This window comes from Flectobacillus sp. BAB-3569 (assembly GCF_002270355.1).
Taxonomy (GTDB): Bacteria; Bacteroidota; Bacteroidia; order Cytophagales; family Spirosomataceae; genus Flectobacillus; species Flectobacillus roseus.
Window position 1 is genome coordinate 1 of the sequence record NZ_NJFZ01000020.1, and the last position, 57,671, is coordinate 57,671.

Sequence of the window (57,671 nt, forward strand, 5' to 3'; positions counted from 1 at the left end):
TCGAACTGCGACCTTTGGGTTATGAATCCAACGCTCTMACCATCTGAGCTACCCCGCCAAGGGGCAAATAGTAAAAATTTTGTAGCGGGGAGCAGAATCGAACTGCCGACCTTTGGGTTATGAATCCAACGCTCTAACCATCTGAGCTACCCCGCCTTGTTTTTCGTGATGCAAAATTAGACAATTATTCTATCGGAGGCAAGTGATTTAGAGCATTTTTCTGAAAATAATTCGTAACGTATATGGTTACTTATTGGTATTCAGTGTATTATGTAAAGCAAAAAAAGTGAAAATATTTTTTTTAGGTTAAATTATAGTGTTATATTTTAAGTGTTTGATTTACAGTTATTTGTGTATTATTTTTAGGCTTAGAGGAGTAAAGATGTTATAAATACTTGCATATTATCTAGATAATTATACCTTTGCCAAAAAGGTAAATTTAAATTCTTGCGTATGAGTAAGCACAAGTTTGTTATTGAGTTCGAATTAAGAGCATCTCCTAAAGTTTTGTTCCCGTATGTTAGTTCTGCTTCGGGTTTGCAGCAGTGGTTTGCGGAGAAAGTAACATTGAAGGATAGCTCTACTTTCGACTTTGTTTGGGATGGTGAAAGTCACATTGCCAAATTGTCTCAATTACGATTAAATAAATCCGCAAAGTTTGATTTTGTTCCTTCTAACCCCGACGACCGTGATCATAATTATCTCGAGTTCAAAATGGATGTTAGTGATTTGACTGGCTCAACCTATTTAAAAATCATTGACTATTCTGCAAATTCGGATGAAGAGGAGTTGACTGAACTATGGGAAGATTTAATTTTTAAATTGAAAGAAATCGTAGGTAACTAATGGTAACCCCAAATGCTAGTTGATGAGATATGAAATAATCTTGCCAACTAGCATTTTAATTTTAGCGAGTATGATTTCTCTTCAAAAAGAGCATAATACTCAAATATCCCAGCGTATATGCTAGGATATCAAGCCATGAGAAGGCACTTCCAATCAGCATTGACATGATTTTGTACTTTGCTAATCCTGTTTTTTCTAGAAAATTAATTTTTTGTAAAAGTTCTAGAAAATAAGCTACTCCTAATGCTCCAGCTGCTAGTTGCTTGTCATATTGCTTTGTGCGATAAAAGAAACACTTCAAAAATGTATACGCAAATATCACCGCAATAAAGTCCCCAAAAAAAGGTCTAAAGAATGCATCATGGGCATAAAGTGCCAAATAAGCCTCATAACCGAATAATACGATACTAATAAAAGGATAAAGTGCGCACTGATATGATGCGGCTTTGAAGAATGGAGTTTTCATTTGGCGTTATTAAAGATGTTTACCTATTTACAATGAAACTGAATGGCATTTTTTCTAGTTAAGAAAATATAACATGCGTTTCGCACTTCAAAGATATGAGAAATATTAAGCAAATTCATCAACCTCATTATTCACCCATTCGTGATTTGGTGACTTATGGCGTAATTCCAACACGAACTTTAGATTATCTTGACCCATTTCTTTTCTTAAATCATCATGGGTATCAGGTATATCCCAAAAACAATCAAGGTTTACCATTTGGTCCTCATCCACACAGAGGAATGGAAACGGTAACTTTCATATTGGATGGTGATATCAAACACCAAGATAGTACTGGACACAGCAGTGTAATGAAACAAGGAGGGGTTCAGTGGATGACTGCTGGAAAGGGGTTAATCCATGCAGAGACTTCTTCAGAAGAGTTTATGAAGGAAGGAGGGCCTCTTGAAATACTTCAATTGTGGATTAATCTACCCGCCTCCCATAAAATGATGGAACCTCAATACAAAGGTTTGGACAAAGAGGATATTCCTACAATTACTAAAGATGGCGTTTTGGTACAAGTTTTGTCGGGCAACGTAGCAGGAGTACAAGGTCCTTTTGAATCTGTGACTGGTGTAACTTTTACCACAGTAAGCTGCGCAGCTGGTTCTACCTGGAGTATGGATATCCCTGCTGAGGATACAATCTTCTTCTATGTTGTTCGAGGAAGTGTTAGATTGAATGGTCGTTCGATTGAAAAGCGAAATCTAGTAGAGTTTGATTATCAAGAAGGTATGGTGTCTTTTGATGCAATAGAGGATTCTTATATATTACTGGGGCATTGTAAGCCACTCGATGAGCCCGTAGTTGCACAAGGGCCATTTGTAATGAACACAGAGGAAGAGATTTATCAGGCTTACTCCGATTATCAAAGAGGATTATTTGGTAGATGGAACTTTTAAGAAAATAATCTTTCGGGATTACGTATAATACAAAGGGTATCTTGAATATTTTTCTGGATACCCTTTGTAGGTATTTACAGAGAACAGTTAATTCTGAGAAATATCCAATTTTTACGGTAAAGCTATTCATTGTCATGACATTAGCGATTTCCTAATTCTTAAAGTTTCTTAAAACTTATTTTAACATTAAAATTCTTCGAAACAGATTTCGTTAATTTGATTGAAAAGAAATCAGGTAGACAGACCAAGCCCTTAGAAAATTCATCATGGTATAATTTTGTCTCTCGGTGTAATTGACTAAAATATTGCTCAAGAAATGGTAACTTTGCGATGCAAATTATTGTGGATGTATGAAAAAACTAGATAAGCTTATCCTCAAGGCTTTTTGGGGACCATTTTTATTAACCCTGACTGTTGTAATATTTATATTTTTGATGCGCCTAATCGTGGTTTATTTTGCTGATTTATTCGGGAAAGACTTGGGCGTGGAGTTATATTTTGAATTATTCTTTTATTTTAGTCTAATTACCATTCCGATTGCATTGCCTCTGGCCATGTTGATATCCATGCTAATGACTTTTGGTAAGCTTGGAGAGTTTTTCGAACTCACCGCTATCAAAAGTGCAGGTATCTCTATCAGTCGAGCATTACGTCCGATGTTTGTGGTGGCAGTATTAGTAGCAGGTTTTTCATTTTGGTTTAATAACGTACTTTGGCCTTGGGCAAACCTCAAAGGGTATCGTTTGCTATATGACATCAAGACTACCAAAACAACCCTAAATATCAAAGAAGGTATTTTTTACAATGAATTACCTGGTTATAGCATTAAAGTAAATAAGAAATTTCCTAATGGTAAATCCTTGAAAGGCGTCATCATTTATGATCACTCCAAAAATGATGGCAATAAACATGTCACTATTGCAGATTCGGCTTTGATGTATACCATTATGGACAAGCAGTATCTCGTTTTTGAGCTTTACAATGGTCATGATTATGTGGACGATGCTGATAGGTCTTCTGGAGCTGATGCCACAGACTTCGTTTCTCACTCTTTTTCTAAAAGTAAGGTAGTTATGAGTATGTCAGCGTTTGATATGCACAAAACCGAGGAAGATCAGTTTAAGCACCATCAAATTATGAGAAACGTGCTTCAATTGGGAAAAGATGCCGATTCCTTATCACGACTAACAACAGATTACCGAAAAAACTTTTTTGAGGCTGCGAAGTCATACTATATATATATGTTTAAATCTTTGCCAGCTACTATTACCCCAGAGCAGAAGGCGATCATGAAAAACCAAGGGAATTGGGTGAGTAAAATAATTACAAAAAAAATTAAGCCTAATCCTTATGAGCATTTAGATTTTGCGGTTTCGCAAGCAAAAAATATGATTTCATTTGCCGAAAGCAATGTATTTACCATTACTTCTAAAAATGAAGATTTGCGTAAAACCAATTGGTTTTGGCATCAGAAATTTACGGATTCGATTGCCATTTTCGTAATGTTCCTCATTGGAGCACCTTTAGGAGCCATTATTAAGAAAGGCGGATTCGGAATGCCAGTTGTTGTGGCCATATTTTTCTTCATTCTTTCTTATGTAATGACACAACAAGGCAAGAAGCTTTCAGAAGAAGGAAAAGTAATGGTACAAGTAGGCGCCTGGACTTCCAATTTGATATTATTTTCGATAGGCATGTATTTCTTTAATAAAGCTCGCCATGATTCACGTTTGTTTGAATCTGATGTTTATGTGATGGCAATGGCCAAATTGAAGGAAAAAATAGGTTCACAGGCAATATTAAGAAAAATATTTTCTAAAATTGGGGTGAAATTTGCAAATAACTAATAAAATTCCTATTTTTGCACGTTTACAAAAATTCATTAATTTAAACTGGTTGAAGATGTATTTAACTTCAGAAAAAAAGCAAGAGATCTTTGAATCTAAAGGTCACTCGAAGTCTAAAATCGATACTGGTTCTGCTGAGTCACAAATTGCATTGTTTACTTTCAGAATCAATCATTTGACAGAACACTTGAAAATCAATAAGAAAGACCACTCTACTCGTTTAGGTCTTTTGAAATTGGTAGGTAAGCGTAGAAGCTTACTTGACTATCTTATCAAGAAAGATATTACGCGTTACAGAGCTATCATTGCTCAGCTTGGCATTAGAAAGTAATTTACTTTCAGCAAACAGGGAATTCTATCTAATAGGGTTCCCTGATTGCATAGACGGAGATCGTCTTCCCCTCTTCTATTTGGGTCTTCGTTAATAGTTGATAGTTATGTTAATCGTGAAGCAGCCATTCATCATCAAACTACACTATTGGCAATTGACGATTCACTATTAATGACTGCAAATCCAACAAAATCCTTTTACATTTCGTTGATATAATAGTAGCGTAAAAGGTAATAAGCAAACAATTTATGGCGTTTAACGTAATTACGAAAAAATCACAATGCCTGATGGTAAAGAAATTACCATTGAAACAGGCAAACTCGCGAAGCAAGCCGATGGGGCTGTTGTAGTGAGAAGCGGAAATATGATGCTTTTGGCAACGGTTGTTGCTAACCAAACACCAAAGGACGGTGTTGATTTTTTACCTCTTTCAGTAGATTACCAAGAGAAGTTTGCTTCTGCTGGTAAAATTCCTGGAGGTTTCTTGAGAAGAGAATCAAAGTTGTCAGATTATGAAGTATTGGTAAGTAGATTAGTAGACAGAGCTTTGCGTCCTACTTTCCCTTCTGATTTTCATGCAGATACACAAGTTATGATCAACTTGATCTCTGCTGATGCTGAAGTGTTACCAGATGCTTATGTTGGTCTTGCAGCAGCAGCAGCTTTGGCAGTTTCAGATATTCCTTTCAATGGTCCTATCTCTGAAGTTCGTGTTGCTAAAATTAACGGTGAGTATATCGTTAACCCTGAAACTTCTATCTTGAAGGATGCAGAGTTAGAGCTTATCGTAGCAGCTAATGCCAATGATATTTTGATGGTTGAAGGTGAAGCAAATGAAGTTTCTGAGCAAGAAATGCTTGAAGCGCTTCGTTTGGCTCATGCAGCTATTCAACACCAATGCGTTGCCTTGAAAGAACTTGAAGCAGAAGTTGGAAAAACTCAAAAACGTGAGTACAAACATGAAAACCACGACGAAGAGTTAAGAACATATTTGTGGGAGACCTATTACGATCGCTATTATGAGGTTGCAAAATTAGCAAATCCGAGTAAAAAAGGACGTAGAGATTCTTTTAAAGCTATAGAAGACGAATACTTCGCTTCATTGCCAGAGGATTCTACCGTAAACAAAAGCTTGGCGAAATGGTATTTCCACGATATCGAGAAGGAAGCGGCTCGTCAATTAGTGTTAATCGAACGTTATCGTTTGGACGGTCGTAAACTTGACGAAATTCGTACTATTACAAGTGAGGTTGATTATTTGCCAACTCCACACGGTTCAGCGGTTTTTACAAGAGGAGAAACTCAATCACTTACGACGGTTACTCTTGGTACAAAATTAGATGAGCAAATTGTAGACCAAGCAATGGTATCAGGATACAACCGTTTCTTATTGCACTACAACTTCCCAGGATATTCAACAGGTGAGGTAAAACCAAACCGTGCTCCTGGTCGTCGTGAAGTAGGACACGGAAACTTGGCGATGCGTGCTTTGAAAAAAGTATTGCCTCCAGATGCTAAAAATCCATATACAATTCGTATCGTTTCAGATATCTTAGAATCTAATGGTTCATCATCAATGGCGACTGTATGTGCAGGAACGCTTGCGTTGATGGATGCGGGTGTACCGATCAAAGCGCCAGTTTCTGGTATTGCGATGGGACTAATCTCAGATCCTAAAACAGGTAAGTATGCAGTACTTTCTGATATTTTGGGTGACGAAGATCACTTAGGTGATATGGACTTCAAAGTAACAGGTACAACTGAAGGTATCACTGCTTGTCAGATGGATATTAAAGTTGACGGTTTGTCTTACGAAGTATTGACAGAAGCTTTGGAACAAGCAAAACAAGGTCGTTTACACATTTTGGGTAAAATGCAAGAGACTATTGCTGAGCCTCGTAGCGACTACAAACCACAAACTCCAAGAGCTACTGTAATCAGAATCTTGAAAGAGCAAATTGGTGCGGTAATCGGACCAGGTGGTAAAGTTGTTCAAGATATTCAAAAACAATCTGGTGCGACCGTAACTATCGAGGAAAAAGAAGATGGCGGTTATGTATCAATCTTCTCTGCGAACAAAGCAGCGATGGATATCGCCGTTAAAATGGTTAAAGGAATTGTAACAATTCCTGAAGAAGGTGAAGTATATGATGGCGTTGTTAAATCAATTATGCCATTCGGTGCATTCGTTGAATTCTTGCCAGGTAAAGACGGTCTTTTACATATCTCTGAAATCAAATGGGAACGTCTTGAAACAATGGACGGTGTACTTGAAATCGGAGAGCAAGTAAAAGTGAAGTTGATTGAAGTTGATAAGAAAACAGGTAAATACCGTTTGTCAAGAAAAGTTTTGTTGCCAAAGCCTGAGAAGAAATAGAACGAACTTGAGCTTATTTACGTTATTTTTATAACGAATTAAACTATATTGTTAAATTTGTTTCCTACCAAACAGTTATATTCTTCACTTATATAACTGTTTGGTATATACTTTTCAGGAAGTGCTATTTGAGCTAAAGAATATTGTAACAACTTGTTTCTGTATATTCTCCTCAAAAAACTCTTTATTCCTAATTGTTAACCTACTAAGAACTTTAAGAGGTAGTAACTAATATGAGACAGCTAAAAATTAGTAAGCAGATCACCAACCGAGAATCACAATCACTCGATAAGTATTTGCAAGAAATTGGCAAGGTAGATTTGCTAACGCCAGAGGAGGAGGTTATTTTAGCTCAGAAGATTCGTGAAGGAGATCAACTTTCCTTGGAAAGATTGACCAAAGCGAACCTTCGTTTTGTGGTGTCTGTTGCTAAGCAATATCAAAACCAAGGCTTAAGCTTAGGTGACCTTATCAATGAAGGTAACCTTGGGTTGATTAAAGCAGCTCAAAGATTTGATGAGACTCGTGGATTTAAGTTTATTTCGTATGCGGTATGGTGGATTCGTCAGTCAATTCTTCAAGCTTTGGCAGAGCAGTCACGTATCGTGCGTTTGCCACTCAACCGTGTGGGATCTTTGAACAAAATTTCAAAGACATTCTCTGAGTTGGAGCAAAAGTTTGAACGTGAGCCAACACCAGAAGAACTAGCTGAAGTACTCGAAATCACTACTGGAGAGGTTGTAGACACTCTGAAAATCTCTGGTCGCCATGTGTCTATGGACGCACCATTCGTTCAAGGAGAAGAAAACTCTTTGTTAGACGTTTTGGAAAATGATGGCGAAGACAAACCAGATAGCGGCTTAATTAACGACTCGCTTCGTCGTGAAGTACAACGTGCTCTATCAACATTGACTCAACGTGAAGCAGACGTAGTAACGCTTTACTTTGGTTTGAATGGTGAGCATGCGATGACTTTGGAAGAAATCGGTGAGAAGTTTAACCTAACTCGCGAACGTGTACGTCAAATCAAAGAGAAAGCAATTCGTAGATTAAGACATACATCAAGAAGCAAAGCGCTCAAAACTTATTTGGGCTAATATGCTTACAATGCCTTTTCAGAGCCTCATTTATGAGGCTCTTTTTGTTTATGGGAAATACTAAAGAAAAAGTACACAGTAGAATAGCAATGTGAGAGTGTTAATAAGAGGAAGTCATTGATATAATTATGAAAATAGCTGTAGCCCAATTACGACCAATTAAGGGTAATACATATTCAAATATTGTAAAGCACCAACAACTAATTCATCTAGCTATTTCTCATAAAGCTGACGCCATATTTTTCCTGAACTATCAATCACTAGTTATGAGCCTAAGCTTGCTCTAGCATTAGCATCTCATTTGGAGGATAAACAATTTGATGTCTTTCAAGAAATTAGTGACCACAATAATATTACGATTGGTATTGGCATGCCTGAGGTGGTGAGTAATGGAGTAAAAATAAGCTTGTTTATTTTTCAACCTAACCGACCCAGAAAAGCATATTCGAAGCAACATTTACATTCAGATGAATATTCTTATTTCATAAAAGGAGAAGATCAAGTTACTATTACTGTTAATGATGAAAAGATTGTCCCAGCTATTTGTTATGAAAGTTTATTACTCTCTCATTTTGAGTCAGGCGTTGAGCTTGGTGCTGAAATTTATGTAGCCAGCGTTGCTAAATCACAGATTGGCATTAATAAGGCAACGACGCATTATTCAGCAATGGCAAAGAAATTTTCAATGCCAGTGCTTTTATCGAACTGTTTAGGATTTTGCGATAATTTTGAAAGTGTTGGACAAAGTGCTATCTGGAGAAATGATGGTGTTTTGGCAGGACAATTAAATAGTACTGATGAGGGAATACTGATTTTTGATACAAAAACAGAAGAGGTATTAATACAAATATTATAGTCCTGTCTTTTTCTCCTAATAACAACCACGATGCATGCTTTGAGTATAAAAGTGAAGAAGATATAAAATGATAAGATTTGAAATTTCTGATTTAATGCTTGAACTTCTTGATGAGTCAATTTATAGGGTTGATTCAGTCGATAATATGTTTTCTTATACAAAACAATATAGTAACAGTGATGGAAGTCAAGTATCATCAAGTAAAATCGGAATTAAAATTTATCAACATAAAGAGCTAGTTGATAGTTGTATTATTATAGGGATAGGTGGTGCAACAGCAATCACTCAATATTCGTATATAATTGCATTGGAAAATATATTGATTTGCTGCGGAGACTCCGTATTTTGTCTGTCTCTACCGAGTTTAGAATTAGTATGGAATATGAAGTTAGATGACATAACTTGTTTTCAAATTTTTCAATGCCAAGAGGATTATCTCATTCACGGTGAATTGAATATAACCCTAGTTAATCCAGAAGGAAACATAAAATGGAGTTTTAGTGGAAAAGATATTTTTGTATCGCTTACCCAAGAAAAAGCAATATCTATTTTACCTGATGGGATTTTACTAACAGATTTCGAGCAAACAAAATATAAATTAGATTTTGATGGAAAGCTTATATGGACTAATAATTCTAATATGTAACGCATCAAAATAGAAAAAACAAAACAAGAGAACCAAAACCATTTATGGCAATTTTACAACCCATTATTAATATAGCGGAAACACTGGTTACCAAAAATGTGACTGATGCGATAATTTCCCCAGGTTCCCGCAATGCACCCTTGACTATTGCCTTGGCAAGACATCCGCAGATAAATGCCTTATCGGTATCAGATGAACGTTCGGCTGCATTTATCGCCATGGGAATGGCGCAAGTGAAAAATAAACCTGTGGTCATTTGTTGTACATCAGGATCGGCCGCATACAATTATGCACCTGCGGTGGCTGAAGCCTTTTTTCAAGAAATACCTTTAGTTATCCTAACCGCAGATAGACCAAGCGAGTGGATACATCAGCATGATGGACAGACGATTTATCAGGAAAATATTTATGGAAAACATGTAAAGGCTTCCTATCAGATAGGAGCAGATTATTCACATCCTGATGCTCGTTGGCATATCGAGCGTGTAATGAATGAGGCCATCAACACAGCTAATACTTTTCCGAAAGGACCAGTGCATATAAATATTCCATTGCGCGAGCCATTTTATCCTTCAGCAGGAGAGCAAGTAGTCTTTGAGCGTCCTAGAAATATTCGTCAGCATTCGGCAAAGGCTAGCTTGAGTCAAGAGACTTGGGAGGAGTTACTATCCCAAATTGAAGATTATTCAAAGGTGATGGTGATTGCTGGACAAGATGCTATTAACCCTGAGGTTAACCAAGCTTTACAAGGTTTACAAGAGGAGTTTGGATTTGTGGTCGTTGGTGATTTGATTGCCAATACTAAAGGTGAATTCGTGGCAAATCATGACTTGTACTTAGGACTGATAGACGAGAGTTATGCTCCAGAGCTTTTGATAACTTTTGGTAAATCTGTGATTTCAAAATCACTGAAGCAGTTTATTAGAAAACATAAACCTGAAGCCCATTGGCATGTACAAAGCTCTACGCATTTGATTGATACTTATCAAAGCCTAACCGATATTGTGCCAATTGCACCCGAGGACTTTTTTAAAGAACTGTTTGAAAGCTTAGATATGAGAGCTTATAAAATGGGTGATGAGGAAAAGTCTTTTGAATATCAAGAACAATGGTTTAGCCTCGAAAGAAAATCTTCAAGATATATTCATCAGGTTTTGAGCGAAAGCGACACATGGAATGAATTCTCGACGTATTATAAAGTGATGGAAAATATTCCTGCTGGATCGCAATTACATCTTGCTAACTCGATGGCAGTGAGATATGCAAATTACCTGCACTTACCCAATATCAACGAGGTAGAAGTTTTCGCGAATAGAGGAACGAGTGGAATCGATGGTTGTGTGAGTACAGCAGTTGGGGCAGCTTTGGCGACAGATGCTCAAGTATATCTCTTAGTTGGTGATGTGGCTTTTTTCTATGACCGTAATGCGCTTTGGAATAATTTCTTGCCATCGAATCTCACCATTATTTTAGAGAACAATAGTGGAGGAGGAATTTTCCGAATGATTGATGGTCCGAGTCAGCAACCAGAGCTTGAACCATTTTTTGAAACTTCTCAAAAAATGACAGCGAAGCTAACTGCCGAAGAATCCAACATGGAATATTTATCAGCTACGAATTTTGAGCAATTGAAAAATATCCTGACTACAATTCCACAAAAGTCGAATCGTGCCAGACTTTTTGAAATCCATACTAACTCAGTAGAGAATACAGCGTTCTTTAAGAAATTCAAAACTAACTTTATAGTTTAAAGCCTTCTGAAGCCTAAAATACATAAGCCCTGAGAATCGAACGAGCTGTAATTATACCTAGAACAAGCTCAAATATGCGATTCTCAGGGCTTTTGTTTAGGCATAAAAATGGCAAAAAGGCTGTTTTTTGAGTAATATAATGCCGAATATTGAAGTTTAATAAATTTTTAGGAAATCTAAAATTTGTATTATTTTGATGCTTAGTAAAGAAAATACCGACATAATACTTTTTATTTTTGTACTATTCTAATATTGCTCAGATTTAAGTATAAAATGGACTTGAGAAAACAAATTAGTTATCAAAGTAAGAAAATGACCTATTACTGAAGCCTTTTCTGAATTTTTCAATAATCAAAAAATCCCTAGCAACATTTTTGTCACTAGGGATTTTTCGCTTATTGAATTGAAATATTTGGGTTAAGTTTTTTAGCCTTATCAAAATACTCTTTGGCTTTTTGGGTATCTCCTTTTTTCTGGAAATATAAACCTAAGTTACGAATGGCGAATGCATTTTCGGATTCTATTCTTAAGGAGTGTTCGATAGTTTCCTTTGCTTCATCCAACTTCCCTAATTGAAGTAAGATGTATCCTTTATTGTTGAGATAGAAGGCTTGAGCAGGTTTGAGAAATATCGCTTTTTCTACCAAAGGTAATGCCTCTTTATATTTGCCTTCTTCGCTCAAAATAAAGGCTAGGTTGTTTAAGGCGAAATGCTGTTTTGGATTAATACTTAAAGCCTTTTCGAAATCCTTTTTTGCCAAAGGATAATTGTTTTGTTCAAAGTACAAATATCCGTGATTGGTATAGGCTTCGGCATTTTTAGGGTCAAGTACCAAAGCTCGTTCATAAGCTGCGGTTGCTCCCGAATAATCTTGCGTTTGAGTTTTGACGTTGCCTAACGTAACATAGTAAAAACTCGAATCTTTGTATACCTTTCCGATCTTGTTGAGGTCTTGGATAGCCTCCTGATAATTGCCTAGGTTAAATAGTAATTCTGCTCGATTATAGTAAGCCTCCCAGAATTTACTATCCACTGCTATGGCCTTATTAAAATCCTCTAGCGCTTTCTCAGGCTTATCACTTTTTTGGTACGCCAAGCCTCTATTGTTATAAATATCAGCAAAATCTGGTTTCTTGTTCAGTGCTTCACCGTACCAATGAATGGCCTCGTTATATTCTTGTTCTTTTAGTTTGAAATTACCACGCTTGAAGAACTTGATAGCTTCTTCATTTTTATCAGTTCCACAAGACCCAAGACTCAACATAGCTGCAGCCATGATGATTGGGAATAGCTTTCTACCTTTCATTGAATTTGAGATTTATGCATTAATGTACATTTACTCAAAATTACAGTATTTTGCTTGAAAGACCGACGAATGTGAGGAAATCCTCTGAGAAGAAACAAATGAGTAAAATGTTTAAAGAAATGGAAGAGATGCCTTAACTTTGCAAAAAACAATTGCTGTTTTCTCATCCATTAACAATTGATTATAGTATGTTAAAAGCTGAAATGTTGACCGAAAAAGGTCTAATGGTTATAACGTTTTTCGAGGAGGATGCTCCAATCCACGTAAAAAACTTTGTTGATTTATCGAAAAAAGGATTTTATGATGGCGTAACTTTCCACCGTGTACTTCCAGACTTCGTAATCCAAGGTGGTGACCCAACTGGAACTGGTGCTGGTGGTCCTGGTTATACAATCCCATGCGAATTGACAGGCAATAACCAATATCATGATCGTGGTGTTTTGTCAATGGCACACCGTGGTCCAAATACTGGAGGTTCTCAGTTCTTTATTTGTCATAGCCGTAACAATACTGCACACCTTGACCGTAGACATACATGTTTTGGTAAAGTAGTGGAAGGTTTGGACGTAATTGATCAAATTCGTCAGGGAGATAAAATCATCAGTATCACTATCGTTGAAGAAGAAGCTTAGTCATGTACTTTATCGGAGAAATTCCTAATGCCAAATGTAAGGTTTCCCTATACAAATGGAATAACAAGTATTTTGTAAAATTTGAAACGGCTGATTTAGAACAAACTTTTAAAATTTCAGAAACGGAAGTTTCGGGAGAATCAGAAGTAAGAGAATTGGTTACAGAAGAATTTGTAGATAAAGTGGTCAAACGCTTTGAAGATATGTATGGCGATTTGCATAATGCTTTGAATCCCTACTAACAAAAAAGCCCTGAATACTCAGGGCTTTTTTTATGAATGACTTATTGGATAAACATCCATTTTTTGTAAAGAGCTTTTTGCTGTTCGGTTTGATCAGCTATTGGCTCCAGCTTATAAGACTTGATTGGGTTTTTAGCAAGTGTTACTGAGTACGTTTTTTCTAAACCATCTCTTTTTACTTTTACCTCAATCACATCACCAATTTTTTTCGAAGCTAATAATTTTGATAAGTCTTCTACTTTCTGGCCATCGATGCTCAAAATCTCATCGTTGACATTCAATCCATAATTGTAAGCAGGAGAGTCTCTTCTTACTGAAGAAATCTTGCCAGCTCTTAAGTCAGCACCAAGGAATGCATTTGTATTATCAGCATTCGTATCTACGATTTTCAAACCAACTGGTGCCAAGTACACATTATAAGGAATAGACTCCGTACCGAAGATATAATTTTTGAAGAAAGAGGACATATCTTTTCCAGCAACAATATCAGTAGCTTTCATGAATTCTTCATCGGTAAAACCACGACCTAGTTTTTTGTAGTAGTTCTGATAAAGATAACGCATTAAATCATCGAGGTTCTTTTCGCCTTTTGTCGAAGACAAGATTGCTAGGTTCAAAATACCTCCTAGTACGGCACCTTTGTCGTAGTAAGAAACCGTGCTATTACGAGAGTTTTCGTTTGGACGATAATATTTAATCCAAGCATCCCAGCTAGATTCAGCTGCTGATTGAATAGCATTACCCGGTTGGTTTTCGATGGTATTCACATCATCCATATACGATTTAATATACTCTTCAGGAGAGAAGATACCTGCACGGCGGAGGATATAATTTTCATAAAAACTTGTACCTCCTTCAGAGTACCACAACATGTGCGTGTAGTTTTCGTTTTCATAGTCGAAAGGTCCTAATGCTTTTGGACGAATACGCTTTACATTCCAAAGGTGGAAATACTCGTGAGCTATAAGACTTAAAAATCCTTTGTATGATTTTTCATTTTCATACACACCACGTGAAGTTTGGCAAGTAGTAGAATTGAGGTGTTCTAAACCACCTCCACCAGCAGCCAAGTTATGAATCAAAAAAGTATAGTCCTTACAAGGGTGTTCGGTTACCACACTTTTAGCCGCTTCGCAAACACGTTTAATGTCGTTAGTTACTTTTTCAGCATCATACTTTGCCTCACCATACATCGCAATTTTGTGAGGAACACCTGCTAAATCAAAGTTTAAAACTTTTTGATTACCTATCTCGATAGGAGAGTCAATCAAGATGTCAAGGTTATCTGCCAAGAAGGTATTTTTAGAAATTTCTTTCATGCCAGTCGAAATCGTTGACCAGTCTTTGTAAGGCATAATTTCTAAAGTTGAAGGAAGAGCTTTCCATTCATTCACATACATGAATACACTTGCTGGATTAAGATAGCCATGAGAATCATCCAAAAACGAGGTACGAACGGACAGTTCATAAGCATAAACTTTGTATTTTAGCGTTACTTCCTGAGTGGAGGCATTCACTTTTATACGCCAAGTATTTTTGTTGATTTTGTCTAAAGACAAAGGACCGTTTGCTGAGGAAGCAGTAACTGATTCTACATTTTTGGCGTATTCACGTACAAGATAAGAACCTGGAGTCCAGACTGCCATTTTAACATCGACGAAACCTTGCTGTTTCATCTTGGCGTCGAGAGACTTCAATTTCATGACGACATCAAAGTAGTGAGACTGAGGTTTTTCCATAGAAAGCGCATAGGCAATCTTGGATTGTAGCTTATTAGTTTGAGCTGATGAAATTACGCTAAACAGTAAACAGATAGCGAAAATTGAGATTTTTTTCATAATTTAACGTATGAATTTTGCGTTTTTAAAACGTGAAACTAACAAAGCCTCGCCTTTGAAACAAGTAAAATTTGGCTAATCTATTATCCCAATCAAACATAGATACCCAATAAAAAACATATCTAATGAAAAAATTACCTTCGATTGTATTTTTATCCGTTGCGGCTACATGTACTATTTCTGGTTATGAGATTTTTGCGCAGAGTACGCTTAACTATAATGAAGCCAATATTCATTTTAGAAACGGACAAGAGTATTATGAATCCAAAAGCTTTGAAGCGGCTCGTGCCGAATTTGAACTCTATCTCTCTGAGCACCGAAACTTCTTAGACAAAAATGACCCTAATCAGGCTTGGGCGAAGTATTTCATCGTGATGTGTAGCTTATACCTAGATCGTGCCGATACCGAACTCCTTGCCGACCGATTTGTTCGTGAATACCCCGAACATCCTGTGGCAAGTAACCTTTTTAGAGAAATTGGAAATTATTTCTTTGATAACGGCGAATATGGTAAGGCCATAGACTATTTAAGTAAAACTGCCAAAACTGATGAGGAATCTCAGTATCATTTAGGGATTGCTTATTACCAAACACAGTCGTATGCACAAGCCCTAACGGTATTTACTCGTCTTCGTGATAGTCAGAACCAAGCTTATGGGCCTCCATCGGCGTACTACGCAGGAGCTATTCAATTTCAGAATAAGAATTATGAGGAGGCTATCAGCAGTTTTAAAATTATTGAAAACTCTACTCAGTATAAAGCCGAAATCCCCGGATGGATTGCTAATGCCTATTATCGTCAAGGCAAGTATAACGAAATGCTCGATTATACAGAAAGAGTACTTCGTGAAAAAGGACGTAAGCTCGATGATATTGCCTTGCTAACAGCGGAGGTATATTTCAATAAAGGAAACTACGAAAAAGCCGCAACGTATTATGGCGTTTACAAAAACTATAAATCACAGGGTATGATGCCAGTTGTGGCATACCGATATGGATATAGTCTTTATAAAACTAATCAATTTTCTGCAGCAACAGATCAACTAAAAAATGTTGCCTTGCCAAAAGATACTTTGGGACAAAATGCTTCTTTCGTTTTAGGGATTTGTTTTCAAAGAGTCAATAACCTTACTGGAGCATTAGGTGCTTTTGACCAAGCAAGTAAATTGTCATTTAATAAGCCTGTTCAAGAGGAGTCAACTTTTAATGTTGGGAAAGTACTTTTGGACTTGGGTCGTTCGAGTGAATCTGTGAGAGCGCTTGAAGGGTTTATTGCTCAGTATCCAGGCTCAAAATTTGAAGATGAAGCCAATGAGCTTCTTTGTGAGGCGTATCTATCTTCCAATAATTTATTGGCAGCACTCAATTTTGTGGAAAAATTGCGTAGAAGAACACCAAGAGTAAACGCTGTATATCAGCGAATTGCCTTTAATCAAGCGGTTAAAAAATATAACGAAGATGGCTACGCGGAGGCACTCACCTTTTTCGATAAGTCATTGAGTACCCCTGAGTCTCGTGATTTAAAATACAGTGCTATGTACTGGAAAGGGGAGTCATTGGTTGGTCTGAACCAAAATGCAGCTGCGATTGATTTGTACAAAAAAGTAATTGCAGCCACAGATAAAGATGTCCCAACTTTACCAGAATATCAACAAAAAAGCCGTTACAGCCTAGGATATATTTATTTGTCGACCAATCCTGCGGAGGCGAATGCCTATTTCAATGAATATTACCAACGAGGAGGAACCGATGGCAATGTTGATGATGCACTTTTACGTATTGCTGATTCTTATGTAGCTCAGGGTCAGTATGCTCAGGCGCTCAAAGCGTATGATAAGGCTTATCAGACGGTTAAAACTAATAAAGACTATGCATTGTACCAAAAAGGAACTATTCAAAATATACTAAATGATCCGAATGGCAAAACTACCCTAGAGGAGGTGGTTCGTATATTCCCTCAGTCGAAATACGTTGAAACTGCTTTGCGAGATTTAGGTGATAATGAAATGTTTGCAGAACGTAGTGAAAAAGCAATTGCCTATTATTCAAGATTAATTTTAGAAAGACCACAAAGTCCGTTAGTTCCTTATGCGATTATGCGTAGAGGAACTGCTTTCCAAAATATAGGTAGAACCCAAAGTGCCATTTCCGATTATAAGTATTTGTTAAGAAACTATATCAATGATTCTAATTATGCTTCACAAGCGATGGCAGGTTTGAATGAGTTGATGGATCCTAGCTCTCCAGAATACATTGAGATTAAAGCTTTGTACGCCAAGGCAAATCCAAATGATACGAGTTTGAGAGAAAAAGAATTTGAAAAAGCCAAAGGACTGTATTACGACGATGCTTACGATAACGCCCTAATAGCATTGGGAGAATATGTTCGTAACTATCCAGATTCACCAGATACTCCAGAAGCTAAATTCTTAATTGCAGAGTCTTATTTTAAGCAAAAAATAAAATGGATGCTCTCCGCAATTACTATATTGTGATTGCAGATAATAAATATAAAGCTATTTCGAAAGCTTATGCTAAGGCAGCGCAACTAGAGCTTGAAAATAATAACTATTCAAGAGCGATCACTAACTATCGCGGTGTTTTAAGAATGTCAACAGATCGTAAGGATAATCAAACTGCGATACAAGGTTTGATGGATTCATATTTCAACACACCGAAAAATGACTCCACGATCTATTACTCAAAACAAATGGTATTATTACCAGAGGCTACAGTTGCTCAAAAAACGAAGGCTTATTACTATATGGGTAAAGGATATTTACAAATAGGTGATAACAGCTCTGCATTAAGTTCATTTAATCAAGGGGTAGCTCTGGCAAAAGATGATTACGCAGGTGAGTGCCAAATTATGCTAGCAAGAATGCTTTATAGTCAGAAAAAATATAAAGAGTCAAGTGAAATGATTATGAATAAGTTTAACAATGAGTTTTCAGGGGTATCGTTACCAGTAATGGGTAAAGCCTTTTTGCTATTGGCAGATGACTTTATTGGAATGGAGAATTATTTCCAAGCAAAAGCAACCTTGAATTCTATCATTGATAAGCTACCGGATGAGAATTCGGTGGAACAAGCGCGTGTAAAATTACGCTCTATCAGTAACAAGTAATCTAAATTTATTCTTAATCAAAGACTTTCATTTATTATGCATCATACATCATTAAAACTTTCTCTAGCCAGCATAATGCTTCTTGGATTTGCCTTTCAGGGTGTTTCTCAAGATAAGAAAAAAGAAGGGAAAATAGATAATTCAGAAGTAAATGTCACCAAGGAACAAAAAAAGGTCATTGTACCTCCTCCAGTGAGGAAACTCGAAAAAATGGTGACCCCACCCAATACGGTACCGAGACCACCCTTGAGATTTTTGTTTTCTGAAGTACCTAACAATGGTAGAATTACAGAGATTTCCAATCAGGTACAAATGCCTGTAAATCCAGTCACGCCTGTCCAATTATCAAAATATAATAATGTGATAAGGGCAGGTTTCGGGAATTTTGGTCATACTTACCTTGAAGGGCATGCAGGTATTGCCGTGGGACAAGAAAACTATCATGGTATTTATGTTAAACACAATGCTTATCGATTAGGACCGATTGGTGCCAACTATTCAGGAGAGTCGGATAACCAAATTAAGGCACATAGTCGTACACAATTTAACTCAGTAAAATTGGAAGGCTCTTTAGGTTGGAAACGTAAAGGCTTTTATTATTATGGATACCAACCCAAAGTATATTCATTTGATAAAGAGACGATTTTTAATTCATGGAATAAATTCAATTTTGATGGGACTGTTTCTAACACAAGTAAAACCTCACCCATTGATTATGTCTTTCGTTCAAAATTATCCTACCTATTTACCAAAGTAGGGGCGAACGAGTTACTTTGGGATGCGGGCATGTCTGCTTCATTTCCGTTGACTGATAAACTTTCAGCCAATTTTGATGGACAGATGGTCTTGGCACAATCTCAAGATTCATTGACTACTTACCGCAATTTGTACAAGTTGGTTCCTAACTTTAAATACAAAGACGAATTATTTAGTGTGACATTGGGGGTAATGCTTGCTAATAGCAAGGAAAAAACTACCGAAAATGAAACCTATGTACTCCCTGTCCTAAAAGCTGATTATCAGTTGATGGATGGAATCAAGCTATACGCAGGTTATGAAGGAGATGTTATGGCGAATAACCTCACAACAATTCTTCAAGAAAATCAATGGTTGGGTCGTTTTCAGTCTTTAAAACCAACTAGAAAACTGTCTGATATATACGCAGGAGTCAAAGCCAATCTCTATGGAGGTCTCTCTGGTGAATTGCAAGGAAGTTATGCTACCTACAAAAATTTCTACGTGCTGAACAATTCTCGTACAGATTCAACAAAATTTGAAATTTTGTATTCTAACGATACCACAAAAGTTCATGTAACAAGTCTTTCAGGACAAATCAATTATGAGATACCACAACTGTTTCGTTCATCTTTACTGATGGATTATTACATTTATAGTAATCTCGGTAACCTAAAAGAGGCTTGGCATCGTCCTGCTTTCAAAGCTACATGGTCAAATCAGTATCTGATTAGAGAAAAAATGCTAGTAACATCAGATTTTTATGTACTTACAGGATTGAAAGGACTCAATGGACAGACCAATCAGCAGGTGACGCTCAACCCAATCTTTGATTTAAACTTGAAATTCACCTTCTTTATCAGCGAAAGATTTGATGTATTCCTTTCAGCGAATAATATTTTAAATAAAAATTACCAAAGATACTTATATTATCCTGTTCAGGGTGCCAACTTCCTTGCAGGATTGTCATTTTCTTTTTAAATTGTAACACAATTTCTTAAGATCGTGTAATTATTTTTCTCAATAATTCAGGTTATTGATTTTAAGATAATTACACGATTTTTTATTTTCTGACAATTCTATGGCAACAATTCAACACTATATTCAGGAGCTTTTATTCGAGCGCGATTGTGTGGTCGTTCCAGACTTTGGTGGGTTTATTACCAACTTCCAAAGTGCAAAACTAGACCGCTCGTTGAATTTTATCTCACCTGCCAAGCGCTGGGTGGCATTCAACAGTCTTTTGAAAAATGACGATGGCTTATTGTCTCATTTTATCGCTAAGTCAGAAGGTATCTCACTAGAAGAATCAACGATAAAAATTAGGGCTTTTGTCGATGCTCTTAAATTTAGACTTAGAAATTCAGAACAAGTTTACTTAGAGAAAATCGGGTTCTTTGAATTAAATAAAGAAAATAAACTCGTATTTACACCTTTGGCAGAGCAAAACTATTGTTCTGACAGTTTTGGATTGAGTACGATTAATATCTATCCAAAGAGAAATCAAGAAGTTGACTCTCCAAAAATAGAGTCAAAATCTAAACTGTTAGCCTTCAAAGGTGCTGACCGAGCAGCTGAAAGAGTCGTAAAGACTTCAAAGAAAACTGCTGCAACCATAAAGAAGCTGATACCATTTATGACAGGTGTTGCTACTGCAGTATTATTAGGTATCGGAATCCTTTCTTACGAGGAGCAAAATAGTCTCAGCACTATGAATCCTTTCGTGGGTATAACGGCAAGAAAACCAGTGCCAGCCCCGGTGATTGTTACAAAGTCTCAGGTTGATACTTCTTCAAGAGTTATTCAAGCTAAAACTGATTCTAGTGCTTTGAAAGAAAATAGCCCTTCTTATACCAATAAAGGCGATTATTTCGTTATTGTAGGTAGTTTTGGCAATGAGGCCAATGCCCAAAAATTTGTAAAAGAACTTCAATCAAAAGGATTTTCGAACGCCTCTGTGATTGAACCAGAAAGAAAAGGAAAGTTGATTAAAGTATCTGCCAATTCGTATAATAATGAAAATGAAGCATATACAGAGTCGGCAACAATCAAGTCGAAACTAAGAGCTTCTGCTTGGATATTTAAGTCTTCAAAAAAATAATAGCGCTAACGAATGTCTACCTACAATCTAGAACAAGAAGAAAAACAAAATCGGCAATTTGCCTTTATTGTTACCAGTGCTATCAACATACTACTATTCATAATGTTATGGTATGTGACAGTTTGGAATGCAGAGGAAAATAAAAAAGTGGAAAAATTGGGGGTGGCGGATTTATCGTCAATTTTGGAACAGACAAAGATGGTAGTGGTTCTGTTTATACCAAAAACCATGGGAATAAGGCAAAAAACGAATACGATTCAAAACCTGCTGAAGTCAAGCCTTTACCTAAGAAAGAGCCGACTCCGATTGTAGAAAAGGTAAAACCTGTAAAAGCTAAGCCTAGTCCTGAACCAGAAGTTATTAAAAGTACGCGACCTAGTCCAGTGAAGGTGCCAGAAGTAACCAAAAAGGTAGAGAAGGCAAAAGAAAATCCGAAAGCCAACGTACCGGTTACCAAACCCACTCCTGCTAAACCAGTTGAACAACAAGTGATTAAAGGAGCAACCATTCCTGTGAGAACAGGTGGAAATGGAACCTCTGGAACAGACCCTAGAACGGGTGGTGGTTCTGATGGAGATGGAAAAGGTGTAGGAAACAAAGGTCAGCCAAACGGAAATACAGTAAAAGGAGGAACTTATAATCCTGTACCTCCAGGAAGTGGCAATGGCGGAAATGGTGGAAATGGATCAGGTACCGCTATTAGCCTAGCTGGATGGACTTGGAACAGTAGACCTGAAGTAAATGATGACTCAGATGAAACAGGAATTGTGAAATTTAGGCTGAAAGTAGATTCAGATGGAGTTGTACAAGTAGTAGAAACAATCGAATCAAGCTTAAGTCCATCAGTTACACAGAAATATAAAAGAGCCGTACAAAAATTAACCTTCCGTCCGACTTCCGCAGGAGAAAGACCTGATATTTCGGTAGGAACCATAACTTTTAGAATTTCAACAAAGTAGTGCGTTACCGCACTACTTTATTTTTTTGTATTATGAATTATCAAGAAACAATTGACTATCTCTACCAATTATTGCCAGTTTTTCACAGAGAAGGTAAAAAAGCCTACAAAGCGGACTTAAAAAATACCTTAGCCATTTGTGAACATTTGGGAAATCCACAACAAAAATTCAAAAGCATCCATGTAGGAGGTACCAATGGAAAAGGAAGTTCTTCTCATTTTTTGGCATCAATTTTACAAGAAGCAGGATACAAAACAGGTCTTTACACTTCGCCACATCTAAAATCATTTATCGAGCGAATCAGGATTAATGGCCGACCCATTCCAGAACAGGAGGTCGTAGACTATGTTGAAAGGAATAAGTCATTTATATTAGATTTAAGACCTTCATTTTTCGAATGTACTGTTGGGTTGGCTTTTGAGTATTTTGCCTCTCAAAACGTAGATATTGCTATCATAGAGGTAGGTTTGGGAGGACGTTTGGATTCAACAAATGTGATTACTCCAGAACTCTCTCTGATTACTAATATTAGTTTTGATCATACAGACATCTTAGGAAATACAATTGAAGCTATTGCAACTGAGAAAGCAGGTATCATAAAGCCAGAAATTCCAGTTGTTATCTCCCAAAGACAGCCTGAAGCGGATACAGTATTTCAAAATAAGGCTAACTCTACTTCTTCGTTAATCTCCTTTGCATCAGATCGATATAAATTGAATGAATATTCAGTTTGTGAAAATTTTGTAAAAATAGAGTACTTTGATATTCAAAATAAAGAAGTAATCAAATTACAATCGGAGCTTACTGGTAAATATCAAATAGATAATCTAAAAGGTATTATCAACGCTGTAGATATTCTTAATTCGAGAGGTTTTACTATCTCTAAAAATGCGTTGGAAAGGGGAGTATCTCAAGTGGTGACGAACACAGATCTGAAAGGTAGATGGCAATTGCTTCAAGAAAAGCCAACGGTCGTCTGTGACACTGGACACAACCTTGCTGGAATTTTAGAAAATTTGGAGACTCTCGGGAAATACAAATATCAACAATTGTGGATGGTATTAGGATTTGTGAGCGATAAGGATATCCAAGGAATTCTGGACATCCTACCTAAGTCTTCCAAATATGTATTTTGTCAAGCCGATGTTCCTCGAGCACTAGATGCAAGAGATTTACAAAAGTTGGCCAAAGACTTCCAACTGGAGGGATCAGTAATCAATGACGTCAATGAGGCAATTGATTGGGTCGTTCAGCATGCTAATGAAGATGATTTTGTATATGTAGGAGGGAGTACCTTTGTTGTAGCAGGAATTCATCAACTATAGAAGTAACGTTTTAATGAATGCAGTATTTTAAAACTCTTTATTCAGGATGTTTGATTTGGGAAGTGTTAGCCTTATCATAAATCCCAAATCTGAAATTGTTTGAAATATTTCCTTCAACTCTATATTATAGTCCAAAACGAAGGTTCTGAGAATTAAATGTACTGGAAACAGGTACAGCCAATATTTTTCATTTAATTCTCAAGCGACTTAATTTTAGGTATTTTAAAGGTAAATTCTTATTTATCAGATAGTTTTAATCAATTTTCAATAACAAATTTTTACTGTGTCAAGAAAGAAATCAGACAGGTTTGCGCTTAGTAAAGCGCTTTCTAACGTTTTAGAGTCAGGAAAACCACTTTATGAAACAATTAAGGGTCAGTGGAACGAAATTATGTTCAAAAAAAAACAACCAATCGTTTTAGAGCTTGGTTGTGGGAAAGGGGAGTATACTGTTGGCTTAGCTCAAATTTTTCCAGAAAAGAATTTTATTGGTGTAGATATCAAAGGTGATAGAATTGCTGTTGGTGCTAAATTTGCTAATGAAAATAGTCTTTTAAATGTGGCATTTCTTAGAACTAAAATCCATCAACTCTTGGACTTCTTTGAAAAAGACGAAATTTCAGAAATATGGATTACTTTTCCTGATCCTCAACCCTTAAAAAGTGGGATAAAGCGACGTTTAACAAATCCCAGATTTCTAGAATTATATAAAGAAATCTTACAAAACGATGGATTATTGCATTTGAAAACGGATAGTGAGCTATTGTTTGATTATACACTGGAGGTTCTCCCAGAGTTTGGCGTCGTAGAATTGGCTTATACGAAAGATTTATACAATTCTGAACTAAATGTTCGTCACTACGGAATTAAGACCAGATTTGAGCAGATATTCACCGAAAAAGGATATAATATCAATTACTTGTCGGCTAAGTTTAAGCATAATTCCTAAATAATTACAAAAGTAGAATAAAGTCCTTGCATTGGTGGGGACTTTATTTGTGTTCTTAGGGTTTTATATCTTATCTGGTTTTAGTGTGGATTTTTTTACTCGATTCTCAGGAGGTGTTTTTGAGAATCAAAAGGTTAGATTTTATTTCAAATACCAATAAAGCAAAAAAAAGGAGACCTAAGCCTCCTTTTTTTAATATGTTGAATTATTTGCTGATTAATTCAGCGAAATATTTAACAGTTCTTACCAATTGGCTTACATAACTCATTTCGTTGTCATACCAGCTAACTGTTTTCACTAATTGTTGGTCACCAACAGTGATAACTTTAGTTTGAGTAGCATCGAATAAGCTACCAAAGCTAATTCCGATGATATCGCTAGAAACGATTTCATCCTCAGTATAGCCAAATGATTCGTTTGCAGCAGCTTTAGCAGCAGCATTAACTTCTTCAACAGTTACTTTTTTATCTAAGATAGTAACCAATTCAGTTAAACTACCTGTGATTGTAGGAACACGTTGAGCACCACCATCTAATTTACCTTTCAATTCTGGCAATACTAAACCGATTGCTTTTGCAGCACCTGTGCTATTTGGGATAATGTTAGCAGCAGCAGCTCTAGCACGACGTAAATCTCCTTTTGGATGTGGAGCATCTAAAGTATTTTGGTCGTTAGTATAAGCGTGAACTGTAGTCATTGTACCCATTGAGATACCGAAGTTATCGTTTAGTGCTTTTGCCATTGGAGCAAGACAGTTGGTTGTACAACTTGCAGCACTAATCACATCCTCCGTTCCATCTAATGTTAAATGGTTAACGTTGAATACGATTGTTTTCAAATCTCCAGTAGCAGGAGCAGAGATGATAACTCTTTTTGCACCTGCTTGTAAGTGAGCAGCAGCTTTGTCTTTGTCTGTGAAGAAACCAGTACATTCTAAAACTACATCTACATCATGCTCTCCCCAAGGGATATCAGCTGGGTTACGTTGAGCATAGATTTTTACTTCCTCACCGTTAACGATAATGCTATTTTCTGTAGAAGTAACTTCTTGGTTGAATCTACCTTGAGCACTGTCATATTTCAACAGGTGTGCTAGAGTAGAGGGACTAGTTAAGTCATTGATAGCAACAACGTCAATACCAGGCATGTTGTAGATTTGACGGTACGCTAGACGACCAATACGACCAAAGCCATTAATTGCAACTTTAATTTTAGCCATTTTTATATAAGGGATAATAGTTTAAACACTCTACAAAAATACTGGATTTAGAACCTTTTTCCAAAGAAAGAATAAGAAAACATCTGTAAAAGTGATAAAAGGTTGGTTTAGCATCTTTAGTAAATCAAATACAATAATTAGCAATAAGTTAGTAAAATTAGTAAAAAACTAAATATATTGACAAAAATATTAGCAAAATGAGGTATATTACTAAAAATAATAGTGTTTAGTTTTACTGTATCTAGTATATAATATAGTTATATGAATGAGACGAATAAAAGACTGTTGAATTACCATAACAATAGGAGCGAGGACATTTGAATTCAATTAAATAAAACTCACTGTAGTTAATTGTAAGCCCTCTTTTATTAGATATGAATGCAAAACAAATGTCTTCATTTACCTGAATGATACAAATATGCTTTTCAAATGAGAATACCAGAGAGTGGTCTGCAGCGTTGAAAGGAAGGAAATACTTTTTTTATTATACCAGTGATAAGAGTGATCCATTATTTTCGGATTAATAAGAGGCATACTTCAATGAAACTCTACAACAACATTTAAGTTTATCTTTCATATCAGCTTAGAAAATAACATACAAGAATGTCATGGTTGATCGAGCAAAATTCCTCCTCCGTTTGGACTTGTTATTTCATTTTAAAAGAAACCATATGATATGGATTTCTTGAACCATATACCATATTAAAGATTAAAATATACTGTAGAACTAATAGATTTCCTCATAAATAGGGTAGCCATTTCATGGAGGATTTTCATACAACAGAACAATGATTTTTTTACTTAAAGTCATTTCTTTTTCAGATCTGTTTTCTGATTCTGATTTAAAACGATGACTAAGTTTGGTTCTCAAGCACGATCAGTGGCTTGAGAAAATGGCTTTTTCATCTGAAGATTTAGTCCTCCACCTGAAAGTCTGACTAGTTTTTTAACATTTTTTAAAGAATAATAATCCTTGATTTCGCTTAAATATTATAGAAAAAGCTAGGATTTTTCATTTATTTTTCCTTTCTTTGTTTAAGAATAATTACTTATTCTTTTGCTCATCCTTACAGAAAAAATCTTCTCTTATTAATCATTTTTATTGCGCCTCCTCGTGGTGCACTATTGTCTATTTTTTCTAAATTATTTCACCAAATATAATTTTGTTTACAACATTATACCCAAATTGACAATACTGTAAATTTCACACAATCAGGTGTTTAACACATCTCATCTCAAGTTAAAATTTAAGTACACTTTCGTCTATTAATTCTTATAAAATCCAGTTTTTTTATTCAAATAACTATACTTTCTTCTCTTAAAAATCACCCTCAAAATCTGATTTTCCTCCACGTATATAGTGTCTGTGTCGGTTAAATATGTTTTCTTTGTGCCTGAATTAAAAATGTATTTATTCACAGTATTCAATGGAAAACGTAAAAGAAATTATCGAGAAGGCTTGGGACGATACTAGCCTCCGCTCAACTCCTGAAACAATACAAGCAATCGAATACGTTGTAGAGCAAGTTGACAAAGGACAACTTCGTACAGCTCAACCAAACGAAGATGGTTCTTGGACTGTTAACGACTGGGTAAAAAAAGCTATCGTAATGTATTTCCCAATTCGTAAAATGGAAGTACAAGAAGTAGGAATCTTTGAATTCCACGATAAGATGAAATTGAAAACTGACTACGCTGGTCTAGGTGTACGTGTAGTTCCTCCTGCAGTAGCTCGTTATGGAGCATATTTAGCTAAAGGAGTTATCATGATGCCTTCTTACGTAAACATTGGTGCTTACGTTGATTCTGGTACAATGGTTGACACTTGGGCTACAGTAGGAAGTTGTGCACAAATCGGTAAAGATGTTCACCTTAGTGGTGGAGTTGGTATTGGTGGCGTATTAGAACCACCTCAAGCTGCCCCAGTAATCATTGAAGATGGCGCATTCATCGGATCAAGATGTATTGTGGTTGAAGGTGCACACATTGGTAAAAGAGCGGTATTAGGTGCTGGTGTAACAATTACAGGTTCTTCTAAAATCATTGATGTAACCGGACCCGAGCCAGTTGAGTATATTGGATATGTTCCTGAAAACTGTGTTGTAATTCCAGGCGGATACACCAAAAGATTCCCTTCAGGTGATTACAATGTACCATGTGCCTTGATTATTGGCAAACGTAAAGAAAGTACAGATTTGAAAACTTCCTTAAATGCTGCTCTACGTGAAAACAATGTAGCTGTTTAACAATAGGAGAGAAGTATATAAATTGAAAGGGCTCGCTAGTGATAGCAAGCCCTTTTTTTATACCATTTTATGAGATGTAAAGCCTTATTAATAGCTACCTGAAGCGTTGTGACACTTCGGCTTCTTTTGAGCCTTTAGCGTACGAATAAAAGCCTTCTCCACTTTTTACTCCTAGTTTTCCAGCTTGCACCATATTCACCAATAGGGGACAAGGAGCGTATTTCGGATTCTTAAATCCATCATACAATACTTTCAAAATCGAAAGGCAAGTGTCCAGACCTATAAAATCAGCTAGTTGCAAAGGTCCCATCGGATGCGCCATTCCAAGCTTCATGATAGCATCTATTTCAGCCACACCTGCCACTCCTTCAAATAAACTTATAATCGCCTCATTAATCATTGGCATCAAAATTCTGTTTGCGATAAACCCTGGGTAATCATTCACAACCACAGGTATCTTATCCAAAGCTTTTGTATATGCATGTACTGCTTGATATGTTTCTTCGCTTGTCGAATAGCCCTTAATGATTTCAACTAGTTTCATCACAGGTACTGGATTCATAAAATGCATTCCTATTACCTTCTCAGGGCGTTGGGTATAAGACGCTATCTGTGTTATAGAGATAGAAGAGGTATTTGTGGCGAGTATACAGGCTTCAGGGCATTGTTTATCTAATTCCTGAAATATAGATTTCTTCAGAGTAGGGGCTTCAGAGACTGCTTCTACCACTAAATCTGCCTTCTGAACGGCTTTCTCAATAGAAGTAAAGGATTCAATCAATAAGATAGTTTTCGATTGAATTTCGGGAGTTATTAGGCCTTTTTTGACTTGTCTCTCAAGGTTTTGTTGAATAATCTTCAGAGCATTTCCTAAAACCTCTTCGTTTGTATCCACAAGAGCTACTTTAAAACCATTTTGAGCAAAAGAATGTGCTATTCCATTTCCCATTGTTCCAGCACCTATTACAGCAATGTTTTTCATATTTAATATCAGTCTGAGTAATTGTAATTAGTTTGTTTGTAAAGTCTCGAAGTAGGAGCAAGAGCAACTGAATAATTGTTCTTGTCTACTTGATGACCTAAAAGTATTGTGACTGGAATTTACAGAAGAATTACTTATACACAAGCTCATTTCAAGACAGTTTTCTTAATTATCTGAAAATCAACAAAATACAACTTGTATATACATGAACAAAAAACACAAAACAATCTTGTATATACAAGATAAAATATTGAGAAAGAATAGGTTAGGAGAGTGTGTAATTTATTCTATCATTAGGGATTCTAACAGAGATATTGCATTTTTGTAAATAGAAATGAATTCAACAAATCAATTAACAAAATGGAAAAACAGAGAGTAGAAATCGCCTTAGGAAAATACAATAATCTAGAGGTGATCAAGGAGCTAGAATTTGGTATGTATTTGGACGGTGGTGATGAGGAAATTCTAATCCCTCGTTCTTATATTCCTGAGGGTACAAAAATAGGAGATTTCATAGATGTGTTTCTCTACAGAGATTCTGAGGATAGGCTTATTGCTACTACCATGAAACCATTTGCACAAGTGGGTGAATTTGCCTATTTGACCGTAAAAGATGTTAATCAATTAGGTGTATTTCTAGACTGGGGTTTGGTCAAAGATCTATTAGTCCCTTTTGGCGAACAATCTCATAAGATGGCCGTAGGAAGAAAATATTTGGTCTACATATATATAGATACTCAAACGGAGCGGATTGTGGCTTCAGCAAAGATTGATCGCTTCCTGCCAAGCGAAAAAATCTCGTTTACAGAAGGCCAGAAGGTTTCAATTCTTCCTTACGAATACACCGACCTAGGTATTAAATGTTTAATTGAAAACAATTGTCAAGGTGTACTTTACAAAAATGAATTATTTAAAAATGTAAACATGGGCAGTTTACAAAGTGCATACATCAAAAAGGTAAGAGAGGATGGCAAAATCGATTTAACATTGGAAATTATCGGATTCGACAGAATTGAAGAATGTAAAATTACATTATTAAACGCTCTTTCCGAGAACAACAAATTCTTAGAATTGAATGACAAAACAGCGCCAGAGATAATTTACGCTAGTTTACAAATGTCAAAGAAGGATTTTAAGAAAGCTGTAGGCGGTTTACTGAAAGAAGGGAAGATTCAATTCCATAATGAAGGTATTTTACTTTTGTAACTATTTAATATTGTAAATCAAACTCTCTCTATTTATATTTGTAAAGTATAATGTAAATTTACATATAACAACAAATGATTTACACTAGTAATATGGATTTAAATAAAAAAATAGAGCAAATAATAGTAGATAAAGGAATGTCTCCAAGTTTCTTTGCAGACGCTATCGGAGTGCAAAGAAGTAGCATTTCTCATATCCTTTCGGGTAGAAATAAACCCAGTTTAGACATTATTCAGAAGATTTTAAGGGTTTTTCCTGATATCAATCGAGATTGGCTACTTTTTGACACAGAAACGCCCTATGATAACCAAGCCATAAATAGCCAACAATCTCCTGTATTTCAGCAAGTTACGCCTCAATTGAGAGAGAACTCTAACGCACGAGAATCGAATAAATTTATGGTGCCTGAGGATAGGATTATACAACAAAATCTCAGACGTAAGGTCGAACGCCCAGAAGTGCCATCTAATCCTGTTACTCCACCTATTTCGGTGGCTCCAGAACCCACAGGAAAGAAAATTGAACGTATTGTTATTTTCTATACAGACGGAACATTTATGGAAAGCAAGCCAATGTAGAGACGGGTTTATCCCGTCTCTTTTTTTGTACTTTTACAAGTGAAGTATACAGCCGTAGTTGTAGTTTGAACCTAAGATACTTTCTCTAATTACTTATAATATATCATTTGTTGTAAATGACTTCTCTACTTTGAATCCCCTCTAAATAATACAATTTCGGAGCCTGAAATCTTATCTTTATTTCTGAATATTTTAGAGGTATTGAGAGGCAATTTTAGCAAGAATTAAGAGAAATAGTACTTATACTTAAGCACACTTAATGATGAATATTTATTCACTTTGAGTATGCTTTTAAACTTACTTACCTACATTACCTTAAAAATATCTTCCTTACCAAGACTCATACCTTCTATAAAATAAGGAGAGAAAACATCTAATTATAAAGTTAGTTCTATCTGTTTTTCATGTAAACTGGCTCCCAAATGGTTAAATGCATGTACAGAAATGTATTATTATCCTACTTTAAATTAGGGCATAGTTACCTATTTTGTATGCAAAAAATGGCACAGAAAGCATCTCTTTTACCAATTTGAAATGCAAAATCGTAGGCTATATTAATGATATTAGGAGAGAATTTTATGCCTAATTGCACAAATATGGGCCAGAATTTATCGATTGTAGTCTAGATATTTTGATAAATTCCAAGCATATTTTGCCCGGAATTCATTAAAAATAGGTCTATTCTATCTATTTATACGAAGTAAAAGACTAGTCTTCCTTTCAAGAAAAATTAAGAAATCATAGTTTGTTTTTTAGTAAAAGTCAGTTCCGAAATCCATATTTTAGGGTCTTTATTTTGCGAAACATTCCAAATAAAGACTCTGGCTTATTCCTATGAAATGGATATGGTCAGATAATTTCTTCCAAAATCGGCGCAAAAATGGCTATTCCTTCTACATTACTTTACCTTATTTATAAGCATCCTAACCCAAGGTTTATGCCTTTACTAACCTGTAATAGTCATTTTCTCAACACTGTGTTTAGCTAATGTTTGAATCCCTCAGAATTAGCTATCCTGATAAAGATTTTACATGATTCTATGTAGCTCATTACTTTCAGCGTTCGCACTAATCCACATACTTTTAAGTGATAATAGGATATATTCCCAAATTATATCACCCTCTAAATACAGCAACTCGGTAGATGATGCAGCTATCTAAACAGATTTTAATTTCTCTACTTATCTCAATGCTTAAGCATCTTCCCGGGGAATCTCTCTCGTTTGAATCCGATCCTATTCCATGAATAAATAATCGAAATAGGTTTAAAAATAAGAGCTAAAAAACATATTTATAACTCGTTTTTGTAGTTACAAATCACCCAAAATAGGGCACTATACACGTTTTTTAGGCGATAGGGGAGGCGTTTTTTGGACATTCAATGCTAGCATTGAGAGATAAAAATAGGGGCTTAAATTCAAAATTTCAGAAAGAGTAGGAGTGATTTCTTTTATTTTTAATTAAATATAGGAGGGAAGGGGTTAATTTTTTCGCTCCGACTCGACTCGATGTTTTCTTCTCTCCATCAATCAACTTTACTTATCTCTACCTCTGTTCTGCACTCATTCCTACTCTCAGTTGAATAAACTATCCCCTTCAATTTACGTCCTTTCCTATCCTACATCAACAATTAATTGATAAACAAGTCATTAGCTTACCTTCGATTCTCACGATATAATTTAGTATTATTCCGTGAAACCTATTAATATTCAGAAAATGTTCCACGTGGATATATAAGTGACTGACACACAAATTATTACAACAAAAGAAGAATATTTAGTTTTTACGTAGAATTGCAGACATATCAAATCAAATAAAGGATTTATTTATGGCTAGGTATATATAATATTATGAAGAAATAGAATAATGAAGGACTTTTGGCAATGATTGCTTAAATTGCATTGTATTAAAGCCCCATGAGGGAAGCCATAAAATTAAAAACGATAAGTATAAATGGAAAAGTTAGATTCGTTGAACCAGGTTGCTGCATTTCATAAAACTTTCAAAGCGCCGATTCTGGATACGCCACAAGTACCATCTGAAGATAGAAGTAAGCTACGTGTAAGTTTGATAGCTGAAGAGTTGAAGGAATTAGAAGATGGTATCAGAAATAATGATATTGTAGAAATCGCTGATGCGCTATGTGATATTCAATATGTATTGTCGGGTGCCGTTCTTGAGTTTGGACTTGGAAATAAATTTGTTGAATTGTTCAACGAAGTACAGCGCTCAAATATGAGTAAGGCATGTCAGACAATTCAGGAAGCTGAAGCTACTGTAAAGTTTTATTTCGATAAAGATGGAACAGAAGCATTTATTGAACCAGACGGTGAGCAATTTTTGGTTTACAGAAAATCAGACAATAAGATTCTTAAATCAATCAATTATTCTCCAGCCAACTTGGAAGCCATTCTGAGTAAATAAATCGCACAGAAGCCAAATATATGCGGTATTTGAAGCCCCTGAGAATCGTTTATTTGAGAGTGATCTTCAGATGGTTTCGAATACCGCATTTTTATTTAAACCTAAACGCCTTCAAATTATCGTTAAAAGGTGCTTTTTAACTCATAAAATAAAAATTTGCTGGTGTTATATTGAGAGGGCTTAAGAGAATTGAGACCATCATATGACCAATATAGTAAAACAGCCTGTACCCCGATAAAGTGCTGAAATTGATAGATTTAGACATAAAAACAAATGTTTCATAATTTATATTATGTTAAATAGAACTTTAGGTAATTTGCGGTCTATCATAAAACCTACTTATTTAGCCATATTACTAGACAACAAAAAAGCCCGACGATTTTTCGTCAGGCTTTTTTGATACTCTTATAAATGATTGAATTACTCACCTAATTCTTTCAATTTATCTTCCATTTTCAATACACGGTACAATTGCTTAAGGTTTTCTTTCACATCTTCCTCTTTCTTCAAAGAATATGCTTTTTCGAAGTACTTCAATGCTTCTTTGAATTTGTCATCTCTAGTAGCTTCAGCAGCTTTTCCATCTTTCTTGTACTCGTCCATACCCATGTCACCTACTTTCTTGTTTAAGATAACTGCCTCATTGAAAGCAATTACACCTAAGTTATAGTTAACATCGTAGTTATTTGGATCTACTTTAAGAGCTTTGTCATAATTAGCCAAGGCACTAGATTTTGCAGCTTTTTGTTTTTCCTGAAGATCTGTCATTTTTGCAGTCAACTCAGCTGCATTACCTGCATTAGCAGATTTTTTAGCTAGTTCAGCGTTCAAATTGTCAAGCTCTACTTTCTCGGCATCTCTCTGCTTTGTGATTTCAGCAATTTGTTTCTTAGTATTTACTGCTGATTTAGGATCTTTCTTGATTTTATCTGTCAAACGTTTGATTTCAGATTCAAAAGCATCTACTTTATCTTTTTGAGCAGCAACTTTCTTCTTCACTCCTTCTACGTCAAATTCAGCTAATTTCTCTTTAACTTCGCGAATCTCAGCATTGTACTGTTCTGCTTTGTTATCGAATAAAATGGCCAAGTTTAATACAGTTTGAACATTACTTGGATCTTTTTCAACTACAGCAGATAATTCAGAAATCGCAGAATCAATTTTCTTGAACGCCAAATACATATTGATTTTCTCGTTCTTCAAATCTTTGTTAGCTGGGTTAATTGAAATACCCTTTTCCAAAGTAGCTAATGCTTTATCTTCGTTTTTCTCATCTTTGTAGATTTGAGCCAAGCTGTAGTAAATACCTGGATCTTTACCTCCTAATGAAATAAATTTCTCGAAACCAACTTTTGCAGCGTCATTTTCTTTTGCCATTTGACCAATGATACCTGTATACATTGCCGCAGTAGTATCTTTTGAGCCAATTTCTGATGCCATTTGAAGATCTTTCAACGCACCTGAGTAATCTTTAGACTGGTATTTAGCAATACCTGCGTTCATAAACGCACCGTACAATTTCATACCTTCACCTTCTGCTTTACCTTCTTTGTTATAAGCAACTGATAAGTATTTCTTTGCAGCAGCAGCAGTTGATCCCTCTTTACCGTTTACAACATCCAATGAAATTGCTTTCTTTAAAGATTCTACAGCAATAAATCCAGCATTAGGAACTTGATTCGTTAATTCTGCATCTTGTGAGTTTGCCAAGTCAAGATAAGCTTCTGCTCTTGTCAACCAAGTCTTTGCTTTTAATGAATCTTTTTTAGTAATCGCTTCGTCTACTTTCTTTTTTGCATCTAAGATTGTTTTGCGGTTTGCCTCCAGAAGCAATTTGTCTGTTTGGGCATACGATGCTCCTCCAGTTGCAGCAACAGCGAAAAGAGCAAATGTGAGTTTTCTCATTGTTTGGTAAATGGTTTGATTAAAAAATGAAATAGCAGTTAATAGTAATGCTATTTTGGCAAAAAGCCAAAGTTGTACTAAGAAAATAAATAGCTAGGGGGATTTTGAATTGCTTCTATCCTACCCTAGCTATCTAAATTTATTACTCTGCCGAAGCAGTATCGTCTGATTCATCATTGATAACTACATCAGAATCAGTCTCTTGAATTTCCTCTGGATCTTTTACAATTTTAGTAACAGATGAAATCTCGTCAGACTCGTTTTTCAAACGAATTAACTTCACACCTTGTGTATTTCTGCCCATTACTCTTAAGTCTGCTACCGCAATTCGAATCAAGATACCAGCTTTTGTAATAATCATCAAATCATCATTGTCAGTAACATCCTTGATGGCTACTAGGTTTCCAGTTTTGTCAGTGATATTCAATGCTTTCACACCCTTACCACCACGGTTTGTCAAACGATATTCTTCCACATCTGAACGTTTACCAAAGCCTTTTTCTGAAACCACCAATAACTGCTGAGTCTCAGGACTTTCTACGCAAACCATGCCAATAACTTTTTCACTAGGATTTTCTTCATCAAGCCAGATACCTTTCACACCAGCCGCTGAACGACCCATCGGACGAACACGGTTTTCTTCAAAGTGAACTGCACGACCTGAGTTAGTAGCGATAATAATATGGTTGTTGCCATTTGTCAATGCTACATCCAATAATCTATCTCCTTCACGGATTGTTACAGCAATGATACCGTTTTGACGAGGACGAGAATACGCTTCAAGAGATGTCTTCTTGATTGTACCATCCTCTGTACACATTACGATAAAGTTGTTGTTGATATAATCGGCATCCGTAATAGACTTCACATTAATAACTGAGCGAATTGAATCTCCACTCTCGATATTCATTAAGTTTTGTACTGGACGACCTTTGGCATTCTTCGAACCTTCAGGAACTGCATATACACGCAACCAGAAACATTTACCTTTTTCAGTAAAGAATAAAAGCCAGTTGTGCATAGTTGCAGTAAACAAATGCTCAGTGTAATCATCGTCTTTGGTAGCTACAGCACGAGAACCTACACCACCACGACTTTGAGCTTTGTACTCAACCAAAGGAGTACGTTTGATATAGCCTTGTGCCGAAACTGTAATCAACATTTCATCATCAGCAATCATATCCTCAACAGAGAACTCATCGTCTGTCATGTTGATTTGCGTACGACGCTCATCTCCATAACGTTCTTTAATTTCTGTCAATTCTATCTTGATAATTTCTAACTGTCTTTCAGGACGGGCTAAGATATCCTCTAAGTCTTTGATTTGCTTTTGAATCTCTTCGTATTCAGCCATAATCTTGTCACGTTCCATACCTGTAAGGCGTTGGAGACGCATCTCAAGAATTGCTTTTGCCTGAATTTCAGAGAGGTTAAATGATTGCATCAATCCAGCTTGTGCTGTATTTGGATCGCGAGATTCACGAATCAACTTGATAACAGCATCAAGATTGTCTAGTGCAATAATAAATCCTTGCAAAATGTGTGCACGCTTCTGAGCTTCTTTCAAATCGTACTGTGTACGGCGAACGATTACCTCATTACGGTGCTCAACAAAATAATGAATCAAATCTTTCAAATTCAATGTCATCGGGCGACCTTTTACCAAGGCAACGTTGTTAACACTGAATGAAGATTGAAGAGCTGTATGTTTGTACAGGTTATTCAATACAACGTTTGGAACAGCGTCACGTTTTAAATCAAAAACCACACGCATCCCCTGACGGTCAGATTCATCACGAATCTCAGAGATACCTTCAATTCTCTTATCATTTACCAAATCTGCGCATTGTTTGATCAAGGCAGCTTTGTTTACCATGTATGGAATTTCAGAAACAATAATTTGCTCTTTACCAGTTTTAGAAGTTTCGAAGGTAGCATTTCCACGAACCACCACACGACCACGACCAGTTTCGAAAGCATTCTTAATCCCCTGAACACCATAGATAGTACCACCAGTTGGGAAATCTGGAGCCTTGATATACTCCATCAATTCAGGAATCGTGATATCTCTATTGTTGATGTAAGCAGTGATACCATCCACAACTTCACTCAAATTATGAGGAGCCATGTTGGTAGCCATACCTACTGCGATACCAGAAGTACCATTCAACAAAAGGTTAGGGATTTTTGCAGGGAGAACTGTAGGCTCTTCAAGTGAATCGTCAAAGTTTGGTTGAAAATCAACAGTTTCCTTATTGATATCTCCCAATAGCTCTTCAGCGATACGCTTTAAACGAGCTTCAGTATAACGCATTGCAGCTGGTGAGTCACCATCAATTGAACCGAAGTTACCTTGACCGTCTACCAATGGATAACGTAAAGACCACTCTTGAGCCATACGAACCATGGTATCATAAACTGATGAGTCACCATGTGGGTGATACTTACCAAGCACCTCTCCTACAATACGAGCTGATTTCTTATAAGCTTTATTATAATTGACGCCTAGCTCATCCATTCCAAATAGCACACGGCGGTGTACCGGTTTCAAGCCGTCGCGGACGTCAGGTAATGCACGGGATACAATTACGGACATTGAATAGTCAATGTACGCTCCCCGCATTTCGTCTTCAATGTTGATGGGGATAATGTTACTAATTTGATCTGACATATTCTTTGATTATGTATTTCGGGAATGAAATTCAATAGTTATTTCTGTTTTCACCTTTCATTCCTTATTAATCATGGATAATATTGGAAAGTTTAGTAGATGTTGAGATAAACTAAATGCCAAAAATTAGCCTATATATACAAATTTCGTGAATTTTTCGGGGGTTTGCAAATATCAGACCAGTTAGTATATAACTGGTACATTGATTTTAATTGGTTTCTAATTTTTCTAAAACTGAGCTTAAAATTAGCTTGAGATACTTAAAAGGTAAATTAACTCTAAAACCGACTTCAGTATCCAAATTTCAACTATCTATCCTCCTGATAAACAACAATTCTAGAACACCATATTGAAGCTGTAAATTTTACATCTCTATTTCAAGGTTGATTTTCCGTAATTTAAGTAGTTGTTTTTACTTAGGATAATTTTGATTTTATGAATCTTAAATAAATGACTAATTTTTGTAGATTTACATCTATAAAGTAGGAATGAAAGGTTCTATCATTCATTTCTAAAACAATTAACCAATAAAGTTTTATGTTAAAAACCAAGATTCAGTATTTGCTATTGGTCTTTGCCCTGCTGGTAGGATTTAATTGGCAAAGCTATGCAAAGTATTTCTCAGAAAGTATCCATCGCGTTGAGAAACAGAATGATTACAGAAAGAAGAAACACAAAAGGAAAAAGGACAATAACAGTCAAAATAATACTGACCAAATTAAGTCCAATGGCGACATTCCAAGTAAAGTGTATGAGGTACTGTCGCATATAAAATCTAGTGGTAAGCCAATCGAAGGTTATGTAGGCGGCAGAAAGTTTGGTAATTATGAAAAGTTATTACCGCAAGAAGATGAAGAAGGTCGGAAGATTCAGTACCAAGAGTGGGATGTAAATCCAAAAGTAGAAGGCAAAAATCGAGGTACAGAAAGAATTGTTACAGGCTCAGACGGAAAAGCATATTATACAAACGACCATTACAGAAGTTTTCAAATAATTCCAAATTCTAAACAAACCAGTAAATCAAATCATGGCAAATTTTAAAATATTGAGTGAGCTTTGTGTGTTAGTGCCAAATGAAAGTCAAGTTTTAGTTTATGTGGATGGCGAGGAAAATTTGACTATCGAACAATTTTATACTACGATATCAAAACAACTACAGTTCCCTTCAGATTTTGGCTCAAACCTTGATGCCTTCGACGAAATGTTAAATGATTTGTCTTGGTTGGCTCAAAATGAAATTTTTATTGTATTCAGAAATTATGATGATTTCTTGGCAGACGAAAATGATGAACTAAGAGAAATTCTCTTAACAATCATGGATGATGCCGCTGAAGAATGGAAAAGTGACGCAGGTACAAAATCATTAAAAATTCTTATTGAACCTTCTGAATTGGGAGTGGATGATTTAGAAACGATTGGAATTTCTTATGAAGATGAAGCCTAATAAACCCTCGCTCCTATTCAAAAGTGCTAAGGCCTGACAATCGCATGAGACTCAAATGAACCACCATAAGGTCTATTTTTAGTATTTTACACGATTCTCAGGCGCTTCAAAACCCTAAAAAAGGCTATTTTTACCCAAAATCTGGGGTAAAAATAGCCTTTTTTAATAATCTTAGAATTATCAATTTCGCACAAACAGCTGAAAATCAACTACTTGCAAAATAATTGTTTTTTTGCTCAGAATTGAAGATTTTAGTCAAAAAACAAAAAAACGTACTTTATTCAAGTACGTTTTTTACTTATTTTCTTCTTGAGGATTCTCGAATTACAAGATGAGTTTTTAAAACTCGTACCTGAGGTTTATAAAATTCTTGTCCATCCTCTATTTGATTAATTAATAAGGAAGTTGCGATACGACCAATTTCAGTAGTCGGTTGTGCAACGCTAGAAAGAGTTGGCGTTAGAAAACTGCAAATAGGTTCGTCATTAAAACTTACTACTGATACATCATCAGGAACTGATATCCCTTTTGAACGCAACGCCATCATGGAGCCTACTGCCAATCTATCACTTACTACAACCAAGCCATCTGGTCTATCGGTTAGATTCATCAATCCATGAGTCAAGGCAATTGCTTTATCTAAATTATATTCCCCATGCACAATTAGCTCATCCTTAAAAGGAATATTCAAATCTTGAAGAGCCTTTCTGTATCCTTCGATTCGTTGATTGCTCACCGTGACACTTCTTGGACCTGCCAGGAAAGCAATTTCCCGACAACCATTTTGATAAAGATGAATAACAGCCTCATAGGCAGCACCAACATTGTCGACCATAACTTTAGAAACATCTATCCCTACAGCATCCCTATCAAAAAAACAATGGGAATACCTTTTCTAATAAGTCTATTAATATGGTCATAATTTGAAGTTTCCTGAGAAAGCGAAATAATAAAACCTTCCACTTGCCCTCTTGATAAGGTCTGTAAGTTTACCAACTCCCGCTCATAGCTTTCACCTGTTTGCGTCAATAGTAAAGTATAGCCTCTATACAAGGCCTCTGCCTCGATACCTTTTATAACAGATGAGAAAAAATGATACCCTAAGTCAGGCACTATAACACCTAAGGTCTTAGTTCTACTTTTCACTAAACTTGTAGCTAGAACATTTGGTTGATAGTCCCATTCTTTTGCCAAATCAAGAACAGCCTGACGGGTTTCAGGTTTGATATCAGGCATATCTCTCAGTGCCCGAGAAACTGTAGCAACTGAAATATTCAAATGCTTGGCGATATCCTTGATTGTTACTTGATGAGCCATAGAGGTGAATTACTTTTGGTAAATAAATAAACAAATATAAGCAAGTTTTTATGCAAATCAGCCGATTACGGTAACTTTTGCACGAGTGCAAACACCTCCAATTGGTGGGTTAAATTTAGAAACTGCCACCTGCACTTGCTGAACATTAGGATAAATTTTACGGATTTCATCTATAATTAATTGACCTACATGCTCCAACAACTTAGATTTTGTTTGCATGACTCCTGCAATAATTCTATACAAATCTTCGTAGTTAACCGTATCTTTTAGCTTATCATTTTGCGCAGCGGACGAAAAATCAACAGATATTTTTACATCTATTTGATAACGATTACCAATTTTACGTTCTTCTTCATAGTATCCATGATAGGCAAAAAACTCAAGTCCTTCTAATTCAATAGTTCCCATTTAAAATGATAATTTAATTTGACCGAAAATATAAAGAGTCAGGCAGTTGTGCTACCTGACTCTATGAAAATTGTTTTGTATTCTTTTTTAAAAAGCATCAAAGAAAGAACCTCCCCCATTGGCAATTCCACCAGGGTTATCCTTCTTCAATTCTTCCATAACAGATGATACCGTAGGAAGCCCTTTGGTATCGCCAGTTTTTTTAATTTTCTTAATGAACTTATAAGGATCCTTAGCCTGCGAACTTTCTTCAGCATTCTCCTCATTTGAAATAATCTCTTCAGTTACACCCACCTTATTTTCTTCGATTATTTCGTTTACTTCCGAAACTGCTTCGATAGTTGATTCAGATTCAGCAACTTCTGTAGATTCTGGTTGTTGGATCAAACTCTCCAGTAATGGATTATCAATGACATCTGCTTCACTCTCCAGAATTGAAGATAAAGATGGAAGTTTTTCTTCACTTGAAAAAGCTGATACTTCATGCTCATCTTGCAAAACAGAAGATACGGTTGGAAGTTCGCCTTCTTCTTCATCAAAAAGATCAACTTCTTGAGCGAGGCTTTCAGTGGTAGTTAACAGTTCTTCTTTTTCTGTATAAACTTCCGTTGACTCTTCCACAATAGCGCTTGGTTCAGTTACAACTGAGACAATTTCTTCTGGCTGAATAGTGTCTACTTCGGCAGAAATTGTTGTACGCTCTTCAAATTTCGAAATTTTATCTAGTGTATCTGTTGCAAATTTCTTCAACTCTAAGACCAAGAGATCTTTGTATTTTTCGAGAGACTTAGTGTCTCTTTCGAATGTAATCAATTTAGAGTCAGCTTCTTCAACCAAAAAGGCAGCACGAGCTTCAGCATCGGCAACGGCAATATTAGATTGACGTTTGGCGTCTTCCTCAATCTGCAAGGCTTCGGCTTTTGCTTCTTCGATAATTTTTTCAGCAGTAAGTTTTGCATCATCAATTATCTTTGAGGCTTCCAGATGAGCTTTTTCATTAATTTCTTTTTGAGCTTCCTCTGCAACTTTAATAGTCTTGAAAAGGCTAGATTCTATCTCCTTCACACGAGTGACCTCTTGCTCAGCTTTATCAAGTAATTGTTTAGTCACTCTTACCTCTTCGGCAACTCTCTCCCATTCTTGAGAAAGCGAAAGTAAAAAAGCGTCAACCGATTCGGTGTCATAGCCACGAAAACTTTTATCGAAGGTATGTTGTCTAATTTCTAAAGGAGTAATTCTCATATATCTTTTATTTTTATTGCGGCAAATAGTTTTTGGTTTATAAACTATATCCCACAAAGGAATAGCTAAATATTTAGTCTATGCAATTTTCCAAACAGAGACATTTCTATCGTCGGAGCCAGAAATTAAAAATGAAGATTCTTTTAACCAAAGAAGCTTGTTAACCGACGTCCCATGACTAGCATGGCGAGCTTTGTCAATTACCTTTTTCAGTTTAAAGCTTTCACTGTCCCAAACTTTTATCGATTTGTCCATGCTACATGTAGCAAAAAGCGGTAAATCGGGATGAAAGCAAATATCATTTATGGCAAACAAATGAGCGACAATATCCTGTTGAAGTTGATAATTTTCGGAAACATTCCAAATTTTCAGATGCGCATCTCTCCCTCCAGTTAACAGAAATTTATAATCAGGAGAATACTTAACCGTAAACACTGAGTTTGTATGCGCTTCAACTACTAATTTCAATGAAAAATCGGTTAAATCAAATATTTTAACCGTAAAATCACTATAGCCAACTGCAATTTCTTGGGTTACTGGATTAAAATCAATAGTTCTAACACTCTTATCTGAAGCTTTTATGTGTTTGCGTATAGACAACAAATCCATATCTATCACGACAATAGTACCATCAGATAGACCTACAAAAGCCTGATTATCAAACAATTTTATAACAAAAATAGAAGTGTTTGTTATCTTTAATGAACCTATTTCTTTTTTGTTCATGATATCCAAAACCTGAATACCATCGAAGTTTTGCCCAATCCACAAGTGATTGCGTTTTTCATCAAACGCTAGAGCATATACAGATGTTGGAATCTTAGCAAATAATTCTCCAGTATCTGGTTGGTTTACATTCCAACGCACAACCAAGCCATCACCTCCCGATGAAAAAAACTGGTTGTGGCTATTTCCTTTTTCCAAGGCATACACGCAGTCGCGATGTCCAGAAAAAGTATCAAATTTTTCTACTAACATATACGCAAATTTTCCTCATTTGGTTGAACAAACAAGGTTTTATAGTACAAAAGTACTTGTTTTCTTACCAACCTCAAAACTCCTATAAAAGGTTTTGAAGAGTTTAAAAAGTTTCTGAAATTTGAAGTTCATTTCATTCATACGCTATTTATGCCCATTTTTTTAATCAAAAACTAAGCAAAAGTCAAATTCTTTGTGTCTGGAAAATTGAGGAAGATATTTCATTTTATACTGCATATCTAGGTATTTCTGAAAATCAAATTGAAGAATTTTCTAATAGTACGCATCCTCAAAAGCAACTAGAATGGCTAGCAAGTAGAACTTGCCTGAAATTTGCATGTCAAGAAATGGGAATTGAGTTTTTAGGTGTTTGGAAAGACGAATTTTCGAATCCTTGTTTAGTAAATCATTATGCAAATATCTCGATAACTCATGCAGAAAAATTTGCTGCCATTAGTATCGATTTGGAAAAGCCTGTTGGCTTAGATACTGAGAAAATTTCTAGTAAGTTGGAACGAGTAGCCAAACGCTTTTTGTCTGAAAATGAGACAAATGCGCTCGATGGAACTCCAGAACAAATTGGCGTTTACTGGTGTGCGAAAGAAAGTTTGTACAAATGGTACGGCAAAAAGAAAATGAGCTTGAGAGATAATATTTATATCAAACCATTCGTAAGTAAAACCGATCAGATTGTAGGTTATGTGGATTTTGAAGAAGTGAAAGAAGAACTAGCTTTAAAAGTTTTTTATTGGGAAGACTATATCCTAACCGTGACTATATAAATTGAGGGAGCTGTGATTGAGTAAATGTGTGATTATTTTCAATATGAATTTTATGGTAGAGACGCAATACTTTGCATCTAGAGTTTACTCATTTCAGCATCAAAAAAGCGGTCGAAAATATTTCGACCGCTTTTTTGATGAAAACTTAGAGAATAATCCCAATCTTAAAATTCGGGATAACTTATTTTTCTTAGGCTATTAATTGCATCAAAATTGCATCTAATTCTTTTACTTTTTCTGTATCGCCTATTTTTTCAAAAGCAATAATTAAGTTTCGCAACACTCGTCTGACAATGTCGATATTTTCACAAGGTTGATAAAAAATCTCTTCTTGACCTATATTCAACTGTTGCAAATAATTATCAATGTCGGTTTTACTAAAAACTAGTCCCCTATTAAACACATTAATGTAAAACTGTACCTTCTCTGTTTTGTAAGTCAGAATGAACAAATTAGGAAGATTTACACCATAAATCGGCAGTTTAAGTTTCTGAGCAACAAGCATATAAATCACACACAATGAAATTGGATTTCCTCGGTGCGAATCTAATACCACGTTGATCATCGAGTTAGATGCTGAATGAAAATGTTTGGTATTTGCGCCAAATTTATGCTTTGAAAAAAACACATGATTTAATGCTTTTATCTGATCCATCGGATGCATATCATCTCTTAATTCAGTCCATGCATCCAGATATAATGCATTAATATCAGCTTCTAGTTTTTCCAAAGACAGTTCTGGATATTGATAGGTTGCGATAGCCCACATGCCTTTCAAAATATCCTGCGCTCCCGTATCATACCATTCAACTACCCTTTTTCGAAAGAATTAAATTGTAAATCATGAATTAAATCCTCTAACTTTCTCTGAATCACAGGACTCAGCGAGGACTCCTCCCATCTGTCTTCTAAATATGGTATAATATTTCCCCCCAAAGATTTAATCTTTGATTCAACCATCGTTACCACCTCCGAATCATCGTCATCCAATAACGAAACTAAGGCCTTCAGTTCTGAATCTCTCAACTCCATAAAATAGACATTATAATTTATGAATAAGCTTTTGTTTACAGTACGGTATTTTATCTATACCTCACTCCTCCATTTAGGTAATATTTTAAAAACCCCTCGTCAAAAACTCATAATATTTGATAAACACAATTTAAGCGAATGAGTTCACATCTCCATCTATTTTTGGAGAATTATTATTTCTTGTCCATAGATGCAAATGGTATTAGCACAACCGTTTGTACATGAAGTCTTGAGGAAGGTAGAAAAATTAACTACTAACATATAAAACACTGACAACCAATAATATACAAATTAATATTAGTCAATCAATAGGCTATTAGACCTTATTCTACAAACGCCTTATTGTCCTTAATCAGGAGAATTTCAAGCCTATTTTGTCTTGAAAATTGTAAATTTGTACTGAAAATTCTAAAAAATAAAGCTGTTTTAAAGGTAAATATTATCTGAAAAGTTGCTACAAAACTTGATAAATATTACCAAATACTCACAATTCAAAAATATAATTTTTTTTAGATTTCGATATTATTAACTTTGTTATTGAAAGCAAATCTTTCTTAATCTTACCATGATGAAAATACTTGTAACTGGAGGGGCTGGATTCATCGGCTCACACACTGTTGTTGAGCTACATCACGCTGGCTATGAATCTATTATCTTCGACAACTTTTCAAATTCTGAAAAAGCGGTGCTTGCGGGACTCGAAACTATTATTGGGAAACCAGTAACATGTTATGAAGCAGACATCAATGACCCTGCTGCTTGGGATAAAGTTTTTACAGAAAATAAAATTGATGGTATTATTCACTTTGCTGCATTCAAGGCAGTTGGAGAGTCGGTAAGTGAGCCGTTGAAATATTACAGAAATAACGTAGCAGCTACTGTTTTGATGTTGGAAAAAATGGAGGAACATAAAGTTTCCAATCTAGTATTTTCTTCATCGTGTACTGTTTATGGTCAGCCTGAGGCATTACCAGTAACAGAACTATCGAAGGTACAGCCTGCAAACTCCCCGTACGGCAACACAAAACAGATTTGTGAAGAAATTATCAAAGACACTGTTGCTACAAATAGAGGTTTGAAAGCCATTTCACTCAGATATTTTAACCCAATTGGAGCACATGAAAGTACACTAATCGGTGAATTGCCTTTGGGAGTTCCTGCCAATTTAGTACCTTTCATTACTCAAACGGTAGCAGGTTTGCGTGGACAGTTGTCAGTGTTTGGTGATGATTATCCTACTGCCGACGGTACTGCAATTCGTGATTACATCCATGTAGTAGACTTGGCAAAAGCACACGTTGCGGCTTTAGCACTTTTATTGAAACAACAAGAAAAGACAACATATTATGATTATTTCAATATCGGCACTGGTACAGGTAGCTCGGTTTTGGAAGTAATCACAGCTTTTGAAACAGCTACTGGCTTGAAAGTGGATTATGCGATTAAACCAAGAAGAGAGGGTGATGTTACAGCAGTGTATGCTGATTGTAGCAAATCTAACGAGATTTTGGGTTGGAAAGCTGAAAAAACTTTGACAGAGGCACTTGGCGATGCTTGGAAATGGCAACTTGCTGTGGTAAATCGTAAGTAATTTTATTAGAAAAATAATACAATGAAAAAAATTCTCATTACAGGTGGCGCTGGTTTTATAGGCTCTCATGTGGTAAGGTTGTTTGTGACCAAGTACCCAGAATACCAAATCTTCAATCTTGATAAATTGACTTATGCAGGTAATTTGGCAAACTTGACAGATATCGAAAATCAACCAAACTATACTTTTGTGAAAGGCGATTTGGTAGATGCCCCATTTGTTGACGCACTTTTTGCTGAACATAATTTTGACGGTGTTATTCACCTTGCTGCCGAGTCACACGTAGACCGTTCAATTACAGACCCAATGGCTTTTGTTTTGACAAATGTAGTTGGTACTGTAAACCTGTTGAACGCTGCCAAAAATACTTGGAAAGGCAATTATGATGGCAAAAGATTTTACCATGTTTCAACAGACGAAGTTTATGGTGAGTTACATAACCCTGAAGATTTCTTTACTGAAACTACAGCTTATGACCCACGTTCGCCATATTCTGCTTCAAAAGCATCTTCAGACCATTTTGTGAGAGCATATGGAAATACCTACAAAATGCCTGTAGTGATTACCAACTGTTCAAACAATTACGGACCTAATCACTTCCCTGAGAAGTTGATTCCTTTGATGATTCATAACATCCTCAATAACAAACCTCTACCTGTATATGGTAAGGGAGAGAACGTCCGTGATTGGTTGTTTGTAATTGACCATGCTCGTGCAATTGATACGGTATACCACAAAGGCGTCCTTGGTGAGACTTACAATATTGGTGGTTTTAACGAATGGAAAAATATTGACCTAGTAAAACTTCTTTGCTCGGTGATGGACAAAAAGTTAGGTCGTGCAGAAGGTACATCTGAGCAACTTATTACTTATGTAACCGATCGTGCAGGACATGATTTACGTTATGCTATCGATGCAAACAAAATCATGAAAGAGTTAGGTTGGGAACCATCTCTTCAGTTTGAAGAAGGTTTGGAGAAAACCGTAGATTGGTTCTTAGCTAATACAGAATGGTTGGACAACGTAACTTCTGGTAATTACCAAAAATATTACGAAACCATGTACGAGAATCGTTAATAAACTGATATTGATATGAAAGGTATTATTTTAGCTGGTGGCTCAGGCACCCGACTTCATCCTTTAACTTTGGCCGTAAGTAAACAGTTAATGCCTGTTTATGACAAGCCGATGATTTATTACCCGCTATCAATTTTGATGTTGGCGGGTATTAAAGAAATTTTGATTATCTCAACCCCACACGACCTCCCTAATTTCGAAAAATTATTGGGTGACGGTTCACAAATTGGTTGCAAATTCAGCTACGCAGTTCAACCAGAACCAAACGGCTTGGCGCAGGCTTTTGTGATTGGAGAAGAATTCATTGGAAATGATAAAGTTGCCTTAGTGTTAGGTGATAATATCTTCTACGGTTCAGGTTTGAGTAAATTATTGCAAGCTAACAACGACCCAGATGGAGGTGTTGTATATGCCTACCAAGTACATGACCCAGAACGTTATGGTGTGGTAGAATTTGATAATGACTTTAATGTTCTTTCTATTGAGGAAAAACCAATAGAACCAAAATCAAACTATGCTGTTCCAGGTTTGTATTTCTATGACAATGAGGTAGTTGAGATTGCTAAAAACATAGCACCATCTCCTCGTGGAGAATATGAAATTACAGATGTGAACAAGGTTTATTTGGAAAGAGGTAAATTGAAAGTTGGTGTATTGAATAGAGGAACTGCTTGGTTAGATACTGGAACCTTTGCTTCATTGATGCAAGCAGGTCAATTTGTTCAAGTAATCGAGGAGCGTCAAGGACTTAAAATTGGTTGTATTGAAGAAGTAGCCTACAGAATGGGCTTTATCGATGCAGAACAATTACGTACTGTAGCTACGCCATTAGTAAAAAGTGGTTACGGAAAATACTTATTAAACTTATTGAAGTAAGGTAGTAATGCTTTGCATCTAATAATATATCATCCGATATTCAAGTATCAAAAAAGCGGTCGAAAAGTATTTTCGACCGCTTTTTTGATTTAAGAGAGACTAAAGATAAACTATCAAACCAATCGCTAAACCTCCTAAGAAAATATAAAAGCTTGGTATTTTTGTAAATCTAATAATTAAAAGTGTTACCAAGATTGTACCTATGCCAAGCCAGTCTTTCTGAACTAAGATAGGTTCTAAGAAGGAAACTGCTGCGCCCAAGGTGAGACCAACAGAAGCAGAGTTAATCCCATCCAAAGAAGCTCTAATAGCCCTAAACTGCTTTAATTGTCCCCAGATTCGGTAAACAAAGAATATCAAAAAAGTCCCAGGAAGAAAAATACCTGCTGCTCCAACCGCACTTCCAAGTAATTGCTGTCCGATACCATGCCCTTTCATCGCAAGTGTCCCAAGATAAGAAGTGAAAGCGAACACAGGCCCTGGCAACGCTTGTGACAGAGCCATACCGGTAAGAAAATCATCACTACGAATCAACTCTTTAAACTCTACAAATTCTGTAAAAAGCATTGGTGCTAGCACCTGTCCTCCGCCAAATACAAGGCTTCCATTTCGATAAAAGTTTTCGAATAATAAAAGAGGCATTGAATCTGTAAAATGCCCCAGCAAGGCTAAAAACACCAGAAATCCCCAAAACAGATTGAAATTCGCCCAAGGAATTATCATGCGATGCTTATTCTGACGAGGATGATCTTTGTAATTAAAAGAAGTAATGGTACCGCTTACAATGAGTGCAATAGGACAAACCCAAGGAGATTGGAAATAAAAGGCAAATGCCGCCACTAGAACCATGAGAACATAGTTAGAGGTATTTTTCAACACTAATTTTCCTAACAAAATCCCAGAGTGGATAATAAAGGCAATACCAATAGGTTGAATAAATCGTACAATTTCGCGATTTTCGAGATAGGTCATTCCGAAAGCTGCCATCGTCATAATGGTAACTGCTGGAGCAATCCACAAAAATAAGGTTAGGTAAGCTAAGTTCGGACCTCCTAGTTTATATCCAACCGCAATAAGCGTCTGTGTAGAGCTGGGGCCAGGTAAAAACGAGCACAACGCTTGAATTTCTAACAGTTCCTCCTCGGTTAGGTACTTTTTCTTATGTACCAATCGATTAATGAACATAGCGAGATGCACCTGTGGACCACCAAAAGTTGTAAAGGCTAAGACAAGAACGTCTTTTAAGAAATCATAATGCTTAGAAAGTTTCATCAGATGCAAGTAAGAATGCCCCAAAAGTACATTCTTTCCAACGGCGTTTAATAATGTAAAGCGTTTGAGAAAAAGAACCCACTCATTCTCAAACGCTTCGCTAAATTCTTAAATTTGTTTTGATTAAACAAGTCAAAGACAAACCTAAGTAGGCATAAAGTACTAAAATTTATTTTTTTAATCCCAATTCGATCAGACGCTCGTTCAAAAAATCCCCTGCTGTCATATCTACATATAATTTAGGATTCTCAGCATTTACGCAAGAGTCTAAACAGGTTAAATCCATCTCAGAACGTGGGTGCATAAAGAACGGTATAGAAAAACGTGATGTGCAAAGTTTTTCCTTCGGCGGATTTACCACACGGTGAATCGTAGATTTAAGTTTATGGTTCGTCAAACGATCGAGCATATCACCTACATTCACAATAACATATTCTGGAAGTGAGGTAATAGGAATCCAAACACCGTCACGACGTAAAACCTCCAACCCTTCAGCAGAAGCACCCATCAGTAGCGTAATCAAATTAATATCGCCGTGAGCAGCCGCACGAACAGCGCCTTCTGGCATATCATCTGGATTGAGGATAGGAAAATAATGAATTGCTCTTAAGATAGAATTACCATGCCTTACCTTGTCTTCAAAATAATCTTCTGGCAATTCTAAGTAAATCGCAATAGCACGAAGCAAGTTTTTACCCGCTACCTGAAGCGTATTGTAAGCCTCCACAGTGTATTGCTCAAATTCAGGTTGTTCTGAAGGAAAAACATTGTCAGGGTATTCAGCCCAAATAGGGTCGCCATCATCAATCTTAGGCTGACCGATATGGTAAAACTCTTTCAGGTCAGCTACTTTAAAACCTTTTGCTGTTTCTTTTCCTTTCGCTACGTAACCTCTTTGCCCAGCAATACCCGGAACTACATATTTAAACTTTAATTCGTCGTCAGAATAAAAGAACTTTTGAACTACCTCATAAAGTTTAGCAGTAAGTTCGTCTGTTAAACCATGATTTTTGATGGCAACAAAACCAATATTATTAAATGCTGAGCCTAATTCTTGAACAAATTTGGCTCTACGCTCTGCATCTCCCGAAAGGAAGTCTGCAAGGTCAAGCGATGGAATTGTGTCGAGAAGTGTTTCTGAATTCATAACTTACATAAGTTTTATGATGAAAAATCCCCATCCTTGATAAAACAAAAATGGGGATACAAAGGTCTCACTAAGTTGGAATTTAACAAAACCTATTTCAAAGCATTTTCAAAATTTTTAGAGACTTCGTCCCAATTTACTACATTCCAGAACGCAGTTACATAGTCAGCACGTTTATTTTGGTACTTCAAATAGTAGGCATGCTCCCATACATCAAGTCCCAAGATAGGCTGTCCTTTTTTCTCAGCAACGTCCATTAAAGGATTGTCTTGGTTTGGTGTTGATGAAATCACCAATTTTTTATCCTGAACAATCAACCAAGCCCAACCTGAACCAAAACGAGTAGTTGCCGCTTTGCCAAATTCTTCTTTAAATTTATCAAACGAACCAAAAGTTGATTCTATAGCTTTGGCTAAATCACCCTTTGGAGCGCCTCCTCCCTTTGGAGAAAGAACATTCCAGAAAAATGTGTGATTCCAGTGGCCTCCGCCGTTGTTACGGATAGCAACAGGCTGTTTACCGGCATCTTTGATCAGCTCTAATAATGTTAGTTTCTCAGCTGGAGTACCTGCAACTGCTTTATTCAAATTATCAACATAAGCCTTATGGTGACGACCATGGTGAATTTCCATGGTAAGCTTATCGATATTCGGTTCCAAGCTTTCGGGAGCGTAAGGAAGCGCTGCTAATGAATATGGAGCGGTTTCTAATGAAACTTGCTCAAGTGTCAAAGAAGGTAAAAACTGGTTGTAGTTAGATTTTCTACCAAAACCCCATGATTTTAATCCTGACAAAGCAAAAGCAGAAGCAAATGCTGATTTTAAAAAGCTCTTACGGTTCATAAGTATATATAAGTTTAAGTATTCTTGTACTCAGTAAAACGGGTAACATACCCTAAACATTGTTACTCATAAGCAATGCGACTGACGATACTACGACCAAGTGTAATCTCATCGGCATACTCCAAATCACCCCCAATTGGGATACCTCTTGCGATGGTTGTTATTTTGACACCAAATGGCTTAATTCGTTTAGTCAAATAAAAAGCGGTTGTATCTCCTTCCATCGTAGGACTGAGCCCGAGGATAATTTCTGTGATGGGATTCTCCGTATTTTGAGACGTTGTTATTCTGTTTATCAAAGACTCGATTTTCAAATCTGCGGGACCTACACCCTCTAGTGGAGAGATAATACCTCCTAGTACATGATATAAACCTCTGTATTGGGAAGTATTTTCGATGGCTAGTACGTCACGAGCATCTTCGACTACGCAAATTAGTGAAGCTTCTCGCTTTTGATTAGCACAGATTCCACAAATTTCGGTATCTGAAATATTATGACATTGTTCGCAATAACGAATCTGTGTACGCATCGCAACGATAGCCTCCGCTAGTTTTAACGTATGCTTTTCATCTCGTTTAAGCAAATGCAAAGCCATACGCAGAGCGGATTTTTTACCTATGCCCGGCAACTTGGCTATTTCGTCAATAGCCTGTTCAATTAATTTGGATGGATAATTCAACGTGGTAAGCAATTAATAAGGACAAGCAGCAGTCAATATTACATGACCTCAGCAGAAAGACCTCTGCGACAAATATCATTGCGCATTGGGGCTAATTCATCAAAAGAACCTTTTTTTACAGAACATTTACCCTTGAAGTGAATCAAGATAGTACACTGTTCTGCTTGTTCTGGGGTGTGTCCACAAACGTCAATCAACGTTTCGATAACATAATCAAACGTGTTGACATCATCATTGAAGACTACTAAGTCATATTGGTCGGTATCTTTGACATCGTCCAGTACATCTACTTCTTCTTCAAATTGTTCAAATGGGCGCATCTGTGAAATATTTATTATTTTTAACTTATTGGATTATAACGCATTAATAATGAGCTTAGAAATATATTCTTCGCTCTATTAGCAAATTTAACAAAAAATATCAATTTTGCCTTTCATTTTTGATACAAAGGGAGTATTATTTTCTTATTATCAACCACCCAATTAAAGCATTTACTTATCAACTCAACCTTAAAAATTATGAGCACAGGTTTGGCCTTTGGCATATTGGCAGTTTACTTCTTACTTCTAATCGTTGTTGCACACTTTACGTCAAAAGGAGCAGATACAAATACCTTTTTTACGGCTAATAAACAATCTCCTTGGTGGCTAGTTGCCTTTGGTATGATTGGAACATCTATTTCGGGTGTTACGTTCATTTCTGTGCCAGGAGATGTCGGAAAAGTTTCACTTTCCTATTATCAAATCATTTTAGGAAATCTCGTTGGATACTTTGTCATCGCAACGGTATTGCTTCCTCTCTACTATAAATTGAATCTAATTTCTATTTATACCTATTTAGAAAAACGCTTTGGTTTTTGGTCATATAAAACGGGTTCAGCATTCTTTCTACTAGCACGTACTTTGGGCTCCGCAGCACGTTTATTTTTGGCGGTACAAGTATTACAGTTAGCGATATTCGACAATTGGCATGTTCCTTTTGCCGTATCAGCATTGGTTACCATCTCCCTAATATGGGTATATACCTACAAAGGTGGTGTCAAAACGATTATTGTAACAGATACCTTACAAACATTCTTCTTATTGACCGCTTTAGCCTTAACGATTATCTTAATCAACGATAAATTAGGGTTAAGTTTCTCAGGAATGATTTCAACGATTCAGGAGAGTAAATATTCAAAAATGTTTTTCTTTGATGATTTCTCTTACAAACATCATTTTGTTAAAGATTTTATCTCTGGTGCCTTTATTGCCATCGTAATGACAGGACTCGATCAAGATCTTATGCAAAAAAATCTTACTTGCAAAAACATTGGAGAAGCGCAAAAGAATATGTTTTGGTTTTGCTGTACGTTTGCCGTAGTAACGTTAATGTTTATCGCTTTAGGAGCATTGTTGTATATCTATGCAGATAAAATTGGGTTTGCTATCCCTACCAAAACCGACCAGTTGTATCCAATGTTGGCATTGGATGGACATTTTGGAACCGTAGCCGCTATCACATTTTTACTAGGAATCACAGCAGCTACTTATGCAAGTTCTGATTCGGCGCTTACGGCATTGACAACTGCCTTTTGCATTGACTTTATGCATATCGAAAAATTTGAGGAGTCACAACGTACAAAAATCAAGCATTATGTACATATAGGCTTTTCAGCTTTGTTCTTTGTTGTAATTATGATTTTCTATGCTTTTAGTGAGCAGTCTATCGTTTCAGCAGTATTTAATATCGCTGGATACACTTATGGCCCGTTGTTAGGCTTATTTTCATTTGGTTTGTTTACAAAGACTCCTGTAAAAGACAAGTTTGTTCCCTATTTGTGTGTTGCATCTCCAATTCTGACGTACATAATTGATAGTAACTCACAAGCATGGTTGAATGGCTATCAATTCGGCTTTGAGAAGTTATTAGTTAACGGAGCTATTACCTTTATTGGATTGTGGTTGTTGAGAAAACCAGAATAAGTATTAGTGCTGAATTGTGAGTTGTGAATTGTGAATTAGTAACGTACGAAGAATTCTCAACAATTGAGATTTGGGGATTTCTGATTTCGGAAATTAATTAAAAGGAATATATTTTCTAAAAAAATAGCGAATCACCATTCCGAAAATCCATATCCGATATTTCAATAAAAAAAGGCTAACTCATTACTGAGTTAGCCTTTTTTTATGTCTATTATCTAGCGAAGGTCGTTAATCTCTACACCAGGATATTTCGATTTGTCGAAAGAAAAGAATTTGTCATCAACATTTGTATTAGGATTAAATTTAATCACATTGAATGTTTGACGCTTTCCACTCTTGTCAATGATTGTCCAACCACCAACGGATTTGTCTGCTTTATTTACTTTAATTTTTACCTTCGAAACTTGACCACCCTTTTTTTCAGGAGAAAGCTCTACTAGTTCAAAAGTATTGGCACCTTCTTTAGTCTCACCTGCAAAAGTATACTTGTATCCTTTTTTATCGAAAGAATAAACTTTTGCTGGATTCAAGTCATTTTCGCTTGGTTCGTATTCGGAGATATTTACTTCGTTAGTCTCCTTAATATAAGTTGCAACGTCTTTGCCGTTATTAAATAATTCCTGACCAGCTAGTTTTAGACGATACTTTTGGCCTTTTACCGTAATATCGCCTTTTAGCAATTGCTTACTACCGTCAGCTCCGTAAGTAAATGTAGCGCTAAACGACTTCATCGACTTATATTTTTTTGCATAGCATCAATGATTGCGCCAGCTTTTGAGTCTTGTGCATAGGCACCAGATAGGTTTACAGCCACCGCAAACGTGATAATCGAAATCAACTTTTTCATTATATCTAGTTATGAGTATTATTATACGTATTGACAAAGTTAAGGATAAATGGTTTGAATTTTTGAGGAAAAAAATCAAAACTCGATAAAAATAGCCTGTTTTTCTTTTAAAAATCCAATAATCATTGTCGCTATAACGTAATTAGTCCAAGAAACTGATATAAAAACTCTCGAAAGTGCCAACAAGTTCATTTATCAATGAAGGATTCCTTTTATCTTTGTTTCATAGCAGATAAGATATGTATTCATTAAATCAAGAAAATCTTAATCACAAAACATGCAATTTTCATTCACAAAATTCCTTCCGCACGTTGTAGCGATTGTATTTTTTGCGGTATTGGCAGGGATTTACGCATCACCAGCCCTTAAAGGCAAAGTCATTCAGCAACATGATATTCAAATGGCTCAAGCAGCCGCTCACGAGTCTGTCGAGTTCAGAAAAACGACTGGTGAAGCCACTTGGTGGACTAACTCTATGTTTGGGGGTATGCCTACCTATATGATTTCGGCACAATACCCTAAAAGTATTACAACCAAGATTGGTCAGTATGCCAATAATGCACTCCCTAGCCCTATCAACATGATATTCTTGAATATGCTTGGGATGTATATCTTCCTCATCATACTTGGTCTTAACAACTGGCTATCAGTTTTGGGAGCCATAGGCTATGCCTTGGGTACTTTTAATATGGTGATTATACCTGCAGGACATAACTCAAAAGCTTTAGCTCTTGCCTTTGCTCCTTTAGTATTAGCCGGGACAGTTCTTATCATGCGAGGCAAATACTGGATTGGTGCGGCGCTTACTGCCCTATTTATGGGATTGGAGCTATATGCCAACCACGTACAGATTACTTATTATCTATTCCTATCGTGGGGAATTTTAATAGTAGCAGAAGCCATCGAGAAAATCAAAGCGGGTCAAGTAAAACAATTGGTTATTTCGCTCGCTATTTTGGCTGGTTCGCTAGGTGTTGGTGCAGCAAACCACGCTATGCGTTTATGGAGTAACCTTGAATATTCGAAAGAAACAATTCGTGGCAAATCAGAATTAACATCAAATAAGCAGTCAAATGGTGGTTTGGACAAAGATTATGCTTTTGACTGGAGTTATGGTATAGGTGAAACAGGAACGTTACTTATTCCAAATTTTAGAGGTGGGGCTTCAGGTGGTTCACTTGGTGGCAACAAATCTGAAACATACAAAGTACTTATTGATAACGGACAACCAGAAGAAGTAGCACTTGGATTTTCAGAAAGAAGTGTAGCTTACTGGGGCGATCAGAGCTTTGTAGGTGGACCTGCATACGCTGGTGCAGTAATATGCTTTTTGTTCTTGCTAGGATGCTTTGTAGTAAGAGGTTCATTGAAATACTGGCTAATTGGCACTACGGTTTTATATATTGTATTGTCATGGGGTAAAAACTTCTTCTTTAATGATTTGATGTTTGATTACTTCCCGATGTTCAATAAATTTAGAGCAGTGACTATGATTCTTTGTCTTGTACAATTCTCATTGGTTACCATGGCAGTATTAGCCATCAAACGTATCGTTGAAGAAAAGTTAACATTTGAACAAATTAAGCAAGATTTGCTTATCAGCTTTGGTTTGACAGCAGGGTTCTCATTAATCCTAGCTTTACTTCCTGATTTGTTTTTCAATTTCCGTTCTCCAAACGACTCTACCTTCCAGTTATCAGGCAATCAGTCTTTCGACACACAAATCCTTAATGCCATTGTAAAAGATAGAGCTTCGTTGTTGCGCGCAGATGCTTTCCGCACATTTATCTACATTACGATTACTGCTGCGGCAATTTGGGCATTTGCCAAAGGAAAAATCAAAGAATCAGTATTATATCCCGTTTTGATTTTATTAGTAACGCTTGACTTGTTTTCAGTTGACAAACGCTATTTCAACAATGATTCATTTATCGACAAAGCAGCAGTTGAAGAAAATACAGCCCCTTCGCCAATTGATGCAGAAATTATGAAAGACAAAGGCATTTATAAAGTAATTGACCTTTCAACAAACTTTGTGGGTGATGCCAAAATGTCGTATTATCACCAATCATTGGGTGGTTATCATGGAGCAAAATTGCGTAGATACCAAGAATTAGTGGAGCATCATCTTTCTAAAAATCCGTTGAATCTTCAGGTATTAAATATGCTCAATGCGAAGTATGTAGTGGTTCCAGGTGCTCAAGGTACACCAGCTGTGCAATTAAATCCTGAAGCTTGTGGAAATGCTTGGTTTGTACAAGAAATCAAAATGGTACCTACCGCTGATGAAGAAATCAATGCACTAACCAACTTTAACCCTAAAAAGACAGCGGTTGTTGACCAACGTTTCAAAGCGGAATTAGGTAACTTGTCAGTGATTAAAACTGATTCTGTTAATAATAAAATTACTCTTACCAACTATAAGCCAAACCATTTGACTTATAGCTCAAACGCAAGTTCAGAACAATTAGCAGTTTTCTCTGAAATCTTCTACCGTGGTAACCAAGATTGGAAAGCTTACATCGACGGACAATACAAACCACATTTACGTGCAGACTACGTATTG

At 36.2% G+C, this 57,671-nt stretch carries 49 protein-coding genes, 1 tRNA gene and 1 pseudogene (1 of these 51 running past the window's edge); 30 read left to right on the plus strand and 21 right to left on the minus strand.

The annotated features are described in order from the left end of the window. Positions 1-82: 82 nt before the first annotated feature. Positions 83-156 (minus strand) — tRNA-Met (locus BWI92_RS18075). A gap of 297 nt (positions 157-453) precedes the next feature. On the opposite strand from BWI92_RS18075, the gene BWI92_RS18080 reads away from it, so the two are divergent. Then, on the plus strand, positions 454-846 hold the full coding sequence (locus BWI92_RS18080; RefSeq protein WP_095165263.1) for an START-like domain-containing protein: 393 nt from the start codon (positions 454-456) through the stop codon (positions 844-846). Between the two features lie 61 nt (positions 847-907). On the opposite strand, the gene BWI92_RS18085 is transcribed toward BWI92_RS18080, so the two are convergent. Continuing rightward, a complete protein-coding gene (locus tag BWI92_RS18085; protein WP_095165275.1) occupies positions 908-1,312 on the minus strand; it encodes a DUF2809 domain-containing protein in 405 nt (134 codons plus the stop codon). Positions 1,313-1,407: 95 nt separating this feature from the next. On the opposite strand from BWI92_RS18085, the gene BWI92_RS18090 reads away from it, so the two are divergent. From BWI92_RS18090 to menD, 8 genes are all read left to right on the plus strand, one after another. After that, positions 1,408-2,256 (plus strand): pirin family protein, encoded by an 849-nt coding sequence (locus BWI92_RS18090; RefSeq protein ID WP_095165277.1) that lies wholly within the window; start codon positions 1,408-1,410, stop codon positions 2,254-2,256. 350 nt (positions 2,257-2,606) lie between these two features. Then, entirely contained in the window at positions 2,607-4,103 is a 1,497-nt protein-coding gene (locus BWI92_RS18095; protein ID WP_095165291.1) for an LptF/LptG family permease, read from the plus strand. Between the two features lie 55 nt (positions 4,104-4,158). Further along, positions 4,159-4,434: a 30S ribosomal protein S15 gene (rpsO, locus tag BWI92_RS18100; protein ID WP_095165896.1), complete on the plus strand. Its 276-nt coding sequence runs from the start codon at positions 4,159-4,161 to the stop codon at positions 4,432-4,434. A 280-nt stretch (positions 4,435-4,714) separates the two neighbouring features. Beyond that, positions 4,715-6,811 (plus strand): polyribonucleotide nucleotidyltransferase, encoded by a 2,097-nt coding sequence (gene pnp / locus BWI92_RS18105; RefSeq protein ID WP_095165305.1) that lies wholly within the window; start codon positions 4,715-4,717, stop codon positions 6,809-6,811. A gap of 233 nt (positions 6,812-7,044) precedes the next feature. Then, complete coding sequence (locus BWI92_RS18110) at positions 7,045-7,908, plus strand: RNA polymerase sigma factor RpoD/SigA (protein WP_026995355.1); 864 nt, start codon at positions 7,045-7,047, stop codon at positions 7,906-7,908. Between the two features lie 256 nt (positions 7,909-8,164). Beyond that, positions 8,165-8,764, plus strand: coding sequence for a carbon-nitrogen hydrolase family protein (locus BWI92_RS18115; RefSeq protein WP_229363368.1), 600 nt, complete (start codon positions 8,165-8,167; stop codon positions 8,762-8,764). Between the two features lie 67 nt (positions 8,765-8,831). Then, complete coding sequence (locus BWI92_RS18120; RefSeq protein WP_095165321.1) at positions 8,832-9,410, plus strand: hypothetical protein; 579 nt, start codon at positions 8,832-8,834, stop codon at positions 9,408-9,410. A 44-nt stretch (positions 9,411-9,454) separates the two neighbouring features. Next, positions 9,455-11,161 (plus strand): 2-succinyl-5-enolpyruvyl-6-hydroxy-3-cyclohexene-1-carboxylic-acid synthase, encoded by a 1,707-nt coding sequence (menD, locus tag BWI92_RS18125; RefSeq protein WP_095165323.1) that lies wholly within the window; start codon positions 9,455-9,457, stop codon positions 11,159-11,161. A gap of 395 nt (positions 11,162-11,556) precedes the next feature. On the opposite strand, the gene BWI92_RS18130 is transcribed toward menD, so the two are convergent. Continuing rightward, the gene (locus BWI92_RS18130; RefSeq protein WP_095165325.1) at positions 11,557-12,468 is read right to left on the minus strand and encodes a tetratricopeptide repeat protein; all 912 of its coding nucleotides are present in this window, start codon (positions 12,466-12,468) and stop codon (positions 11,557-11,559) included. A 188-nt stretch (positions 12,469-12,656) separates the two neighbouring features. On the opposite strand from BWI92_RS18130, the gene BWI92_RS18135 reads away from it, so the two are divergent. Continuing rightward, positions 12,657-13,100 (plus strand): peptidylprolyl isomerase, encoded by a 444-nt coding sequence (locus BWI92_RS18135; RefSeq protein WP_095165328.1) that lies wholly within the window; start codon positions 12,657-12,659, stop codon positions 13,098-13,100. A 2-nt stretch (positions 13,101-13,102) separates the two neighbouring features. Next, a complete protein-coding gene (locus BWI92_RS18140) occupies positions 13,103-13,342 on the plus strand; it encodes a hypothetical protein (protein WP_095165330.1) in 240 nt (79 codons plus the stop codon). Positions 13,343-13,383: 41 nt separating this feature from the next. Here the strand turns inward: BWI92_RS18140 and BWI92_RS18145 are convergent, their stop codons facing one another. Further along, a complete protein-coding gene (locus BWI92_RS18145) occupies positions 13,384-15,180 on the minus strand; it encodes a M61 family metallopeptidase (RefSeq protein ID WP_229363292.1) in 1,797 nt (598 codons plus the stop codon). Between the two features lie 125 nt (positions 15,181-15,305). Here BWI92_RS18145 and BWI92_RS18150 point away from each other — a divergent pair, with 125 nt between their 5' ends. The 4 genes from BWI92_RS18150 (at position 15,306) to BWI92_RS18165 (ending at position 21,143) form a co-directional block, all read left to right on the plus strand. Then, on the plus strand, positions 15,306-17,675 hold the full coding sequence (locus tag BWI92_RS18150) for a tetratricopeptide repeat protein (protein WP_095165332.1): 2,370 nt from the start codon (positions 15,306-15,308) through the stop codon (positions 17,673-17,675). Further along, positions 17,645-18,307 carry a lipopolysaccharide assembly protein LapB gene (locus BWI92_RS18155; protein ID WP_095165334.1) on the plus strand — a complete coding sequence of 221 codons (663 nt, stop codon included), beginning with the start codon at positions 17,645-17,647 and terminating at the stop codon, positions 18,305-18,307. Before BWI92_RS18150 ends, BWI92_RS18155 begins: the two co-directional genes overlap by 31 nt. A gap of 36 nt (positions 18,308-18,343) precedes the next feature. After that, positions 18,344-20,023, plus strand: coding sequence for a TonB-dependent receptor (locus BWI92_RS18160; RefSeq protein WP_141234831.1), 1,680 nt, complete (start codon positions 18,344-18,346; stop codon positions 20,021-20,023). 100 nt (positions 20,024-20,123) lie between these two features. Beyond that, the gene (locus tag BWI92_RS18165) at positions 20,124-21,143 is read left to right on the plus strand and encodes an SPOR domain-containing protein (protein WP_095165338.1); all 1,020 of its coding nucleotides are present in this window, start codon (positions 20,124-20,126) and stop codon (positions 21,141-21,143) included. Between the two features lie 214 nt (positions 21,144-21,357). On the opposite strand, the gene BWI92_RS27045 is transcribed toward BWI92_RS18165, so the two are convergent. After that, positions 21,358-21,651 (minus strand): hypothetical protein, encoded by a 294-nt coding sequence (locus BWI92_RS27045; protein ID WP_141234832.1) that lies wholly within the window; start codon positions 21,649-21,651, stop codon positions 21,358-21,360. Between BWI92_RS27045 and BWI92_RS18175 the strand changes: the two genes are divergently transcribed. The 3 genes from BWI92_RS18175 to trmB all read left to right on the plus strand — a co-directional run bounded on the left by BWI92_RS18175 (position 21,632) and on the right by trmB (position 24,376). Beyond that, the gene (locus tag BWI92_RS18175) at positions 21,632-22,102 is read left to right on the plus strand and encodes an energy transducer TonB (RefSeq protein ID WP_141234833.1); all 471 of its coding nucleotides are present in this window, start codon (positions 21,632-21,634) and stop codon (positions 22,100-22,102) included. The two genes, BWI92_RS27045 and BWI92_RS18175, sit on opposite strands and share 20 nt — an antisense overlap. Positions 22,103-22,134: 32 nt before the next feature. After that, positions 22,135-23,427 (plus strand): folylpolyglutamate synthase/dihydrofolate synthase family protein, encoded by a 1,293-nt coding sequence (locus tag BWI92_RS18180; RefSeq protein ID WP_095165901.1) that lies wholly within the window; start codon positions 22,135-22,137, stop codon positions 23,425-23,427. Between the two features lie 283 nt (positions 23,428-23,710). Continuing rightward, positions 23,711-24,376 carry a tRNA (guanosine(46)-N7)-methyltransferase TrmB gene (gene trmB, locus BWI92_RS18185; protein ID WP_095165343.1) on the plus strand — a complete coding sequence of 222 codons (666 nt, stop codon included), beginning with the start codon at positions 23,711-23,713 and terminating at the stop codon, positions 24,374-24,376. Between the two features lie 205 nt (positions 24,377-24,581). Here the strand turns inward: trmB and gap are convergent, their stop codons facing one another. Next, the gene (gene gap, locus BWI92_RS18190; protein WP_095165345.1) at positions 24,582-25,595 is read right to left on the minus strand and encodes a type I glyceraldehyde-3-phosphate dehydrogenase; all 1,014 of its coding nucleotides are present in this window, start codon (positions 25,593-25,595) and stop codon (positions 24,582-24,584) included. A 1,427-nt stretch (positions 25,596-27,022) separates the two neighbouring features. Between gap and BWI92_RS18195 the strand changes: the two genes are divergently transcribed. Further along, entirely contained in the window at positions 27,023-27,841 is an 819-nt protein-coding gene (locus tag BWI92_RS18195; protein ID WP_095165347.1) for a 2,3,4,5-tetrahydropyridine-2,6-dicarboxylate N-succinyltransferase, read from the plus strand. A 94-nt stretch (positions 27,842-27,935) separates the two neighbouring features. On the opposite strand, the gene BWI92_RS18200 is transcribed toward BWI92_RS18195, so the two are convergent. Continuing rightward, positions 27,936-28,823 carry a 3-hydroxyacyl-CoA dehydrogenase family protein gene (locus BWI92_RS18200; protein WP_095165349.1) on the minus strand — a complete coding sequence of 296 codons (888 nt, stop codon included), beginning with the start codon at positions 28,821-28,823 and terminating at the stop codon, positions 27,936-27,938. A gap of 360 nt (positions 28,824-29,183) precedes the next feature. On the opposite strand from BWI92_RS18200, the gene BWI92_RS18205 reads away from it, so the two are divergent. The 3 genes from BWI92_RS18205 (at position 29,184) to BWI92_RS18215 (ending at position 33,030) form a co-directional block, all read left to right on the plus strand. Then, entirely contained in the window at positions 29,184-30,029 is an 846-nt protein-coding gene (locus BWI92_RS18205) for a S1 RNA-binding domain-containing protein (RefSeq protein WP_095165352.1), read from the plus strand. 74 nt (positions 30,030-30,103) lie between these two features. Then, on the plus strand, positions 30,104-30,607 hold the full coding sequence (locus BWI92_RS18210) for a helix-turn-helix domain-containing protein (RefSeq protein WP_229242041.1): 504 nt from the start codon (positions 30,104-30,106) through the stop codon (positions 30,605-30,607). A 1,952-nt stretch (positions 30,608-32,559) separates the two neighbouring features. Beyond that, positions 32,560-33,030: a nucleoside triphosphate pyrophosphohydrolase family protein gene (locus tag BWI92_RS18215; protein ID WP_095165356.1), complete on the plus strand. Its 471-nt coding sequence runs from the start codon at positions 32,560-32,562 to the stop codon at positions 33,028-33,030. Between the two features lie 420 nt (positions 33,031-33,450). Here the strand turns inward: BWI92_RS18215 and BWI92_RS18220 are convergent, their stop codons facing one another. Next, complete coding sequence (locus tag BWI92_RS18220; protein WP_095165358.1) at positions 33,451-34,935, minus strand: hypothetical protein; 1,485 nt, start codon at positions 34,933-34,935, stop codon at positions 33,451-33,453. A 142-nt stretch (positions 34,936-35,077) separates the two neighbouring features. Beyond that, positions 35,078-37,606, minus strand: a complete 2,529-nt coding sequence (gene gyrA / locus BWI92_RS18225) for a DNA gyrase subunit A (protein WP_095165360.1) — start codon at positions 37,604-37,606, stop codon at positions 35,078-35,080. Positions 37,607-38,143: 537 nt separating this feature from the next. On the opposite strand from gyrA, the gene BWI92_RS18230 reads away from it, so the two are divergent. Continuing rightward, complete coding sequence (locus BWI92_RS18230; protein WP_095165362.1) at positions 38,144-38,647, plus strand: ribonuclease domain-containing protein; 504 nt, start codon at positions 38,144-38,146, stop codon at positions 38,645-38,647. Beyond that, on the plus strand, positions 38,634-39,050 hold the full coding sequence (locus tag BWI92_RS18235; RefSeq protein ID WP_095165364.1) for a barstar family protein: 417 nt from the start codon (positions 38,634-38,636) through the stop codon (positions 39,048-39,050). Before BWI92_RS18230 ends, BWI92_RS18235 begins: the two co-directional genes overlap by 14 nt. Before the next feature lie 298 nt (positions 39,051-39,348). Here BWI92_RS18235 and BWI92_RS28730 read toward each other — a convergent pair whose 3' ends face one another. The 5 genes from BWI92_RS28730 to BWI92_RS18255 all read right to left on the minus strand — a co-directional run bounded on the left by BWI92_RS28730 (position 39,349) and on the right by BWI92_RS18255 (position 42,995). Then, on the minus strand, positions 39,349-39,885 hold the full coding sequence (locus BWI92_RS28730) for a substrate-binding domain-containing protein (RefSeq protein ID WP_310588930.1): 537 nt from the start codon (positions 39,883-39,885) through the stop codon (positions 39,349-39,351). A 20-nt stretch (positions 39,886-39,905) separates the two neighbouring features. After that, the gene (locus BWI92_RS28735) at positions 39,906-40,367 is read right to left on the minus strand and encodes a LacI family DNA-binding transcriptional regulator (RefSeq protein WP_310588931.1); all 462 of its coding nucleotides are present in this window, start codon (positions 40,365-40,367) and stop codon (positions 39,906-39,908) included. 57 nt (positions 40,368-40,424) lie between these two features. Then, positions 40,425-40,775, minus strand: a complete 351-nt coding sequence (folB, locus tag BWI92_RS18245; RefSeq protein ID WP_095165366.1) for a dihydroneopterin aldolase — start codon at positions 40,773-40,775, stop codon at positions 40,425-40,427. A gap of 87 nt (positions 40,776-40,862) precedes the next feature. Further along, entirely contained in the window at positions 40,863-42,074 is a 1,212-nt protein-coding gene (locus BWI92_RS18250; RefSeq protein WP_141234834.1) for a DivIVA domain-containing protein, read from the minus strand. A 21-nt stretch (positions 42,075-42,095) separates the two neighbouring features. After that, positions 42,096-42,995 carry a WD40 repeat domain-containing protein gene (locus BWI92_RS18255; protein ID WP_095165371.1) on the minus strand — a complete coding sequence of 300 codons (900 nt, stop codon included), beginning with the start codon at positions 42,993-42,995 and terminating at the stop codon, positions 42,096-42,098. Positions 42,996-43,342: 347 nt separating this feature from the next. Between BWI92_RS18255 and BWI92_RS18260 the strand changes: the two genes are divergently transcribed. Beyond that, positions 43,343-43,777 (plus strand): 4'-phosphopantetheinyl transferase superfamily protein, encoded by a 435-nt coding sequence (locus BWI92_RS18260; protein WP_095165373.1) that lies wholly within the window; start codon positions 43,343-43,345, stop codon positions 43,775-43,777. 190 nt (positions 43,778-43,967) lie between these two features. On the opposite strand, the pseudogene BWI92_RS18265 reads toward BWI92_RS18260, so the two are convergent. Next, positions 43,968-44,803 (minus strand): annotated as a pseudogene (locus BWI92_RS18265) (transglutaminase-like domain-containing protein). 574 nt (positions 44,804-45,377) lie between these two features. Between BWI92_RS18265 and galE the strand changes: the two are divergent. From galE to rfbA, 3 genes are read left to right on the plus strand one after another with little or no spacing between them, the layout of a single operon-like run. Further along, positions 45,378-46,400 carry a UDP-glucose 4-epimerase GalE gene (galE, locus tag BWI92_RS18270; RefSeq protein WP_095165903.1) on the plus strand — a complete coding sequence of 341 codons (1,023 nt, stop codon included), beginning with the start codon at positions 45,378-45,380 and terminating at the stop codon, positions 46,398-46,400. 21 nt (positions 46,401-46,421) lie between these two features. Continuing rightward, positions 46,422-47,477: a dTDP-glucose 4,6-dehydratase gene (rfbB, locus tag BWI92_RS18275; RefSeq protein ID WP_095165376.1), complete on the plus strand. Its 1,056-nt coding sequence runs from the start codon at positions 46,422-46,424 to the stop codon at positions 47,475-47,477. A 15-nt stretch (positions 47,478-47,492) separates the two neighbouring features. Then, positions 47,493-48,353: a glucose-1-phosphate thymidylyltransferase RfbA gene (rfbA, locus tag BWI92_RS18280; protein WP_095165378.1), complete on the plus strand. Its 861-nt coding sequence runs from the start codon at positions 47,493-47,495 to the stop codon at positions 48,351-48,353. 99 nt (positions 48,354-48,452) lie between these two features. Here rfbA and chrA read toward each other — a convergent pair whose 3' ends face one another. The 5 genes from chrA to BWI92_RS18305 all read right to left on the minus strand — a co-directional run bounded on the left by chrA (position 48,453) and on the right by BWI92_RS18305 (position 52,614). Beyond that, positions 48,453-49,625, minus strand: a complete 1,173-nt coding sequence (chrA, locus tag BWI92_RS18285; protein WP_095165380.1) for a chromate efflux transporter — start codon at positions 49,623-49,625, stop codon at positions 48,453-48,455. A 169-nt stretch (positions 49,626-49,794) separates the two neighbouring features. Continuing rightward, positions 49,795-50,772, minus strand: coding sequence for an isopenicillin N synthase family oxygenase (locus tag BWI92_RS18290; protein ID WP_095165382.1), 978 nt, complete (start codon positions 50,770-50,772; stop codon positions 49,795-49,797). A gap of 92 nt (positions 50,773-50,864) precedes the next feature. Then, entirely contained in the window at positions 50,865-51,614 is a 750-nt protein-coding gene (locus BWI92_RS18295; RefSeq protein WP_095165384.1) for a superoxide dismutase, read from the minus strand. Between the two features lie 62 nt (positions 51,615-51,676). Further along, positions 51,677-52,294, minus strand: coding sequence for a recombination mediator RecR (gene recR, locus BWI92_RS18300; protein ID WP_095165905.1), 618 nt, complete (start codon positions 52,292-52,294; stop codon positions 51,677-51,679). A gap of 38 nt (positions 52,295-52,332) precedes the next feature. Further along, complete coding sequence (locus BWI92_RS18305) at positions 52,333-52,614, minus strand: ATP-dependent Clp protease adaptor ClpS (RefSeq protein ID WP_095165386.1); 282 nt, start codon at positions 52,612-52,614, stop codon at positions 52,333-52,335. Between the two features lie 198 nt (positions 52,615-52,812). Between BWI92_RS18305 and BWI92_RS18310 the strand changes: the two genes are divergently transcribed. Continuing rightward, positions 52,813-54,258: a sodium:solute symporter gene (locus tag BWI92_RS18310; protein WP_095165388.1), complete on the plus strand. Its 1,446-nt coding sequence runs from the start codon at positions 52,813-52,815 to the stop codon at positions 54,256-54,258. A gap of 215 nt (positions 54,259-54,473) precedes the next feature. Here the strand turns inward: BWI92_RS18310 and BWI92_RS18315 are convergent, their stop codons facing one another. Continuing rightward, on the minus strand, positions 54,474-54,989 hold the full coding sequence (locus tag BWI92_RS18315; RefSeq protein WP_229363302.1) for an outer membrane lipoprotein carrier protein LolA: 516 nt from the start codon (positions 54,987-54,989) through the stop codon (positions 54,474-54,476). Between the two features lie 393 nt (positions 54,990-55,382). Between BWI92_RS18315 and BWI92_RS18320 the strand changes: the two genes are divergently transcribed. Beyond that, a protein-coding gene (locus BWI92_RS18320) for a hypothetical protein (RefSeq protein WP_095165390.1) crosses the window boundary here: on the plus strand, positions 55,383-57,671 show its 5' portion. 156 nt of this gene lie beyond the right edge of the window; only the first 2,289 of its 2,445 coding nucleotides appear in the window; it begins with the start codon at positions 55,383-55,385; its stop codon lies beyond the right edge, outside the window.

Excerpts from the sequence above, each read along its gene's own strand:
- BWI92_RS18080 (WP_095165263.1), top strand. The coding sequence starts at position 454 with ATGAGTAAGCACAAGTTTGTTATTGAGTTCGAATTAAGAGCATCTCCT.
- BWI92_RS18085 (WP_095165275.1), bottom strand. The coding sequence starts at position 1,312 with ATGAAAACTCCATTCTTCAAAGCCGCATCATATCAGTGCGCACTTTAT.
- BWI92_RS18090 (WP_095165277.1), top strand. The coding sequence starts at position 1,408 with ATGAGAAATATTAAGCAAATTCATCAACCTCATTATTCACCCATTCGT.
- BWI92_RS18095 (WP_095165291.1), top strand. The coding sequence starts at position 2,607 with ATGAAAAAACTAGATAAGCTTATCCTCAAGGCTTTTTGGGGACCATTT.
- rpsO (WP_095165896.1), top strand. The coding sequence starts at position 4,159 with ATGTATTTAACTTCAGAAAAAAAGCAAGAGATCTTTGAATCTAAAGGT.
- pnp (WP_095165305.1), top strand. The coding sequence starts at position 4,715 with ATGCCTGATGGTAAAGAAATTACCATTGAAACAGGCAAACTCGCGAAG.
- BWI92_RS18110 (WP_026995355.1), top strand. The coding sequence starts at position 7,045 with ATGAGACAGCTAAAAATTAGTAAGCAGATCACCAACCGAGAATCACAA.
- BWI92_RS18120 (WP_095165321.1), top strand. The coding sequence starts at position 8,832 with ATGATAAGATTTGAAATTTCTGATTTAATGCTTGAACTTCTTGATGAG.
- menD (WP_095165323.1), top strand. The coding sequence starts at position 9,455 with ATGGCAATTTTACAACCCATTATTAATATAGCGGAAACACTGGTTACC.
- BWI92_RS18130 (WP_095165325.1), bottom strand. The coding sequence starts at position 12,468 with ATGAAAGGTAGAAAGCTATTCCCAATCATCATGGCTGCAGCTATGTTG.
- BWI92_RS18135 (WP_095165328.1), top strand. The coding sequence starts at position 12,657 with ATGTTAAAAGCTGAAATGTTGACCGAAAAAGGTCTAATGGTTATAACG.
- BWI92_RS18140 (WP_095165330.1), top strand. The coding sequence starts at position 13,103 with ATGTACTTTATCGGAGAAATTCCTAATGCCAAATGTAAGGTTTCCCTA.
- BWI92_RS18145 (WP_229363292.1), bottom strand. The coding sequence starts at position 15,180 with ATGAAAAAAATCTCAATTTTCGCTATCTGTTTACTGTTTAGCGTAATT.
- BWI92_RS18150 (WP_095165332.1), top strand. The coding sequence starts at position 15,306 with ATGAAAAAATTACCTTCGATTGTATTTTTATCCGTTGCGGCTACATGT.
- BWI92_RS18155 (WP_095165334.1), top strand. The coding sequence starts at position 17,645 with ATGGATGCTCTCCGCAATTACTATATTGTGATTGCAGATAATAAATAT.
- BWI92_RS18160 (WP_141234831.1), top strand. The coding sequence starts at position 18,344 with ATGCATCATACATCATTAAAACTTTCTCTAGCCAGCATAATGCTTCTT.
- BWI92_RS18165 (WP_095165338.1), top strand. The coding sequence starts at position 20,124 with ATGGCAACAATTCAACACTATATTCAGGAGCTTTTATTCGAGCGCGAT.
- BWI92_RS27045 (WP_141234832.1), bottom strand. The coding sequence starts at position 21,651 with ATGGTTGCTCCTTTAATCACTTGTTGTTCAACTGGTTTAGCAGGAGTG.
- BWI92_RS18180 (WP_095165901.1), top strand. The coding sequence starts at position 22,135 with ATGAATTATCAAGAAACAATTGACTATCTCTACCAATTATTGCCAGTT.
- gap (WP_095165345.1), bottom strand. The coding sequence starts at position 25,595 with ATGGCTAAAATTAAAGTTGCAATTAATGGCTTTGGTCGTATTGGTCGT.
- BWI92_RS18195 (WP_095165347.1), top strand. The coding sequence starts at position 27,023 with ATGGAAAACGTAAAAGAAATTATCGAGAAGGCTTGGGACGATACTAGC.
- BWI92_RS18200 (WP_095165349.1), bottom strand. The coding sequence starts at position 28,823 with ATGAAAAACATTGCTGTAATAGGTGCTGGAACAATGGGAAATGGAATA.
- BWI92_RS18205 (WP_095165352.1), top strand. The coding sequence starts at position 29,184 with ATGGAAAAACAGAGAGTAGAAATCGCCTTAGGAAAATACAATAATCTA.
- BWI92_RS18210 (WP_229242041.1), top strand. The coding sequence starts at position 30,104 with ATGATTTACACTAGTAATATGGATTTAAATAAAAAAATAGAGCAAATA.
- BWI92_RS18215 (WP_095165356.1), top strand. The coding sequence starts at position 32,560 with ATGGAAAAGTTAGATTCGTTGAACCAGGTTGCTGCATTTCATAAAACT.
- BWI92_RS18220 (WP_095165358.1), bottom strand. The coding sequence starts at position 34,935 with ATGAGAAAACTCACATTTGCTCTTTTCGCTGTTGCTGCAACTGGAGGA.
- gyrA (WP_095165360.1), bottom strand. The coding sequence starts at position 37,606 with ATGTCAGATCAAATTAGTAACATTATCCCCATCAACATTGAAGACGAA.
- BWI92_RS18230 (WP_095165362.1), top strand. The coding sequence starts at position 38,144 with ATGTTAAAAACCAAGATTCAGTATTTGCTATTGGTCTTTGCCCTGCTG.
- BWI92_RS18235 (WP_095165364.1), top strand. The coding sequence starts at position 38,634 with ATGGCAAATTTTAAAATATTGAGTGAGCTTTGTGTGTTAGTGCCAAAT.
- BWI92_RS28730 (WP_310588930.1), bottom strand. The coding sequence starts at position 39,885 with ATGGTCGACAATGTTGGTGCTGCCTATGAGGCTGTTATTCATCTTTAT.
- BWI92_RS28735 (WP_310588931.1), bottom strand. The coding sequence starts at position 40,367 with ATGGCTCATCAAGTAACAATCAAGGATATCGCCAAGCATTTGAATATT.
- folB (WP_095165366.1), bottom strand. The coding sequence starts at position 40,775 with ATGGGAACTATTGAATTAGAAGGACTTGAGTTTTTTGCCTATCATGGA.
- BWI92_RS18255 (WP_095165371.1), bottom strand. The coding sequence starts at position 42,995 with ATGTTAGTAGAAAAATTTGATACTTTTTCTGGACATCGCGACTGCGTG.
- BWI92_RS18260 (WP_095165373.1), top strand. The coding sequence starts at position 43,343 with ATGGGAATTGAGTTTTTAGGTGTTTGGAAAGACGAATTTTCGAATCCT.
- galE (WP_095165903.1), top strand. The coding sequence starts at position 45,378 with ATGAAAATACTTGTAACTGGAGGGGCTGGATTCATCGGCTCACACACT.
- rfbB (WP_095165376.1), top strand. The coding sequence starts at position 46,422 with ATGAAAAAAATTCTCATTACAGGTGGCGCTGGTTTTATAGGCTCTCAT.
- rfbA (WP_095165378.1), top strand. The coding sequence starts at position 47,493 with ATGAAAGGTATTATTTTAGCTGGTGGCTCAGGCACCCGACTTCATCCT.
- chrA (WP_095165380.1), bottom strand. The coding sequence starts at position 49,625 with ATGAAACTTTCTAAGCATTATGATTTCTTAAAAGACGTTCTTGTCTTA.
- BWI92_RS18290 (WP_095165382.1), bottom strand. The coding sequence starts at position 50,772 with ATGAATTCAGAAACACTTCTCGACACAATTCCATCGCTTGACCTTGCA.
- BWI92_RS18295 (WP_095165384.1), bottom strand. The coding sequence starts at position 51,614 with ATGAACCGTAAGAGCTTTTTAAAATCAGCATTTGCTTCTGCTTTTGCT.
- BWI92_RS18305 (WP_095165386.1), bottom strand. The coding sequence starts at position 52,614 with ATGCGCCCATTTGAACAATTTGAAGAAGAAGTAGATGTACTGGACGAT.
- BWI92_RS18310 (WP_095165388.1), top strand. The coding sequence starts at position 52,813 with ATGAGCACAGGTTTGGCCTTTGGCATATTGGCAGTTTACTTCTTACTT.
- BWI92_RS18315 (WP_229363302.1), bottom strand. The coding sequence starts at position 54,989 with ATGAAGTCGTTTAGCGCTACATTTACTTACGGAGCTGACGGTAGTAAG.